At 40.8% G+C, this 57,671-nt stretch carries 53 protein-coding genes, 1 rRNA gene and 1 pseudogene; 33 read left to right on the forward strand and 22 right to left on the reverse strand.

Annotated elements, in window-relative coordinates; all coding sequences use genetic code 11:
- The 3 genes from NQT69_RS16420 to rhlB form a co-directional block, all read right to left on the reverse strand.
- Nucleotides 1-118 (reverse strand): 16S ribosomal RNA (locus NQT69_RS16420); the annotation flags it as partial.
- A gap of 543 nt (nt 119-661) precedes the next feature.
- Nucleotides 662-2,155: a guanosine-5'-triphosphate,3'-diphosphate diphosphatase gene (gene gppA, locus NQT69_RS16425; RefSeq protein WP_256828762.1), complete on the reverse strand. Its 1,494-nt coding sequence runs from the start codon at nt 2,153-2,155 to the stop codon at nt 662-664.
- Nucleotides 2,156-2,202: 47 nt separating this feature from the next.
- Complete coding sequence (rhlB, locus tag NQT69_RS16430) at nt 2,203-3,480, reverse strand: ATP-dependent RNA helicase RhlB (RefSeq protein WP_256828763.1); 1,278 nt, start codon at nt 3,478-3,480, stop codon at nt 2,203-2,205.
- A 90-nt stretch (nt 3,481-3,570) separates the two neighbouring features.
- Between rhlB and trxA the strand changes: the two genes are divergently transcribed.
- Both trxA and rho read left to right on the forward strand, forming a co-directional pair.
- Nucleotides 3,571-3,897, forward strand: coding sequence for a thioredoxin TrxA (trxA, locus tag NQT69_RS16435; protein WP_058561197.1), 327 nt, complete (start codon nt 3,571-3,573; stop codon nt 3,895-3,897).
- Nucleotides 3,898-4,076: 179 nt separating this feature from the next.
- Nucleotides 4,077-5,336: a transcription termination factor Rho gene (gene rho, locus NQT69_RS16440; RefSeq protein ID WP_256828764.1), complete on the forward strand. Its 1,260-nt coding sequence runs from the start codon at nt 4,077-4,079 to the stop codon at nt 5,334-5,336.
- A gap of 13 nt (nt 5,337-5,349) precedes the next feature.
- On the opposite strand, the gene NQT69_RS16445 is transcribed toward rho, so the two are convergent.
- Nucleotides 5,350-8,196, reverse strand: coding sequence for a tetratricopeptide repeat-containing hybrid sensor histidine kinase/response regulator (locus NQT69_RS16445; RefSeq protein ID WP_256828765.1), 2,847 nt, complete (start codon nt 8,194-8,196; stop codon nt 5,350-5,352).
- Nucleotides 8,197-8,324: 128 nt separating this feature from the next.
- Here NQT69_RS16445 and NQT69_RS16450 point away from each other — a divergent pair, with 128 nt between their 5' ends.
- Nucleotides 8,325-8,912, forward strand: coding sequence for a DNA-J related domain-containing protein (locus tag NQT69_RS16450; protein ID WP_256828766.1), 588 nt, complete (start codon nt 8,325-8,327; stop codon nt 8,910-8,912).
- Between the two features lie 11 nt (nt 8,913-8,923).
- Here NQT69_RS16450 and dbpA read toward each other — a convergent pair whose 3' ends face one another.
- Nucleotides 8,924-10,312, reverse strand: coding sequence for an ATP-dependent RNA helicase DbpA (gene dbpA, locus NQT69_RS16455; RefSeq protein WP_256828767.1), 1,389 nt, complete (start codon nt 10,310-10,312; stop codon nt 8,924-8,926).
- A 197-nt stretch (nt 10,313-10,509) separates the two neighbouring features.
- Between dbpA and NQT69_RS16460 the strand changes: the two genes are divergently transcribed.
- From NQT69_RS16460 to NQT69_RS16470, 3 genes are all read left to right on the forward strand, one after another.
- Nucleotides 10,510-12,588, forward strand: a complete 2,079-nt coding sequence (locus tag NQT69_RS16460; RefSeq protein ID WP_256828768.1) for a TonB-dependent siderophore receptor — start codon at nt 10,510-10,512, stop codon at nt 12,586-12,588.
- A 133-nt stretch (nt 12,589-12,721) separates the two neighbouring features.
- Entirely contained in the window at nt 12,722-14,122 is a 1,401-nt protein-coding gene (locus tag NQT69_RS16465; protein ID WP_256828769.1) for a M20/M25/M40 family metallo-hydrolase, read from the forward strand.
- 80 nt (nt 14,123-14,202) lie between these two features.
- Nucleotides 14,203-15,144 carry a tetratricopeptide repeat protein gene (locus tag NQT69_RS16470; RefSeq protein ID WP_256828770.1) on the forward strand — a complete coding sequence of 314 codons (942 nt, stop codon included), beginning with the start codon at nt 14,203-14,205 and terminating at the stop codon, nt 15,142-15,144.
- Nucleotides 15,145-15,177: 33 nt separating this feature from the next.
- Here the strand turns inward: NQT69_RS16470 and NQT69_RS16475 are convergent.
- Nucleotides 15,178-16,099, reverse strand: a pseudogene (locus NQT69_RS16475) (DUF808 domain-containing protein).
- A 118-nt stretch (nt 16,100-16,217) separates the two neighbouring features.
- Between NQT69_RS16475 and NQT69_RS16480 the strand changes: the two are divergent.
- From NQT69_RS16480 to NQT69_RS16510, 7 genes are all read left to right on the forward strand, one after another.
- Nucleotides 16,218-16,502 (forward strand): MliC family protein, encoded by a 285-nt coding sequence (locus tag NQT69_RS16480; protein ID WP_256828771.1) that lies wholly within the window; start codon nt 16,218-16,220, stop codon nt 16,500-16,502.
- A gap of 75 nt (nt 16,503-16,577) precedes the next feature.
- The gene (locus NQT69_RS16485) at nt 16,578-18,599 is read left to right on the forward strand and encodes a methyl-accepting chemotaxis protein (protein WP_256828772.1); all 2,022 of its coding nucleotides are present in this window, start codon (nt 16,578-16,580) and stop codon (nt 18,597-18,599) included.
- Nucleotides 18,600-18,673: 74 nt separating this feature from the next.
- Nucleotides 18,674-20,140 (forward strand): 4-hydroxy-3-polyprenylbenzoate decarboxylase, encoded by a 1,467-nt coding sequence (gene ubiD, locus NQT69_RS16490; RefSeq protein ID WP_256828773.1) that lies wholly within the window; start codon nt 18,674-18,676, stop codon nt 20,138-20,140.
- Between the two features lie 73 nt (nt 20,141-20,213).
- Entirely contained in the window at nt 20,214-20,927 is a 714-nt protein-coding gene (gene fre / locus NQT69_RS16495) for an NAD(P)H-flavin reductase (RefSeq protein ID WP_256828774.1), read from the forward strand.
- Nucleotides 20,928-21,030: 103 nt separating this feature from the next.
- Nucleotides 21,031-21,351 (forward strand): hypothetical protein, encoded by a 321-nt coding sequence (locus tag NQT69_RS16500; protein WP_256828775.1) that lies wholly within the window; start codon nt 21,031-21,033, stop codon nt 21,349-21,351.
- A 26-nt stretch (nt 21,352-21,377) separates the two neighbouring features.
- Complete coding sequence (locus NQT69_RS16505) at nt 21,378-22,115, forward strand: helix-turn-helix transcriptional regulator (RefSeq protein WP_256828776.1); 738 nt, start codon at nt 21,378-21,380, stop codon at nt 22,113-22,115.
- 107 nt (nt 22,116-22,222) lie between these two features.
- Nucleotides 22,223-22,636, forward strand: a complete 414-nt coding sequence (locus NQT69_RS16510) for a CBS domain-containing protein (protein ID WP_256828777.1) — start codon at nt 22,223-22,225, stop codon at nt 22,634-22,636.
- A 32-nt stretch (nt 22,637-22,668) separates the two neighbouring features.
- Here NQT69_RS16510 and add read toward each other — a convergent pair whose 3' ends face one another.
- From add to cyaY, 8 genes are all read right to left on the reverse strand, one after another.
- On the reverse strand, nt 22,669-23,670 hold the full coding sequence (gene add, locus NQT69_RS16515; RefSeq protein ID WP_256828778.1) for an adenosine deaminase: 1,002 nt from the start codon (nt 23,668-23,670) through the stop codon (nt 22,669-22,671).
- Nucleotides 23,671-23,759: 89 nt separating this feature from the next.
- A complete protein-coding gene (locus NQT69_RS16520) occupies nt 23,760-26,453 on the reverse strand; it encodes an ATP-binding protein (RefSeq protein ID WP_256828779.1) in 2,694 nt (897 codons plus the stop codon).
- A gap of 38 nt (nt 26,454-26,491) precedes the next feature.
- Nucleotides 26,492-27,595, reverse strand: coding sequence for a heme biosynthesis HemY N-terminal domain-containing protein (locus NQT69_RS16525; protein WP_256828780.1), 1,104 nt, complete (start codon nt 27,593-27,595; stop codon nt 26,492-26,494).
- The gene (locus tag NQT69_RS16530) at nt 27,592-29,424 is read right to left on the reverse strand and encodes a uroporphyrinogen-III C-methyltransferase (protein ID WP_256828781.1); all 1,833 of its coding nucleotides are present in this window, start codon (nt 29,422-29,424) and stop codon (nt 27,592-27,594) included. The genes NQT69_RS16525 and NQT69_RS16530 overlap by 4 nt, the downstream gene beginning before the upstream one ends.
- Nucleotides 29,425-30,375 (reverse strand): hydroxymethylbilane synthase, encoded by a 951-nt coding sequence (hemC, locus tag NQT69_RS16535; protein WP_256828782.1) that lies wholly within the window; start codon nt 30,373-30,375, stop codon nt 29,425-29,427.
- Between the two features lie 38 nt (nt 30,376-30,413).
- Nucleotides 30,414-31,274, reverse strand: coding sequence for a DUF2914 domain-containing protein (locus NQT69_RS16540; RefSeq protein WP_256828783.1), 861 nt, complete (start codon nt 31,272-31,274; stop codon nt 30,414-30,416).
- Between the two features lie 23 nt (nt 31,275-31,297).
- Nucleotides 31,298-31,954, reverse strand: coding sequence for an alpha/beta hydrolase (locus NQT69_RS16545; protein ID WP_256828784.1), 657 nt, complete (start codon nt 31,952-31,954; stop codon nt 31,298-31,300).
- Nucleotides 31,951-32,274, reverse strand: coding sequence for an iron donor protein CyaY (gene cyaY / locus NQT69_RS16550; protein WP_256828785.1), 324 nt, complete (start codon nt 32,272-32,274; stop codon nt 31,951-31,953). Before cyaY ends, NQT69_RS16545 begins: the two co-directional genes overlap by 4 nt.
- Nucleotides 32,275-32,408: 134 nt before the next feature.
- Between cyaY and lptM the strand changes: the two genes are divergently transcribed.
- The 8 genes from lptM (at nt 32,409) to NQT69_RS16590 (ending at nt 38,563) form a co-directional block, all read left to right on the forward strand.
- Entirely contained in the window at nt 32,409-32,603 is a 195-nt protein-coding gene (gene lptM, locus NQT69_RS16555; RefSeq protein ID WP_256828786.1) for an LPS translocon maturation chaperone LptM, read from the forward strand.
- Nucleotides 32,604-33,857 carry a diaminopimelate decarboxylase gene (gene lysA, locus NQT69_RS16560; RefSeq protein ID WP_256828787.1) on the forward strand — a complete coding sequence of 418 codons (1,254 nt, stop codon included), beginning with the start codon at nt 32,604-32,606 and terminating at the stop codon, nt 33,855-33,857.
- Nucleotides 33,858-33,920: 63 nt separating this feature from the next.
- The gene (gene dapF / locus NQT69_RS16565) at nt 33,921-34,751 is read left to right on the forward strand and encodes a diaminopimelate epimerase (protein WP_087531220.1); all 831 of its coding nucleotides are present in this window, start codon (nt 33,921-33,923) and stop codon (nt 34,749-34,751) included.
- A complete protein-coding gene (locus NQT69_RS16570; RefSeq protein ID WP_256828788.1) occupies nt 34,748-35,371 on the forward strand; it encodes a DUF484 family protein in 624 nt (207 codons plus the stop codon). Before dapF ends, NQT69_RS16570 begins: the two co-directional genes overlap by 4 nt.
- Nucleotides 35,368-36,333 carry a tyrosine recombinase XerC gene (locus NQT69_RS16575; RefSeq protein ID WP_256828789.1) on the forward strand — a complete coding sequence of 322 codons (966 nt, stop codon included), beginning with the start codon at nt 35,368-35,370 and terminating at the stop codon, nt 36,331-36,333. The genes NQT69_RS16570 and NQT69_RS16575 overlap by 4 nt, the downstream gene beginning before the upstream one ends.
- A gap of 10 nt (nt 36,334-36,343) precedes the next feature.
- The gene (locus tag NQT69_RS16580; protein ID WP_256828790.1) at nt 36,344-37,051 is read left to right on the forward strand and encodes an HAD-IA family hydrolase; all 708 of its coding nucleotides are present in this window, start codon (nt 36,344-36,346) and stop codon (nt 37,049-37,051) included.
- Between the two features lie 11 nt (nt 37,052-37,062).
- Nucleotides 37,063-38,187, forward strand: a complete 1,125-nt coding sequence (locus NQT69_RS16585; protein WP_256828791.1) for a retropepsin-like aspartic protease — start codon at nt 37,063-37,065, stop codon at nt 38,185-38,187.
- A gap of 13 nt (nt 38,188-38,200) precedes the next feature.
- Complete coding sequence (locus NQT69_RS16590; protein WP_256828792.1) at nt 38,201-38,563, forward strand: HopJ type III effector protein; 363 nt, start codon at nt 38,201-38,203, stop codon at nt 38,561-38,563.
- Here NQT69_RS16590 and NQT69_RS16595 read toward each other — a convergent pair.
- Together NQT69_RS16595 and NQT69_RS16600 are read right to left on the reverse strand one after the other, a co-directional pair.
- Nucleotides 38,560-38,964, reverse strand: coding sequence for a GNAT family N-acetyltransferase (locus NQT69_RS16595; RefSeq protein ID WP_256828793.1), 405 nt, complete (start codon nt 38,962-38,964; stop codon nt 38,560-38,562). The genes NQT69_RS16590 and NQT69_RS16595 overlap by 4 nt on opposite strands.
- Nucleotides 38,965-38,986: 22 nt before the next feature.
- On the reverse strand, nt 38,987-39,292 hold the full coding sequence (locus tag NQT69_RS16600) for a DUF6482 family protein (protein WP_256828794.1): 306 nt from the start codon (nt 39,290-39,292) through the stop codon (nt 38,987-38,989).
- 83 nt (nt 39,293-39,375) lie between these two features.
- Between NQT69_RS16600 and NQT69_RS16605 the strand changes: the two genes are divergently transcribed.
- The 4 genes from NQT69_RS16605 to NQT69_RS16620 all read left to right on the forward strand — a co-directional run bounded on the left by NQT69_RS16605 (nt 39,376) and on the right by NQT69_RS16620 (nt 42,892).
- Complete coding sequence (locus tag NQT69_RS16605) at nt 39,376-40,068, forward strand: pseudouridine synthase (protein WP_256828920.1); 693 nt, start codon at nt 39,376-39,378, stop codon at nt 40,066-40,068.
- An 83-nt stretch (nt 40,069-40,151) separates the two neighbouring features.
- Nucleotides 40,152-40,526 carry a BlaI/MecI/CopY family transcriptional regulator gene (locus NQT69_RS16610; protein WP_256828795.1) on the forward strand — a complete coding sequence of 125 codons (375 nt, stop codon included), beginning with the start codon at nt 40,152-40,154 and terminating at the stop codon, nt 40,524-40,526.
- Nucleotides 40,527-40,535: 9 nt separating this feature from the next.
- Complete coding sequence (locus tag NQT69_RS16615; RefSeq protein ID WP_256828796.1) at nt 40,536-41,747, forward strand: M56 family metallopeptidase; 1,212 nt, start codon at nt 40,536-40,538, stop codon at nt 41,745-41,747.
- A gap of 263 nt (nt 41,748-42,010) precedes the next feature.
- Complete coding sequence (locus NQT69_RS16620; protein ID WP_256828921.1) at nt 42,011-42,892, forward strand: DMT family transporter; 882 nt, start codon at nt 42,011-42,013, stop codon at nt 42,890-42,892.
- Nucleotides 42,893-42,936: 44 nt separating this feature from the next.
- Here NQT69_RS16620 and NQT69_RS16625 read toward each other — a convergent pair whose 3' ends face one another.
- From NQT69_RS16625 to NQT69_RS16635, 3 genes are all read right to left on the reverse strand, one after another.
- Nucleotides 42,937-43,254, reverse strand: coding sequence for a DMT family transporter (locus NQT69_RS16625; protein WP_256828797.1), 318 nt, complete (start codon nt 43,252-43,254; stop codon nt 42,937-42,939).
- Nucleotides 43,254-44,786 carry a carbon-nitrogen hydrolase family protein gene (locus NQT69_RS16630; protein WP_256828798.1) on the reverse strand — a complete coding sequence of 511 codons (1,533 nt, stop codon included), beginning with the start codon at nt 44,784-44,786 and terminating at the stop codon, nt 43,254-43,256. Before NQT69_RS16630 ends, NQT69_RS16625 begins: the two co-directional genes overlap by 1 nt.
- A gap of 229 nt (nt 44,787-45,015) precedes the next feature.
- Nucleotides 45,016-47,295, reverse strand: a complete 2,280-nt coding sequence (locus NQT69_RS16635; protein ID WP_256828799.1) for a penicillin acylase family protein — start codon at nt 47,293-47,295, stop codon at nt 45,016-45,018.
- A gap of 234 nt (nt 47,296-47,529) precedes the next feature.
- Here NQT69_RS16635 and NQT69_RS16640 point away from each other — a divergent pair, with 234 nt between their 5' ends.
- From NQT69_RS16640 to nadE, 3 genes are read left to right on the forward strand one after another with little or no spacing between them, the layout of a single operon-like run.
- A complete protein-coding gene (locus NQT69_RS16640; RefSeq protein WP_256828800.1) occupies nt 47,530-50,889 on the forward strand; it encodes an ATP-binding protein in 3,360 nt (1,119 codons plus the stop codon).
- A 17-nt stretch (nt 50,890-50,906) separates the two neighbouring features.
- Entirely contained in the window at nt 50,907-51,536 is a 630-nt protein-coding gene (locus NQT69_RS16645; RefSeq protein WP_256828801.1) for a YceH family protein, read from the forward strand.
- A 57-nt stretch (nt 51,537-51,593) separates the two neighbouring features.
- Nucleotides 51,594-52,430, forward strand: coding sequence for an ammonia-dependent NAD(+) synthetase (nadE, locus tag NQT69_RS16650; protein ID WP_256828802.1), 837 nt, complete (start codon nt 51,594-51,596; stop codon nt 52,428-52,430).
- Here the strand turns inward: nadE and NQT69_RS16655 are convergent.
- Nucleotides 52,415-53,320, reverse strand: coding sequence for a sulfite exporter TauE/SafE family protein (locus NQT69_RS16655; protein ID WP_256828803.1), 906 nt, complete (start codon nt 53,318-53,320; stop codon nt 52,415-52,417). The two genes, nadE and NQT69_RS16655, sit on opposite strands and share 16 nt — an antisense overlap.
- A gap of 211 nt (nt 53,321-53,531) precedes the next feature.
- Here NQT69_RS16655 and folM point away from each other — a divergent pair, with 211 nt between their 5' ends.
- Genes folM through folX form a run of 3 tightly spaced genes read left to right on the forward strand, consistent with a single transcriptional unit; the run spans nt 53,532 to nt 55,189 of the window.
- The gene (folM, locus tag NQT69_RS16660; RefSeq protein WP_256828804.1) at nt 53,532-54,251 is read left to right on the forward strand and encodes a dihydromonapterin reductase; all 720 of its coding nucleotides are present in this window, start codon (nt 53,532-53,534) and stop codon (nt 54,249-54,251) included.
- A 23-nt stretch (nt 54,252-54,274) separates the two neighbouring features.
- Nucleotides 54,275-54,829 (forward strand): GTP cyclohydrolase I FolE, encoded by a 555-nt coding sequence (gene folE / locus NQT69_RS16665; protein ID WP_256828805.1) that lies wholly within the window; start codon nt 54,275-54,277, stop codon nt 54,827-54,829.
- 3 nt (nt 54,830-54,832) lie between these two features.
- Entirely contained in the window at nt 54,833-55,189 is a 357-nt protein-coding gene (gene folX / locus NQT69_RS16670; protein WP_256828806.1) for a dihydroneopterin triphosphate 2'-epimerase, read from the forward strand.
- Here the strand turns inward: folX and NQT69_RS16675 are convergent.
- Nucleotides 55,182-55,616: a YqaA family protein gene (locus tag NQT69_RS16675; RefSeq protein ID WP_256828807.1), complete on the reverse strand. Its 435-nt coding sequence runs from the start codon at nt 55,614-55,616 to the stop codon at nt 55,182-55,184. The two genes, folX and NQT69_RS16675, sit on opposite strands and share 8 nt — an antisense overlap.
- Nucleotides 55,617-55,683: 67 nt before the next feature.
- On the reverse strand, nt 55,684-56,055 hold the full coding sequence (locus tag NQT69_RS16680) for a DUF4870 domain-containing protein (protein WP_256828808.1): 372 nt from the start codon (nt 56,053-56,055) through the stop codon (nt 55,684-55,686).
- Nucleotides 56,056-56,246: 191 nt separating this feature from the next.
- Here NQT69_RS16680 and NQT69_RS16685 point away from each other — a divergent pair, with 191 nt between their 5' ends.
- A complete protein-coding gene (locus tag NQT69_RS16685; protein WP_256828809.1) occupies nt 56,247-56,948 on the forward strand; it encodes a spondin domain-containing protein in 702 nt (233 codons plus the stop codon).
- Nucleotides 56,949-56,958: 10 nt separating this feature from the next.
- A complete protein-coding gene (locus NQT69_RS16690; protein ID WP_256828810.1) occupies nt 56,959-57,663 on the forward strand; it encodes a spondin domain-containing protein in 705 nt (234 codons plus the stop codon).
- Nucleotides 57,664-57,671 lie beyond the last annotated feature (8 nt).

The raw sequence follows: 57,671 nt of genomic DNA on the forward strand, positions 1-57,671 counted from the left end.
ACTCACCCGTCCGCCGCTCGTCAGCAAAGTAGCAAGCTACTCTCTGTTACCGCTCGACTTGCATGTGTTAGGCCTGCCGCCAGCGTTCAATCTGAGCCATGATCAAACTCTTCAATTAAAAGTTTTTATGTTCCGAAGAACAGCTCAATGAATTCTGAATTTATTTAATATCTTTCGATATTGAATTGACTGTGCTGAATAATTACTAAAAGTAACTATTCTGTTGGTCACTCAGTTTCAATTGAGACTCTAAATTTTTCTGCCTCGTTACTTGCTCAATAAAGAACGAAGTAGCTTGGCTGTTAGAACTCAATCTGTACGAGTGCCCACACAGATGATTGCTTTATATTGTTAAAGAACGTTGCGACGTTGTCGCTAGGGATGCGTATAATACATCCTTAATTTTTCGAGTCAATACTTAATTTTAAATTTCTTTCGATAGTTTAAAACTGAAGTTTTATTTAACTCTCTGAGTAGCTGATACCTCGCTATGCGTTGCCCGCTGCGCGTTGCGTCTGCCGTCTCAGTGGGGTCGCATTATAGGGAGATCCGAAAACAGATCAACCCTTTTTTTCGATCTTTTTGAAAAAAAGAGCTGTTTGGACACTTTTACAACAAAGTGCTGCGTTTTAACACAAAAAAAGGCTCAAATGAGCCTTTTTTACTTAACTATAAATTTCCAACCAGCTTTAGCTTGCTGTTTAGACTCTAGTTGAAGCTCACTGGCCATTAAAGGGTGTGCATTTAACCAATCACTTTCAAATGATAGTGTTAACGCCTCATTATTAGCAGTTAAGTTCAATTTAGGTAACACATCATCTTGGCGACGCATAGATAAGATCACTGCGATCCTAATTAGCCTTGTTAAATATTGTGTTAGTTGTTGATGGCAGCCTAAGTGTTTAAATCCATCTTTTTGCAGATCAGCGCGGTGGGCATTGGCAATGGCCACAATTATTTTATGTTCTGATTGCGAGAAGCCTGGCATATCTGTGTTTTCTAAAATATACGCAGTGTGATTCTGATACTGCTTATACTCTATTAGTAAACCTATCTCATGCAATTGTGCACTTGCATTTAATAATGCAAAGCCATTTTGCTCTATAACAGACCATTGTTGACTTACTTGCTGTGCTAAATAGTGACTTAGCTCAGCAACACGATTCGCTTGTTTTTTGTCAACATGATAACGACTCATAAATGCATCTATTGTGCGCTTACGAATATCGTGGTTATGAAACTCTGGGATCATACTATATAAAACACCTTCGCGAAGTGCTCCACCAGCTAAACCCATTTTTTCAATTTCAAGTGATTCAAATAACGCAATTAAGATTGCAAGTCCTGAAACAAACACTAAGCGCCTTTCTTCACTCAAGCCTGGTAAATCAAGCTCAGCAATTGAATTAAATGCTGTCGACTGCTTTTGAATTTCAAGCAACTTGTTAAGGCTTAGTGAATCATCTAACGATTGTGCGACCATTATTTCTTGAATAGCTTGCACAGTACCGGACGCCCCAGAGGCAATTTCCCAACCCGCAGTTTTATAGCTTGGTGCTATTTCATCAATAACAGTTCTTGCAGCCTTGATTGCAGCACTAAAGTTAGCGTCGCTTAGCTTACCATCTTTAAAGTAACGCTCAAGATAAGTCACGCAGCCCATATTAAGGCTTTTGTAATGAAGGGCATCAAAGCCTTTACCTATTACGACTTCTGTACTTGCACCACCAATATCTATAACGAGTTGACGCCCACTGCAAGAAGATGTGTGCGCCACACCTTTATAAATAGTCCGTGCTTCTAATTCACCACTAATTACATTAATCTTGTGAGCGAGGATTTGTTCTGCTTTTTGTTTAAATACATCAGCATTCGTAGCCAATCTTAATGTAGCAGTTGCCACTATAGTTATATTAGCTTTTGGAATATCCTGTAAGCGTTCAGCAAAAAGTGCTAAGCACTCCCAACCTCGTTGCATAGCTTCAGAACTTAATACGTTATTCTCGTCAAGCCCTGCTGCTAATCTTACTTTGCGTTTAACGCGGCCTATAGTTTGTAAGCCGCCAGCAATTGATTTGGCTATTAGCATATGAAAGCTATTTGAGCCTAAATCAATTACTGCATAAACATTTTTTTGCGGTTTAAGTTGCCCCACCGTTCAAAAACCTCTAGTTACTACTACGACTATACAGGGATCGCAAATTACGACCGTCCTTTTTGGTAACTATTGTTTGGTCTACGTCCGTTGTTATTACTACGATTACGAGGGCCTGTCGAATAGTTGCGCTTTCTATGAATAGTAGGCTTTGTTACATCATCAAGCAATGCACTTTTATCATAATGCGACAAAGGAATGCTATGTTCGATGTATTCTTCTATTTCATGGAGATTATAAGCGTATTGCTCACATGCAAAACTAATTGCATGACCAGAAGCACCTGCACGGCCAGTACGACCTATACGGTGAACGTAATCTTCGCAGTCATCTGGTAAATCAAAGTTAAACACATGGCTTACTTCTGGAATATGTAAACCTCGAGCAGCTACATCAGTTGCAACTAAGAAGTCTAAATCACCCTTTGTAAATTGCGCTAAGATAGATTGTCGCTTTTTCTGGTTTACATCACCGGTTAGCATACCTACACGATGACCATCTGCTTTTAACCATGCATAAACGGTTTCACAACTGTGTTTTGTATTAGCAAAAACAATCGCTTTATCTGGCCATTCTTCTTCGATCAAGGTAAGTAATAGCTTTATTTTATCGTCTTGTGATGGATGAAATAATTCTTCCTTAATACGTTTACCTGTTTTTACATCAGGCTCTATCTGAACGTGTTCAGGATTTGTCATATGCTCAAATGCTAATTCTTGAACGCGGTATGATAGCGTTGCAGAGAAAAGTAAATTGAGTCGCTCAGAAGTATCTGGCATACGACGGAACATATATCGAATGTCTTTTATGAAACCTAAATCAAACATGCGATCAGCTTCATCAAGCACTACAACTTCAATTTCATTAAGGGTATAACAGCCTTGTTTATACAAATCTATCAAGCGGCCTGTAGTACCAATTAAAATATCTACGCCTTTTTCTAACTGCGCACGTTGTTTTTCGTAATCTTCGCCACCATATACTAAACCTAAGTTAAGATTACAGTGTGGCGCTAAAATTTTTGCATCTTTGTGTATCTGAATCGCAAGCTCCCGTGTAGGGGCCATGATCAGGGCTCTTGGATGTTTACTAGGTGCTTTGCTAGATTGTAATAACCGATGGCATGTGGCGGTTAAAAACGCCAACGTTTTGCCCGTACCTGTTTGTGCTTGACCCGCAATGTCGCGGCCATCACAAATAAAAGGTAGGCATTTAGCTTGAATGGGAGTGCAATATTCAAACCCATTTTCGGTTAAACCGGTAACCACTTCCGGTGCGATAGCAAAGTCTGAAAACTTTTTATCGGTCAAATGTGTCTTAGTCATAGCGTTTAAGCATAACGTTTAAACTTGCAATAAGAAACAAGAGTGTTTAAATACGCATTAAATAATTCGCCTAACTTATCGGAGAGCGCAATGAGCGAGAAAATTATTCAATTAACTGACGATGGCTTTGAAGCTGACGTATTACAATCAGACAAACCTGTATTAGTTGATTTTTGGGCAGAATGGTGCGGACCTTGTAAAATGATCGCCCCTATTTTGAATGAAGTAGCTGACGAGTTTGATGGCCGTGTTGTTATCGGTAAATTAAACATCGACCAAAATGCAGGAACACCTCCTAAGTTTGGTATTCGTGGCATTCCAACACTACTTCTGTTTAAAGATGGCCAAGTAGCAGCAACTAAAGTTGGTGCTCTTTCTAAAACTCAATTAGTTGAATTTTTAGAAAACAATATCTAATACATATAAAAAAAGGGCAATTTGCCCTTTTTTTGCGTTTATTTTGTATAAAGACTGGACGCTGGGCCGGTGACCTGCTAGTTTATAAAGCCAACTAATCCTTAGTTTACCAACAAACCTCTCTCACTAATCAATTTCGATTATATGAGTATGATAACTGTAATAAAGAACCCACCAATATGCATTTACGCGAATTAAAAGACAAGTCTATTAAAGAACTTGTAGCCTTAGCTGAGTCCATGGGGCTCGAAAACGTAGCCCGCTTAAGAAAGCAAGATATCATTTTTGCTATCCTTAAGGCCCACGCCAAAAGTGGTGAGAATATTTTTGGCGGTGGTGTATTAGAAATCTTACAGGATGGTTTTGGTTTCTTAAGATCGTCAGAAGCCTCTTACTTAGCCGGTCCTGATGACATTTATGTATCACCTAGTCAAATTCGTCGTTTTAGCATGCGTACTGGTGACTCAATTATGGGTCTTATTCGTCCGCCGAAAGACGGTGAACGTTACTTCGCGCTACTTAAAGTAAACGAAGTAAACTTTGATAGACCTGAAAACTCTCGCACCAAAATTCTTTTTGAAAACCTTACTCCATTACATGCTAATGAACGCTTACGTATGGAACGTGGTAACGGCAGTACCGAAGACATTACTGCGCGAGTTCTTGATTTAGCATCACCTATTGGCCGTGGCCAACGTGGTTTATTAGTAGCACCGCCAAAAGCGGGTAAAACCATGCTACTGCAAAACATTGCACAATCAATCACTCATAACCATCCAGATGCAACATTAATGGTATTACTTATTGATGAGCGCCCGGAAGAAGTAACTGAGATGCAACGCCTAGTTAAAGGTGAAGTTATTGCGTCAACATTTGATGAACCAGCTAGCCGTCACGTTCAAGTAGCTGAAATGGTCATTGAAAAAGCAAAACGCTTAGTTGAGCACAAGAAAGATGTCATCATCTTACTTGATTCAATCACTCGTTTAGCACGTGCTTATAACACCGTAATCCCTTCATCAGGTAAAGTGCTAACTGGTGGTGTTGATGCTAACGCATTGCACAAGCCAAAGCGTTTTTTCGGTGCTGCACGTAATGTTGAAGAAGGTGGCAGTTTAACGATTATCGCAACGGCACTTATCGATACTGGCTCTAAGATGGATGAAGTTATCTACGAAGAGTTTAAAGGTACAGGTAATATGGAATTACACCTAAACCGTAAGATTGCTGAAAAACGTGTATTCCCTGCCATTGACTTTAACCGCTCAGGTACTCGTCGCGAAGAATTACTTACAAAACCTGTTGAATTACAGAAAATGTGGATTTTACGTAAGATAGTTCATGAAATGTCTGAAATCGATGCAATGGAATTCTTAATTGATAAGCTATCAATGAGTAAAACCAACGATGAATTTTTTGACTCAATGAAACGTCAATAAATTAAAAGTTCGTTTAAAAGCCCGTTTTTACGGGCTTTTTTATTTCATAATTTCGTAATACAGCTATCAGCTCGATGACTAATTTTTCTATCTCTGCAAAAGTAACTTCACTGCTTTTTTGTAGCAACGCTTTATCCAATACTAAAGCCTGTTGCGCGACTTTTTCCACAGCAAACACTTTCGCTGCCCCTAAAATTCGATGACTATCTTGTTGCAACTCTTTAAGGTTTTGCTGTTCTAGATGTGCTGACAACGTTTTCGCCTCTTGCTCAAAGCTGGCAATAAAGCTATTTCGTAAATCAGCCATATCAATATTCTCAGTAGTATCTGTTGAGCTGTTCACTGTGTCTAAGTGCGTAGCAATAGTTTGATAAAAAACTGACTTATCAACCGGTTTAGCGAGGTAACCGGTAAAACCAAGTGCAATATAATTATCAATCTCATGGCTCATAGCATTAGCTGTCAACGCATAGATAGGATTATTAAAACCACATTGCTGTAATAAAGCTAAAGCGCTTAGGCCATCCATAATCGGCATTTGGATGTCCAATAACACAATATCAGGAAATTCGCTCAAACACTTCTCTACGGCTTCTTCACCATTAGGAACGGCAATTACATCCAAACCAAGAGATGTTAAATAGCGTGTGATTAAACGGCGGTTATCAGGATGATCTTCTGCCAGTAGAACTTTCCCTTTAAGCCTTGTAAATTCACTTTTATGTTGTTTATTTAGTTCTATTTCTTCAATTGCGTATTGCTTACAGGGTAAGTTAAAAGTGAACTCACTGCCCTTACCTTGTTCACTTAAAACACTAATATAACCGCCCATCATCATTGCTAGTTGTTGAGAAAGCGAAAGGCCGAGACCTGAGCCACCAAAGCGTCGGCTGATCGTGTTATCACCTTGTTGAAAGCACTCAAAGACCATTTTTAACTGCTCTGCAGTCATGCCAATGCCCGTATCAGTAATAGTAAATTGCACACCCGTATCAGTGTTGATAACGCTAAGTGTCACCCTACCTTGTTGAGTAAACTTTATTGCATTGGTAAGCAGGTTAATCAGTATTTGCTTTACGCGCATTAAGTCTAGTTTTACCCAATAACTATCTTCTAGTTGATTATCAAATACTAAAAATAAACCTTTGTGTGATGCTTGGGCATGGCTCATTGTGTATACATCATTAAGCAGTTGAATCAAATCAAATTTTGTTAAATTTAACTCAAGTCGATTAGCTTCAATTTTACTCAGATCAAGTACATCGTTAATTAAATCTTTTAAATGATCACTGTGCTTTTTGATGACAAATAGTTCGTCTTGTAATTGCTGCGGTTCGTACAAACCGTTAATGAGATCATCAGTTTGCCCCAGAATTGCAGTCAATGGGGTACGTATTTCATGGCTTATATTAGCAAGAAACTGGCTTTTAACTTCGTTAGCAGCTCGTAACTCTTGAGCGACGAGCTGTAGCTCTTGAGTACGTTGTTCAACTTGCTCTGCTAATTGTACTTTTGCTTTTTTTTCTACTGCACGACGATAAATCGCAATACCACAAATTAATATCAGCACAACAACTATTGCGAGCAAAATAGTCAATTGAGAGCGCTTAGCAATTTGTAGTGTTTGCAAATTACGTTCTTGTTTGAGCTTTTGAATCTCTTGATTCAATCTATTTGCTTCGAACTGTGATTGAAATACATTTAATGCTTTTACAACTTCTTCGCTGGTCATGCTACGTTGATGTTCTAGAAACTGCTGATGAAGCGCAACGGCTTTATCATACTCACCAATACTTGCTTGTAAGAGAGCTGCAATACCTAAACCGTCTTTAGTTAATATGCCATTATTATATTTTTTAGCTAACTCAACTGATTCTCCTAAACTTTTACTCGCTTCGTCAATATCACCTTTGACTAACTGTATTTTAGCCAGGACATGTAACGCCGTATTTAAAAGTGATTTATTGTCTGCTTTTATTGCAAACTCCTTGGCAGAGATTGCATGTGTATAAGCGACATCTAGCTTATTTAGTTTTAAATTTAAATTGGCCAGATTTTTATGTCGTGTAGATAATTGGAAGGCGTCATTTATACTTTGATAATAACGTAATGCGAGCTGGTAATAATGAAGCGCTAGTTGGTCACGATCTGATTCAACATAAGCGACGCCCATATTGCCATAAGCTTGCGCAATACCATCTTTGTCATCGAGCTGTTGAAAAACATCCAATACTTGGCGGTAAATCTCAAGGGCAGAATCATAGCGCGACAATTTAATATACACACCCGCTATATTATGCAATATATCGGCTTTGTCTTGTGCGCTACCATCAGTTTCATAAATCGACTTTGCTTTTTGATAATGCTCTAACGCAAGTTCCATATTGTACATATCAAAATAAGCAAGCCCTATATTACTCAATAAGTTGGCCTGCTTTAGGCGGTTTTTAAGTTGGGTTGCTACGTTTAATGCTCGGCTATATTCAACTACAGCTTGCTGTAATAAACCTTGGTAGTAATATACCACCCCCTGCATTTTTATTGCTCTAAAATATTGCTCAGGCTGGCTGGCTAAACTGCAGCTTTGTTCTAAGAGTTTATAAAATGAAATCGCTTCTGAGTAATCATTTTCAGCAAAAGCACGCTCAGCCATCGCGGCATAAATTGAAACTTTCTGCTTTGCTGTTAGGTTTTTTGCATTAAGAAGCTCGGTAGCGAGTGATTGTTTTTTCGACCAATTATCTGCTTGCTCAAATTGCTCTAATAAAGATGTTTGAGATTGCGCAACATTAACCTTAGGAAACATGCTAAGTACAACAATAAAAGCAATAAAAAATAGGCGCTTAAACTGACCTAACATAGCTGTGTCCTTGGTGTTTATTTAACCGTTAAAACAATGAGAGCAGCGCTAGAAAGTCGTAAAACATTCCATTGCTCACCTAAATATAATAATGTATTCAAGATACACTATTAACTGGAGTGCAAACAATGCTAAACCCACTGATAGACGTGATTTTTGAGCTAATTTTAACGAAACGGGTTTGGAAGGTTCATACTTTAGCACTGGAATTGACCAATCGAGGAATAATAACGACCTTAGACGATGATCCTCATCGCGATTTATTTAAACGTAATTTTTTAATTATGAATGCACTTTACCAGTTACAACAACAACTAGCAGCTGATCAACATTTACAAATAGCGAGTTTACATATAGAACTATGTAATGCATCAACGACCAAACAGTTAATTCAGCCAGATCCATTAAGGGATTATTATTTAGCATGGCAAAATTACGATACGTCAAAAGAACAAATTACCGCATTATTAAATGATTTTTGGCACGCTTTCGCGACATCAAAAAACAGCACTATAGTGCTTAATCAACAAGCCCGTAGCAAACTATTAAAACAGTGGCAGTTAACAGAGAATGCAACATTAAAAGCGATACAGAAACGCTGGAGACAATTTGCATTGCAGTATCACCCAGATAAATCAGCTGAGGATGGTGAAGTATTTAACCGTATTCGCCAAGAATATGAGCAGCTTAAAAACAGCTGCTCAGCTATGGAATAAAGACGCCTAATTTAGCGAGTTAATCGGCGCGCGCGGATCTTACGCCCTTTTATATTACCTTCGGTTAATTTTCGTAGGGCTGGTTTTGACGAGTTACGCTCAACCGCAACAAAAGCCACATTATCCAGTACATTGATTTTACCAACCTGACGACCAGCAACCCCTTCTTTACCCGTTAGTGCCCCCAAAATATCACCCGCACGTACCTTTTGTTTTTTACCTGCATCGATCATTAAGGTAACCATTGCGGGCTTATAAGGTGGTTTCTCTAACAAACTAAACGGTGGCAGCGTCTCAGGTAAGAAATCACACTCATAATGATCACCTATTTGCGCCACTTTAAACTGCTCAGCATCGCCATAAATTGAACACGCAATCCCCTTTTTACCAGCACGCCCCGTTCGACCGATACGATGTACATGGGTTTGTGGGTCATGGGCCAGATGATAATTAATTACCATATCCATATCATCAATATCTAGACCACGTGCAGCCACGTCGGTTGCCACTAAAATAGATGCGCTTTTATTAGCAAAATGTATAAGTGTGCGTTCACGTTCACGCTGTTCTAAATCACCATGTAATGCGACGGCACTAAAGCCTTCAGAAGCTAAATCATCACATACTTGCTGGGTTTCTACTTTTGTATTACAAAAAACCACACAACTTTGCGGTTGGAACTTCAATAACAACAGCTTGAGTGTATTAAAGCGCTGCTTGTTGTTTTCCATTTTATAAAAATATTGCTTAATAGTGCTTTTTTCTTGCTCTTCTTCAACTTTGACCATTACTGGGTTGGTTAAAACACGCTTAGCTATCGCTTCAATTGCGCGCGGAAACGTTGCACTAAACAGCAACGTTTGGCGCTGTTGAGGAATACATTCAATAATGGCATCTAGAGTATCTTGAAAACCCATATCAAGCATCTGATCTGCTTCATCGAGCACTAAAGTTTCAACATCATCTAAACGTAAAGTCCCCTTACGGATATGATCATCAACACGACCAGGGGTACCAACAATAATATGTGCGCCATGCTCAAGTGAACCAATTTGTGGGCCAATTGACACGCCCCCACACAAGGTAAGAATTTTAATATTGTGAATACCACGAGCAAGCTTACGCATTTCAACAGCAACTTGCTCTGCAAGCTCTCTGGTTGGGCAAAGCACTAAAGACTGTATACGAAAGCGCTTAACATTAAGCTTCGCAAGTACACCTAAACTAAACGCCGCAGTTTTACCTGAGCCTGTTTTAGCTTGCGCGATAATGTCTTTCCCTTCGAGAACTGGTGGCAGACTTTGTGCTTGAACAGCTGTCATTTGGCTATAGCCTAAAGTAGATAAATTATCGACCAGACCAGAAGGTAAAGCGAGTGAAGAAAATGCAGTTGCAGTCACAATTATTTCCAAACAAAAAAGTTAATGAACAAGGCTAAGACGTTACCTCGTGATTATTGCGATAATAATAGCAGAAATAGCTATTAGCGACCATTAACTACCTTTGTTATAAATTATTCAATAAAGGTATTGTAAATAAAATGTATTTTCATTAAGATCCGTGCCGTTCTTTATTTACTCAGCTGGAAGCACATTTAATGAAATTAAGTCCACTTTATCTTGCCCTAATTACAACTGCAGGCATTGCAAACGCCGCAGAAAATAACGAAAACATAGAAAAAATTGAAGTTAAAGGTACTTACTTTAATGATTACAAAGTAGATAATGCATCAGGTGCAATGCGCACATCGGCATCATTGCTTGAAACTGCACAATCAGTCACAGTTATTACAGATACAATTGTAAACGAACAACTTGCAACCACACTGGGTGAAGTATTAACAAACGACGCCAGTTTAACCGCAGGCTCACAACAACGTAACCGCGAAGTATTTAACCTTCGTGGCTTTGAATTAAGCTCTGGTACGGGCTATTTACGTGACGGTCATCAACACTGGTCGCACTACCAGCAACCAATAGAAATATTACAACAGGTTGAAGTAATTAAAGGCCCTTCAAGCATTCTGTATGGTCAATCAGGCCCAGGTGGCTTGGTGAATATGGTTACTAAAAAACCAACGGCACAAACATTATTTAATGCTAGCGCCGATGTTGACCAACATGGTTCAACACGTTTCATGGTTGATGCTGGCGGCGCCCTCACTGAAGCTGAAGATTTACGTGCTCGCGGTATTTTAGTGAAGCAAGACGTTGAATATTGGCGCGAATACCAAAATGGTGAAAACCGTGAACGCGACCGCTTCTTAGGCGCATTAGTCGTTGATTATGATCTGAGCGACAACGCATTGGTTCGCGTACATTATGACCGTACCGATGACAAAGCGGGCTTAGATACAGGTGCTTGGATTGATGATAACGCCAATGTAATAGGTGATGATAAAACGATTCGCGATATGTCTTGGGCATTTACTGATATCACAGTTGAGAATCTAGGTATCGACTTTAAAGTTTTCCTATCAGATAACTGGCAAGTAAACCTTGGCTACAACGAGCAAACTTTTGAACGTCAACGTTTTGAATCAGCACCACGCATGCCAAGCAACTTTGTAGAAGGTGATAGTTACGAATCACGCCCTTACGATCGTTTTGATGATTGGCAGTTCACCACGGCATTTATTGACTTCATCGGTGAGTTCGAAACAGCGGGTGTACAGCATCAGTTTCTAATTGGTGCAAACTCACTTGATTATTACTATGGTCAGTTGCGCACAGCAAGTGATTACATTTACTACTCTGCTGGCGAGAGTGAACCGGCAAGACCTGATATTAGCTACCATAGTGATACTACAAAAAGCGAAACCGAGTATGATTATTACGGCATTTATGCGCAAGATTTAATAACTTTCTCTCCACAGTGGCAAGTATCTGTTGGTGGACGTTTTGATAAACAAACACGTGAAGGGCAAAATAACGAATCATTTTTACCTAAATTCGGCGTGCTTTATCACCCAAATGTATCGGCTACTATTTATGCCAGTTACACAGAAGGTTTTGAGCCTCAAAATGAAACTATCACTAACGAAGAAGATATCAACTTCGGTATGGAAATTGATGCCGTTACTTCTGAACAAAAAGAAATCGGCATAAAATGGCAACTATTTGATGACCGCCTAATGCTCAGTGGCGCCGTTTTTGATATCAGTAAAAATGGTACGCTTGTTACAGAACAACTTGATACACCTGTTGGTTCATTCACAACTGAAACTAATCAAGTTGGTGAGCAGCGCCACAAAGGCTTTGAAGTAGCAGCACAAGGGGCAGCAACGGACCGCTTATTTGTCATGGCCTCAACCATGTACTTAGATGCAAACTATGAACGTGATACAAACTTAGAAGGTAAACGTCCTACAGACGCACCTAAATGGTCAGCCTCGCTTTGGACTCGTTATGAATTAAACGATGCATTTGCATTTAATGCTGGCGCATTCTATGAAGGTGAGCGTTTTGCTGATAGTGATAACACCATCACTAAAGATGCTTATACTCGTGTTGATGTAGGTGCAACTTATAAGTTTGTTATGAGTAATACAGATATCAACTTACGCCTTAATGTTGAAAACTTGTTTGATACCAACTACCTTGGCGGTGGTGGCACAAACAATGTTACTGTTGGCGAAGGTACTAACTTACGTTTAGCTGCGCAATTTAACTTCTAAGTTTAATATGCGTTAAAAAAGCCCGCACTTTGCATAAAAGTGCGGGCTTTTTACTATTTATCTCATTGTATTTTTGAAACTAGCTATTTAATGATTAAATACCGCTAACGTTTCTAACAAGCCAAGGTCAGCCATGAAAAAAATCATCACCGGGATACTACTTGCCAGTAGCTTTTTAGCTTCTGCCGCAGCACCTGAATTTACCAATAAGCAGTTGCAGCAAGTTACAGAGTTAAGAGAAAAAGCTAGCAACAGCGATTTAAGTTATCAATTATTAGAATCACTTACTACAGAAGTGGGCCCACGTTTACCGGGTACTGAAAACGATAAAAAAGCCGTCGCCTGGGCACAAGCTAAATTTAAGTCTTTAGGCTTTGATAAAGTATGGCTTGAAGAAGCCACATTTCCTGAATGGCGTCGTTTTAGCGAAAGCGGAAAAATTTTAACACCCAGTGAGCAGCCTCTGCACTTAACTGCATTGGGTCACAGTGTTAGCACACCTAAAGAAGGTATTACAGGCGAAGTGGTTTTATTTGAAACCCTTGATGAACTCATTGCAGCACCTAAAAATAGCCTAAAAGGTAAGATTGCCTACATTAACTATCGTATGAATCGCCATATTGATGGTAACGGCTATGGTCCAGCTGTTCGCGCACGCTCTACAGGCTCTGTAGAAGCAGCTAAAAAAGGCGCGATTGGTTATATGATGCGCTCGGTAAGTACGGCTCACCATCGCTTTGCACACACTGGTGGCAGTCATTACAAAGATGGCGTAACTAAAATTCCAAATGTAACAATTGCCAACCCAGATGCAGATCAAATTGCTCGTCTTATTGCACTTGATAAACAGGTTACTGTTAATATTAAGGTACAAACAGAAGATCGCGGTCAAGGCACTGGCTACAATGTAATTGGCCAATTCAATGGCACGCAAAACCCAGAACAATATGTGCTAATTGGTGGCCATTTAGATTCTTGGGATCTAGGTACCGGCGCACTCGATGATGGCGCTGGTGTTGCATTAACGATGGCAGCAGCAAAACACATTAGCGAAATTAAACGCCCGAAACGCAGTATTCGGGTGGTGTTATTTGCCGCCGAAGAGCTTGGCTTATGGGGTGCTAAAGCCTACTTTAAGCAACATGCTAAAGAACTTGATAATATTGTCGCGGCTGCTGAGTCAGACTTTGGTGCAGATGTAGTATACGGGTTTGAGTCAAATGTATCTGCAGAATCACTGCCTGTAGTACGCGCTATTGCAAAAGAACTTTCAGCACTGAATGTTGAATATATTGGTAAAAATGGTGCTCGTGGCGGTCCTGATCTTATTCCGCTTAGAAATACCAAAAGCGCGGCTATTTTTGACCTTCACCAAGATGGCACTGACTACTTTGATTACCATCACACCGCTGATGACACATTAGATAAAGTAGACCCAGAAAAACTCAAGCAAAATACTGCTGCTTATGCTGTATTTGCATTTATGGCCGCCGATGCCAAAACCACAATCAAACCAAAGCCTGCAACAAAGTAATAAACATACTTTCTTACAGTTTTGTACTTTGCATACGCCCTTGTTTGTTTTAATTTAATAAAAAAGCTATGAGGGCGTTTATGCTACTTTTTAATACCTGTGACTCATTATCGTCATTTAGCCAAACTACAACCTGCCCTAACTGTAAAAGCAAAAACTACCAATTAAAAAATCACAGTCGTTTCTTGCGGTTCACAATTATTCCTATCATGCCATTAGCGTGGCAATACCAGTATCAATGCGATAACTGTCAACATACTGAGGCTGTCGCTTTACATAAACTGCCTCTTCTTGAACTACTATCATTGCTAAAATATTTCATTGGATCATTACTTTTTATTTGCATGCTGCTTTATTTTTATCAGCAATATCAAGCAAAAATTCAGTTGCAGCAAAGCATAGTTAGCAACCCTCAAGCCTATGATACCTACTTAGTCAAAGCGGATAAATTTGCCCAAGAACCTTTACGACCAGAAAACCTTAAAGTGGCGCAAGTTTTAGAGTTTGATGATAAGTTTATCACTTTTCAAATTAGTAATTACCGCTACAAACGTGATCGCGCTATCACTATGGCTATGCGAACCAGTTTGTTAGTACAAAGAGATTTCTTTTCAGCTAACACGCTGACGTTACCACGCACTGAAGTACAGCGCATGTATGACGTGGGCACAATTTATGATGTGCTGCGCCCCCATGCTTACAGCTTATACGGTGGCTTCGTCATGTTTCCACCTAGACCTAAACCGCTATATGAAGGTGTTAAACTAAATAAAAATAATCAACAAGGCATCATTTATTACAAAGACAAACTCTACAAAGATGCCTTTGACAGTTTTTTACTTGCCGCAGAAGAAGGTTCGCAATGGGGACAGTTAAACTTAGCGCAGATGTATCAAGATGGGCAAGGAAGCAACAAAGATATGCAGCAAGCGATTTATTGGTACCAAAAAGCAGCAGCTCAGGGCAACCGAAAAGCAAAGGTCGAACTAAAAGATTTATGCAGTAGTTTTGAGTGTGAGTAAAGCTCGCCTCATAAGATAGTTATGCCAGTGACATTATGGCACTGGCTTTTTTGCCATAATAGCTACAACTGCATGATGAATTAATACAACAAGCGCACCAGCTAACACACCGAACACCCCATCAAAGACAAGTGGAGCAATACCCTCCCCAATAGAACCTAGGTTTACCAAGGCAAATTCAGTTACTGCTACTTGCCAATGGTGGAACAAGCTTACACCATGGACAAGAATCCCCCCACCCACTAAAAACATAGCCACAGTGCCTGCGAATGCTAAAAAGGCCATCAACCTTGGAGCTGCAGCCAGTAATCCTCGGCCAATTATCTGTTTAAATTTACTTCCAGAGACTTTTGACTGATTCAATAAATATAAACCCGCATCATCAAGTTTCACTATACCGGCAACCAAACCATAAAACGCCGACAGTCATAATAATCGCTATAACACTTAAAACTAATGCTTGATTAAGTAAAGTAGCACCAGCAACTGTACCTAGAGTAATCACGATGATCTCTGCCGATAAAATAAAATCAGTGCGAATAGCCCCCTTCACTTTTTGCTTTTCATACTCGGCTAAATCAACTGTATTTGCATTTTGCTGCGCGACAGAGTGAGCATTAGGTAGAAATTTCTCCACCAGTTTTTCAGCCCCTTCAAAACATAGAAATAGCCCACCCAGCATCAGTAAAGGGGATATTAACCATGGCAACCAAACACTAATCAATAAAGCCGCGGGCACTAATATCGCTTTATTAACAAAAGAACCTTTAGCAACAGCCCAAACAACTGGTAGCTCACGATCAGCGCTAACACCCGTCACTTGTTGCGCGTTGAGAGCTAAATCATCGCCTAATACACCTGCGGTCTTTTTAGTCGCGACTTTGCTCATGGTCGCAATATCATCCAGCAGTGTCGTTATGTCATCTAATAAAGTGAGGAGATTTGTTCCTGCCATGCTAAACCCAAATGCCAAAAAATAATTAACTTCAACATAGCTTAAATAATTACTTTCACCAACGGTTAATTTTCATTTGCTATGCTGGCATAAAATGAATCCAACCAAGGACTTTTTTATGTATAAAGCAACTTTCTTAGCAATGAGCTTACTAACACTAGCAGCCTGCTCTGAACAAGCGAAAAGTGATGTTTACTCATGTGATAATCAACAAGCAGCCACAATAACCAGTACAACCGATGAAAACGCGGTACTCGATTATAATCAGCAACAATACCAGTTAGTGAAACAACAAAGTGCCTCTGGTGTTAAATACACAAACGATGATGTATTATTTTGGACCAAAGGTAATGAAGCAATGTTGATTGTTGATGGTAACAAGCATCACTGCGAGATACAGTAAGTAGACAAAGCAGAAACTTATATTTTATAGAAACACTGCTACACTGATTACTAAGTCTGTATTAATGAGTTAGTTATGCGAGCTGTGGCAATAAAATATAAAGTAGTTTTTGCATTCTCTGCAATTGGGTTACTGATGTTACTCAGTAGTGGTTTTTTTTATTGGTCATTAGGCAAAATAAGTACCGCTAACTCAGATATAGAAACCCTCGCAGTGCCTGTACAGCAACAAAGTAATGCCCTGCAGTTATCATTATTATCTATCACTAAATTTAACGCAGTGGCATTTAGCCAAAACACACTCGCTAAATTGCAACAAGAGCAACACAAAACGCATGATGAGCAGCAACTATTTGATGCCAAACTCACAACCCTAAACCAAAAATTACATGATCAACCAACAATGCAAGCATTGCTTGCTAACATTGAGAAAAACTTTAATCAGCTATTAGCAACCAGTGACACTATGTTCAGCGCTAAACAAAACGGTTTAGTAGCGACAGCTGCGGTAGCCAAGCTCAGCCAAACTTATACGCAAGATGTAACAACTCTAAGTAATAACTTGCTTGATTTAGAATTACTTGAAGTTTCAAATGAACAGCAACGGCTACTGGAAGCAATCGTAGGCACTGCAACACGAATCGATGACTTACTATTCACCTTGAGTAATAACGTAAATAGTATAAAACATATAACGGCCTTACAAACTCTAGAAGAGCACCAACAAGATACTCGCTTTTTACTTGATAACGCAGATTCCAATTTTACTTATCTAAAACAACAAGCCAGTGAACTTGAAGATGCAGCCAACTTCACTTCCTTAACATCGCAAATGAATGCACTACAGCAAAATTTAGCCGATATTTATCAGCAGCAAATAACCATTTTAACCAGCCGTGACGATACTGAACGCACATTCAATAACTTTCAGCAGCAATTCCAAAACACCGAAGAACTACTTATTGAGCTGAATCAGCTGGCAGACAAACGGTTTGCATCTTTGCAACAGGATGCCCAATCAACGATTACCACTGGGTCGACACTGGCTGTTATCATCAGCGTCGTATTATTGTCTTTCGCTGCACTTATTTCTGTATTAACCACACGTGCCATGCTTAAACCTTTAAACGCAGTGAATAAAGCGCTTTCTCGCATTGCTTCGGGTGATTTATCCAAGCGTACACAGCCACGAAGTGATGATGAGTTTGGCGTATTATTAACAAATATAAATCACTTGATTGATGATTTAAGTAAATTACTAGTCGATATAAGTGATAACGCCCACACCTTAGATCAATCCGCGATTCAAACATCCGCACAAGGGCAACATATGACCGTAGCTGCTGCGCAGCAACTTGAGCGTATTGCTGAGGCGACTTCACTAGCGCAAAATATGCTAAACAATTCGCAAACGGTTTATCAACAAGCAGATAGTACATCAAATGAAATAGCGAATGCCTCGCAGTTTGCCAACGATGTAAATCAAATTGCAGATAGAAACAGCCAACGTATTAAAGCTCTACTAACACGCTTAGAACAAGCTGTACAAAGTACTGAAGAACTAGCGCAACACACTCAGCTCATTGGTGCCATTGTTGATACTATTAGCAGTATTGCAGAGCAAACTAATTTACTGGCACTCAATGCCGCTATTGAAGCTGCAAGAGCGGGTGAAAATGGCAGAGGTTTCGCCGTAGTTGCCGATGAAGTACGCTCGCTGGCGGCACGAACGCAAAGCTCCACCAACGAGATCCATACAATGATCCAAACTCTGCAGCAACAAGCTCAAGCTGCGCAGCAAGAAATTAACGACGGCCAACAACAAGCCGCTGATTGCGTGGCAAATAGCAGTGAGCTAAACCAAGCAGTCGATAAAATAAAAAGCACTTTAGTCACCATAAACCAAATGAGTCAACAAATTGCCGATTCATCACATCATCAGCTTGATAACAGTAATGAAATTAAACAAATAATGGCGACTGTTACCGAACAAGCACACAGTAATGCTGAGCATGCAGGCATGCTTGCTACGCAAAGTGAAGATGTAAATCAACTTGCACACTCACTAACCAGTGCCGTTGAACGCTTTAAATTCTAACTATGTACTTTAGGTGACTTGCTCACTCTGAACTGGGTATAATGAGCTAAATTTAAGCTTTAAAGCGGCCCACTATGAAATACAAAGATCTTCGCGATTTTATTGAATTATTAGAGAAGCAAGGCGAGTTAAAACGCATTCATCAAGAAATTGATCCCTATTTAGAAATGACCGAAATTGCTGATCGCACATTGCGTGCTAAAGGTCCTGCTTTATTGTTTGAAAATCCCAAAGGTTATGATATCCCAGTTTTAGCTAATTTGTTTGGTACGCCTAAACGTGTAGCGATGGGCATGGGGCAAGATGATGTCAGTGAGCTTCGAGAAGTAGGTAAGTTATTAGCCTTTTTAAAAGAGCCTGAGCCACCAAAAGGCATTAAAGAAGCCCTTGGCCAAATTCCAGTATTCAAGCAAGTTCTAAACATGCCTGCTAAAGAAGTAAAAAAAGCGGTTTGCCAGCAAGTAATCATCGAAGGGGATGACGTTGATTTAACTAAATTACCCATTCAACATTGTTGGCCTGGTGATGCTGCTCCGCTTATCACTTGGGGCTTAACCGTCACCAAAGGACCTTATAAAAAACGACAAAATTTAGGTATTTATCGCCAACAATTACTGGGTAAAAACAAGATCATTATGCGTTGGTTATCACACCGCGGTGGCGCACTAGATTTTCAAGAATGGTGTAAAGAAAATCCTGGGCAACCTTACCCTGTGTCAGTGGCATTAGGCGCTGATCCCGCCACGATTTTAGGTGCGGTAACACCGGTACCTGATACCCTAAGCGAGTACGCTTTCGCAGGCTTATTACGGGGTAGTAAAACCGAAGTTGTAAAATCAATTTCTAATGATTTACAAGTACCTGCAAGTGCAGAAATCGTGCTTGAAGGCTATATCATGCCAGACGAAACAGCCCCAGAAGGCCCATACGGAGACCACACGGGTTATTACAACGAAGTAGATGACTTTCCTGTGATGACAGTCACCCATATGACCCACCGCAAAGATCCTATTTATCATAGTACCTTCACAGGTCGCCCACCGGATGAACCGGCGATTTTAGGTGTTGCATTAAACGAAGTATTTGTGCCAATTTTACAAAAGCAATTCCCTGAAATTGTTGACTTTTACTTACCGCCAGAAGGGTGTTCTTATCGTATGGCAGTGGTCACCATGAAAAAGCAATATCCTGGGCATGCTAAACGCGTCATGATGGGAGTTTGGTCATTTTTACGTCAGTTCATGTACACCAAGTTTGTCATTGTTTGTGATGATGATGTCAACGCCCGTGATTGGAATGATGTTATCTGGGCTATCACCACGCGAATGGATCCCGCTCGCGATACTACTTTGATTGAAAACACGCCAATTGACTATCTCGACTTTGCCTCACCTGTCTCTGGTTTAGGCTCAAAAATGGGTATGGATGCGACAAATAAGTGGCCAGGTGAAACCGATCGAGAATGGGGTGAACCAATTGTAATGAATCAAGAAACCAAAGATCGTGTCGATGAACTTTGGGATAGCCTAGATATTCTCTAACTCTGTAAACTCACAGTGCGGATATGCTACTATTGCTCAAATAAACTGCATCTCCGCTAATTTAAGGTAAAACATGCAAACATTACATGCTGAAGTTGTTGCTATCAGCCCATTAACTGAATTTGTTCATAAAGTCGTTTTAAAACCAGTAGAAAGCGTGACCTTTGAAGCAGGTCAGTACCTGCAAGTTGTATTAGGTGAAAAAGATAAACGCGCATTTTCAATTGCTAGCCGCCCATCTCAACGTGATGAACTAGAGCTACACATTGGTGCCTCTGCTGCTGATTCATATGCAATGCAAACATTAGAGCACTTGCGTGCTGCACACCAAGATAATAGCAAAGTAACGATTGAAACAGGCCTAGGTATTTCTCAACTTCGTTTACAGTGTGAGCGACCAATTATTTTGCTAGCCGGTGGTACTGGTTTTTCTTATGTAAAATCAATGGCCGATCATTTAAGTGAAATTGGCTGTGATCGTCCAGTATTATTTTATTGGGGTGTCCGTGACGAATCGGCTTTATATGCCCACCAGGAAATGCAAGCTTGGGCCGACAGCCGTGAAAACTTTAAGTTTATTCCCGTGGTTGAAAACCCAACGGATGGCTGGAGTGGCCACACAGGTTACGTGCACAAAGCGGTAATGAAAGATATTGCCTCGCTTGCGCCATACGATATATATATGGCAGGTCGCTTTGACATGATAGGTATTGTTCGGGATGACTTCCTAGCACAGGGTGCGATCCGCGAAAATATGTATGCCGACGCATTCGCATTTATTAAGTAAGTGACACTCACTGACCAGCTTAATTGTATAATTAAGCTGGTTACTGACACTCCCTGACAATCCAACATGATTTACTAGACTCTCTTAAACAAGGAGAATAGTAATGACCACTAATGTAACCGAAGTTGTAACATTTAAACTTAGCCATAAAGCAGATTTAATGCAATTTCATATTGCTAATAACGCATTTCAAAACTTTATCGATCAACAACCGGGCGTGCTTTATCGCTCACTAGCCAAGCAAGCAGATACTCAGCAATATGTCGATCTAATCTACTTTGCCACGCCAGCGGATGCAAAAAGAGTCAGTGATGTATTTACAGAAAACCTGATATGTCAGCAATTTACTGCACTAATAGAAAAGCAAAGTGTACAGTTAGCTCAATACGAAGTGCTTAGCCAAACGGCATGCCAACAAAGCTAAGAAGCAATCTTAAGGAGTGATAACCAGTGCATAAATCACAGCGACTATTTCAGCTAGTTAATATACTTAAAAGTCGTCGTTTTGCGATAACTGCAGCCGAACTTGCGAGTCGTTTGAATGTATCGCCTCGTACTATTTATCGCGATATCCAACACTTGCAAAGCTCTGGCGTCCCCGTTGAGGGAGAAGCTGGCACTGGTTATCTTATAGCTCATTACGATTTACCACCTATGATGTTCAACCTTGAGGAACTACAGGCCTTATTACTAGGTAGTAAAATGGTCAGCGCTTGGACAGATCCTCAGTTAGCTGCTCACGCTCAATCGGCCATAACAAAGATAAATGCCGTATTACCTGAACATTTAAAGCAACAAGTTGAAGAGCTTCCTTATTTAGTCTCATCTTTTAGCCATGATGAATCCCACCAAGCAACAACCCTACTATTGCGCCAAGCGATTAATTGTAAAAACTGTGTTCGGCTTGATTATCAAGATGCAAAACAACAGGCCAGCCTTCGCGATGTGGAACCATTAGGGTTAGTCTATTGGGGAAGTAAATGGACCCTTATTGCATATTGCCAATTAAGAAATGATTATCGTGAATTTCGTCTTGACCGAATACAAACTGTTGCAAAGTTAAGCGAATTATTTGCCACTACAACACAAAAGAGTTTGAACCATTACATGGAGCTCGTGAAAGCAAAATACTTAGACCTTGCGAACCCAACAAGTACTGATAGTTGCAGTAAAAAAGTAAATAAATAAGAATAACCAATTGGTTTTGCCTATCAATTTAATCAACATAAACAATTTCACAAAAACCTATTCCTTAACCATACTTTGTATAACTAATTAATTGGGAGAGACCCAAAATGTTAAATACAAAAGTAAAAGATTTCATGCAACACAAGTTACCGCACATTACTCCTGCAACTGAAATGACAACAGCTATTGCTGAGCTACAAAAGTTTAAACTACTGGGTGCACCAGTATTTGATGACAACAAACGCTTAGTTGGCTTTATTTCAGAGCAAGAGCTATTAAAGCCATTAATGCAAAATAGTTACTTCTGCGATGGTGTAGTGAAGGTATCTCAATTAATGCAAACTGAGGTAGTAACTGTTAACGGCGACAGCAATATTATTGAGCTGGCTGAGCAAATGAAAACCGGTAAGCCAAAAAACTACCCGGTGGTCGATGGCGCAACTGTCATTGGCATGATTGGCCGCAGTGATATCCTAAAAGCGTTATATGATAATTACATAAGTTGCCAACAAGAGCATTAGGCGCACTTTATTAATGCGCCTGCTCGCCGCTGTTATCGTGCAGCGGCAACGAGTTTCAATTGCTGTTTATCGGCTTCACTGAGATAAGCAATTTCTAACGCGTTGGCTTGCGCTTTTTCCATATCAGCTTGTGTTAACCCCGCAGCAGGTGCAGCTACGTTATATTCATGTTCAATTTCAATGCCTTCAACAGCAGGGTCATCGGTATTAATGCAGGCTAAAATACCATGATCTAAGAAACGTTTTAACGGGTGCACGTTTAAGCTCGCGACAGTGCTGGTTTGAATATTACTGGTTAAACATGATTCAATACCAATACGTTTATCGCGTAAGTAATCCATTAATGCAGCATCTTCAATTGCTTTTACACCGTGACCGATGCGATTAGCGCCTAGGTCATTAATTGCTTGCCAAATACTAGCAGCGCCCAACGCTTCGCCAGCATGAATTGTTGCCGCCAGATACGCATCACCCACTTGCTTAAAGTGATCAACGAACAATTCACCAGGAAAACCAATTTCATCCCCGGCTAAATCAACGGCTACTAAATCATTTTTAAACGCGAGTAAGGCATCAAGCTCTTGCTGACAAATTTTGCTGCCATAAGTACGCGACATAATGCCAATCAGGTTTGCTTTAACAGTGCTGGTTTGAGTGGCACTTTTAATGCCATCTACCACAGCTTCAACCACACCTTGAGGATGTAAGCCTTGGCTTTGAGCCATATAGTATGGACTAAAGCGCAGCTCTACATAATCCAAACCTTGAGCCTGTGCATCTTCAATATTTTCAATGGCTATCCGGCGACATGCATCATAATCACCTAACACAGTCACGCCCCAATCTAGTTTTTGTAAAAATGCCATGAGGTTTGGTTCAGGGTCAATAACCTGAACATGAGGGGTTAGCGCTTCTACGTTATCGGCTGGTAATTCGATATTAAACTGACGCCCTAGTTCTAATATTGTTTGCGCTCGCACATTACCATCAAGGTGACGGTGAATATCTAGCAATGGGAGTTTTTTATTTATCATAGTTAGCACTCAGTCTATTTAATTTGCGCGCATCATACGCACTTAAATCGGTAATACAAGTTTAGTTGATTTTGTTTATCATAGAGAGGTCATTTGTCATGCTCAGCTAAGTGATGCCAGATAGTTTTAAACAGCTTGTCAGCGTCTATCGGTTTAGTTAAATAGCCGTCCATGCCGACATTTAGCGCTTTTTTAATATCATCATCATGGGCATTTGCAGACAATGCAATGATAGGTAACTCACTAATACATAGTTCATTACGAATAACCTTGGTCGCTTGCAGGCCATCCATATTTGGCATTTGTATATCCATTAATACAAGATCATATTGGCCAGCTGAAACTTTTTCAATTGCTTCGAAACCATCATTAGCAATATCTGCGTGGCACTGTTTAGTCTTTAAAATTGCAGAGGCTACATGCTGATTTAGCGGGTTATCTTCTACCAACAAAATTTTAATGTTGGAAAAAGATAACTTACTCACATCAACTTCATCAATGGATGGCGCTAAGTGTTGTGCTTTCGGTAAAGGTGAATGATTAGGTAAGGTAAAGCTAAAAGTGGAGCCTTGACCTTGCGCACTTTGCAAAGAGATGCTCCCCCCCATCAACTCAACCAACTTTTTGCAAATACTCAGACCTAAACCTGTGCCACCAAACTGGCGTGATGTGGAGCTATCGGCCTGTGAAAAAGGCTGAAAAAGTTGCTTTTGAGCACTTGGGCTAATCCCAATTCCGGTATCGGTAACACTAAATATGGTACTGCTATCCTGTTGCCATACTTTTACTGTGATAGAGCCTGATGCAGTAAACTTAATCGCATTATTTAATAAGTTCAACAAAATCTGCTTTAATCGAATTGGATCGGTATTGAGGGTTAAGTCAGCGCTTTTGTCTAACTCTAATTTTAGCTCTAGAGACTTAACCCCAACGTCGAACTGCACTAAGTTTATCAGCTCATCGGTGAGCTGATTAATAGCAACAGGTTCTTGCATCAACTCGAGTTTACCAGCTTCCATTTTGGAGAAATCTAACACATCGTTGAGTACTCTTAGCAAAACACTGAGTGCACCATCAGCTTGCTCAATATAGCGCCTTGCTTGTTGCCAATCTTGCTGCTGCAATGCTAAATAATGTAGCCCTTTTATGCCATTAATGGGGGTACGAACTTCATGACTCATATTAGCCAAAAACTGACTTTTTATTTGGCTTGCTTCATCTGCTTTACGTTTTTCTTCTCGTAAGGTGCGTGTTTGTAGTGCCACCTGCTCCCGCACCTGAATATTTGTTCCTGTCACCGAAATCAAAAAAGTAATCAATAACCAAACAAATAACATACCCACTATTTGCGCTAACCAATACACAAGCCAAGACGTCGGCCCTTTTGGTTCAAGTAACTCAATTTGCCAAATTCGTTTGCCTATTAATAGCTGGTATTCTTCTAGTAACTCAAGACCTTGGCGAGGGGTGATAAAAATTGCCTGCTTATTATTTTCATCCGTTACATCATAAAAGTTAGCACTCACCTCACTATGATGCTCAAACTGCAAGCTAGCAATAAGCCTAGCAACGCTCACAGCCCCCACCACGACCCCTCTAAAATCACCTAAAGTATCTAAGTCACCAAAAACTGGCACAAAAAACAATACAGCTTTTTTATCTGGTACTTTTTGCATCAACTTAATTGGCTCACTTAGAATCAGTTCATTGAGCGCTTTAGACATCATTAACGCCTTACGGCGCTGTTCACTTGAGGCTAAATCAAAACCAATTATGTCCTCATTGCCAGCAAGTGGATTTACATAATGAATAGGAAAATAAACATCACGTTTAGTCACTTTTTGCCAGTACATTTGAGGGGATTTTTCTTTGATAAATTTAGCTGCTGCGTTGTGCTGTCGCATCTTTTGTTGAAATTGATCAACTTCAGCAAAAGACACCATAGGCACCCATTCAAAGGCGATAATTTCACGACTATAATCTAACTGCTGAGAGCTAAAACGCTTAAATTCTTCATAGCTAACATCATCACTGCTCGCAAAAAAGGTTGCTAATAGAGTTAAATGCGCTGAAATTTCATCTATTTTATGATTAATTTCAGATTGAATTTCGGCGACTTTTGCCGCTTGTTTTTGGTTATCTTTTTCTTTTTTTACACTTGCTGCAGCATAAAAACAAATACTTATAACTAAGTAAATTAGCAACGAAGGCACAATAACTTGCAAGCGATGGCGTACCTGAGCGTAATTAAAAGCAGCCAACATCAAAGGCGTAAAAATAAGCACCCCAATACTGTCGCCAATCCACCAAGCAATGAAGTTATTAGCCGCTAATGAGCTTGGTATTACATCGTTAATTACCAGTAACCCAGTACCTATACTTGCCGCAATGATGCAACATACCGGGCCTGCAACAATTAAGCTTTGTACACTATGCTTTAAAGATGATAAATCTAGCGGAGCTTTGATCACACGGGTAATTAACAAACACCCGATCCAAGCCTGAATAGTTGCAGCTAAAGACACACATAACGCTTGTAAAAAGACTTGCCAATGGAGAATGTCAGCAACACGGTCGAGGTGGGTTAAATTAGTTAGTAATGCCCCTAACACCACACCAAATGCAGCACGGTGCCCCGCGAGTAAAAAGCCGGCAAGCGCAATACCCGAAGGCGGCCACGAAGCAACAGCGTAACCGTCTATAGCAAGTAACAGATTACTAAAGTAACCAATACTAAAGTAGGCAAGTGCAAGATTGAAGGTTAGGGTAAAAATATTCTTCAATGTCTTGGCGCTCCTATGCCTAAAGTACAATTAAATTATTATAAATAAAGATCGAGCGCTTTTTGTGGTTGAGCACTTTTACTATAACTTAGCTGCGCTTGTACTAAGTACTCTTTTTGATTACTGGGAGTGAGCGCTTTATCAAACACACGTGCTGCTAACTCGTATTCACCATGGGCGTTTGCTAAGCAAGCAAGTGCTAATAACAAGTCTTGGTTATCAGGCTGTTTTTTCAGAGCATCTTGTAAGTTAGCTTGCAACTTTAACGCATCCCCAGGGGCTGACACTTTAAGTATTTGTGCTAACTGATGTTGATCTTCTGGTTTTTTCAGCATTTTTAACAAGGTCAATTCAATCTCACTCAATCGCCCTGTTTTTGCCATCGCAGCCAAGTAAGCCGTATCTGCTTTGGCTTTCAAGCTTTTAGCTAACGCTTGATATTTATCGGTTAATTCAAGTTGTGCGCTAAAGTAAGTAGTAAATAAAACCTGCCATTGCTTATCTGTCAGTGCCTTTTTACTTAATAAGCGCGGCATAAACTGCTCAAGAGCAGACCACTTCTGTTGCTGTACAAGCACTTCTGCATACAATTTGAGCTCCAGCGCACTGGCTTTTTTCGCTTCGGCTAGCGCCTTCAACTCTCCTGCCACGGTACTGCTATCGCCACTGGCCAGCCACAATTTAGCGGCTTTTAATTGATTCTCAGGGCTGATTTTATCAAGTAGCTCTATCGCTTTGTTCGCGTTATGCGCTTGCAGTGCCGCTTTCGCTAGCATGGCATAGCGTAAATCCTGCCACTGATCCGCAACGCTGTTATTTGTGAGTGCAAGTTCTAGCTGTTCATAATCACTATTAACTAAACTCCAAACACCTTGTTCAATCGCTGCTTGCTTGCGCTCTTCATTGCGGGCAAAAAACCGATGACGCGTATTACTGTATAAAGACCAAATATAACGAATCAATTTATAAGTTAAATACAAGCCCAGTGCGATAACTAAAAACGTCGCACAAAACGCAATTATCGAACCTTCGATTGTTGTTTGATTAAATGAGATTAATACATAGCCAACTTCACCTATTAGCATAGGCGATAGCGCAAGCAATACTGCAATAGCTAAAATAAGCAATATCAAGCGGATCATTGCGCCCACTCCTTGACCTGCTCAGTGCTTTTAAGCTTCACCTCAGGGCTAAAGTGCATTTGTTCTGTACTTAATTCGTGCAGCGCTTTAAGCGTGCTTTTAGTTAGCGGCTCATCGTGCTTAAAATATTCATTAACAAGCTCTTGGGCTTGGCTAACGGCAGTAAAATACACACTCGCCTGTTTGGTTAACAGTGCATCTTGTGCTTGTGCCAAATACAAGCTCAAACGCTGCTGAATTAAATGGCGCTCTTGCTCTGTTAATAAAGGCTCGATTGACATATCTTCGCGCTGGCGAATTTTTATAAAGTTATCAGTAAATTGATGCCACGAATTAAGCAGGTTTTGTTGCCAATCACTGACATCTTCAGTCAACGCATGTTGGTCTTCTGCACTCACTTCTTGCGGTAATGCGACAGCATTAAACTCAAGTTTTTCAATTTGCTCAACAATACCATGCAGTTTTAAGTAAATAGCTTCAACTGGCACACTCTGCACACTACTAAGCGCTTGTAAGTCTTGATGAATTGCTTGGCGAATAGCGCCGGTTCCAGGATGCTCTGCAAGTAAAGCGTCTAAGCGTGACAATACGGCCGCTGCACCTTGATAATCTTTTTCAGCCCACAACTTAAATTCAGCCATGCGTTGTAAACTGGTAACTTCTTGTGGGTTTAAGCTATAGGCTTGTTGTTCAGCGCGTTGCAATGCACTGTCTAATTGCTGCTGTGTTTTTTCACTATTTTCTGCCAGCGCCGCTGCTACTTTTTCCTCACTATTAAATAGTGCTTGTTGTAATGTTTGTTGCGCCGTTTTGACTGCATTTAACTCTTTGTTTAATAGCTGATTATCTGTTTTAAGCTGATTTACTAACTGATTAGTTTGTTGCTCTGAATTAAGCTTTTGATAAAACTGATAGCCAACACCTGAGGCCACAATAAGCGAGATAAGCAAGGCTAAGCTTCCCGTTTTGCTAATGCTTTGTTTATTATTTTGTTGTTGCATAGTAGGTTCTTTTTTTGCGGCTGAGGCAGGTTTTGCCGCTGACTTAGCAGTGGCTGGTTTCACCTCTGAAGAGGTTGCTGGCTTTACATTTTCACTCATAGTATTACCTTGGCTGATGCAGGTATACATAGCGCTATCGCTCGCGCCTGCAGCAATGTGTATAGTTGCCGAGTCTAACTGTTGCTTTAGGTGCTCACTAATACGATCACTCGCAACATAAAACTGGCAGTCTCTTAACCATTGTAGTTGTTTTGGCGAAAGTTGACGAAAAATAGCATCAACAGCCGCATTACTTGTTATGACTATACCTTCAACATCAAGGCTTTGCCAGTGGTCTATCCAGTCTATTGGGTTTCCTTTAACCGGGCCACGCTGATAGACCACCAGACTATTCAAAAATGCCTGACGCTGCTTTAGCTGTTGCGCAATTGTCGGCCGGCCATCTTTGCCTTTAACCAAGACAATATTTTGCCCTTCAACCTGTTGCAGTGACTTTAATGCTAACAAGCCTTCGGAGTCATGTTGCTTTGGCACAGCTGCACGTACACCAAAGGCTTGCCAAACTGCTTCGGCGGTTTGTTCGCCTACAGCATAAAACTGCGCTTTAGTATTTATTTCAGGTTTAAGCGCGAGTAGTGCATTAACGGCATCTTGCGAAATAAAAATAATTTTATCTGCATTTAACAAAGGAGTTAATTGCTCACTGCTTGGCTCTAAATAATTAATCTCAAGAACAGGAAATAAAGTTGCCTGATAACCCAATTGCTCAAGTTGCTGAGCAAGTTCGGCACCTTTTCCTTGTGGACGAGTTATCAGTATGTGCGGCATTTATGCGTCTCTGTATACATCAGCTAAAATTTTATCTGCACCCATACCAAGCAATTGCTCAGCTAATTGGGTACCCAGTTGCTCAGCATCAGCTGCTTTGCCGGTAACCTCTGCACGAAGAATTTCACTGCCATCTACAGCACCAACCAGACCACGTAAGTGAACTTGCTCGCCATCAACGAGTGCATAGGCACCAATTGGCACTTGGCAACCACCTTCTAAACGGCGATTCATCGCACGCTCTGCATTTACTTGAATACGTGTTTCGTTATGCTCTAACGGCGCAAGCAATGCTTTTGTCACTTCATCATCAACACGACATTCAATGCCCACAGCCCCTTGTCCATTAGCCGGAAGCGATACCTCTGGCGCAATAAATGCCTTAATACGATCATGCATTTCCAGACGAATTAAACCCGCAGCAGCAAGAATAATGGCATCGTATTGACCGTCATCTAATTTAGCTAAGCGAGTATTAACATTGCCACGCAAATCACGAATCTCGAGATCCGGACGCAGCGCACGTATCTGGCATTGGCGACGTAAGCTAGAAGTGCCGACAATTGCCCCTTGTGGGAGTTGCTCAATACTTGCATGGTTATTTGATACAAAAGCATCTCTTGGGTCTTCACGCTGACAAATAGTGTGTAGTGCTAAACCTTCAGGAAACTCAACCGGCACATCCTTCATTGAGTGCACGGCAATATCTGCACGACCATCTAACATCGCTTGCTCTAGTTCTTTAACAAACAAGCCTTTGCCGCCAATTTTTGCCAATGGCGTATCTAAAATGATATCACCCTGCGTCGACATAGGAACGAGCTCTACTTTAATATCATTATGAAAATGTTCAAGTTGCGCTTTTACAAACTCAGCTTGCCAAAGTGCCAAAGCACTTTTACGCGTAGCGATACGAACGATATGTGGGTTTTCTGTTGCTTGTGTAGTCATGAAAAAGTCCAATGTTCTTTGCTAATCAAACAAATCGATTAATCAGCTAAAATGCGAAATTCTTTTTGAGCAAGTAGCTGGTCTTGTTCGTCGACCACGTCAACGCGCCAGTGCCCGATTTGCTCAGGTAAAATATGTTTATTTGAGTAGGTACGATAACGCGGCGAGGTAACGTTTAATTCAATACTTGCCATCACTTGGTTTTCAAAGCGCCAAATATGCCTAATGCGCTGACCTTGTAAGTTTTTCAACTCACTAAAAAAAGCCAAACTATCGCTAAAATCAGATAAGCGAATATCCGCTTTAAATACGTTGATGGGCTCACGCTCTACGACGTCTCGAGTAAGTACTGCACGGCTAACTTTATCTGTATCTATTTTAGCACCTAAAGCCACACTCGCAATATGAGCCGATGCAGCAAAGGTTTCTATGCTTGTACCTTGCTTTGCATCATCACGCTTTTGCTCTGCTGAGCTCACCTCTGTAGCTAACACATCTTCTTTTTGTGTTTGTAGCTCTTGCTCGTCAACCTGATCTATTACAAGCTCAGGTGCTGGAATAGCAAGCTCTTCATCCATTGCAGTAATCGGCTCTTTTACTTCATCTAAGGCCGTAACATTTGTAATATCATGCTGTGTGATGATTGCCTCATCAGTAGTCTCAAGCTGGGTATCTGAGCTATCAAATGCTGTGCTTAATTGTGCTTGCTCATCATTTGATGCCTCATTTTGCTCAGCATTAACAGAGCCTAGCAGGCTATATGCAAAAACCATCAACGCTAAACTTACCAATAACGCAACAGTAACAATACGTCGCCAATGCCATTGATAAGTTACCTCTGGCACTGCCGTGCCCGAGTTTCTATTCACATTTGCAGTGATCACGATCTTTTGACTCATAATAGCCTCAATGCTTTCAATAATTAACTTAAGCGAGCAATTAACCATTGGCGAATTGCCATTAGCTCTTCCCCACAGACCTGATGAGCCATAGGGTAATCTTGCCAGCTCACATCCATGTTATGCGCTGATAAAACATCAAACGCACTTCGACCCGCACTATGTGGCACCACATCGTCATGACGACCATGAGCCATAAATACGTTTAAATTAGTTTGCTTTGCTTCTGCTGTAAATTTCTCTGGTACACACATATAAGTAGAGAGCGCCATCACACCAGCTAACTTTTGCGGTAATCGCGGTGCTAAGTGTAGTGAAATTACCCCGCCTTGTGAAAAACCAGCCAAAATAATTTTGTTGGCATTTATGCCATCATTAAGCTCTTGCTCAATAAGTTGCTCTACTTTAGCGGCAGATTCACGCACACCGGCTTCATCGGCACGCTTGTCTAAGTCCATCGATTTAATATCGTACCAAGAGCGCATTGTCATACCGCCATTGATTGTAACAGGCTGCACTGGGGCATGTGGAAAAACAAACTTTACGCCAAGTTCTGCAGGCAATGATAGCTGTGAGGCGACAGGTAGAAATCCATCGCCAGAGTCGCCTAAACCATGTAACCAGATAACCGTCGCTTTGTGCTCACCTGTTGCAGGGTGCTCTACAAACTCTAAACTCATAACTGTGACTGCCACTCAACTGTTTGCCCCGCTTGGCGTGTTGCTGCATCATTCATAAACTGCCAAAATTCTGCACCAGAGCGGTTATCAATCCACTTATCACCTTGTAGTTCAAAGTGATGACCATTAAATTTAGTTGCCACCCAAACTTGATGTAAAGGCGCCTGCTTATTGATTACGATTTTAGAACGATCAGCAAAAATAATTTCTAAGATACCTTCTGCTGATTCGTAGTCGAGATCCGCTTCACAATCATCAACCTGCTCTTCGATTGTGAACATAAGTGCTTCGGCTAATTGGTGATATTCATGGTCTGTCATTGTTATTTCCTTAACGGCATTAGGTACAATTTACATGCAGATAGTGTAACAGGAATAAAATCATCCGCGAATAGCTGCATTTTTTAGATATTCTGTTAATCTGCGATTATAAAGCCAGCAACGCGATTAATCTAATGAAAGAGATGCATCTTAAACAATTAAAACAACTTTCCCCAATTGCTGTACTACTTATCACTCTCGCTGGTTGCGGGCAAAGCGGCCCCTTGTATCTACCTGAAGAAAAAGTAGAACCAAATCAACAACAAAAGCAAGCTTCAACAGAAGCTGGTACTCCGTCATCAACCACTGAATCGAAACAGGACCAATAGATGGACTTTTTTGACTATAAAAATAATCAGCTGCACGCTGAAGACATCGCTGTCAATGAATTAGCAACACAATACGGTACACCTTGTTATGTGTATTCACGTAAAACATTTGAGCGCCATTACCTTGCCTTTGCTGAGGCTGCTAAAAATCATAAAAACTTAGTGTGTTATGCGGTTAAAGCCAACTCTAACATTGCAGTATTAAATGTTTTAGCGCGTTTAGGCTCAGGCTTCGACATTGTCTCTAAAGGTGAACTAGCTCGTGTTATACAAGCTGGCGGCGATGCTAGTAAAGTTGTGTTCTCTGGGGTTGCGAAAACTGCAGATGAAATAGCCTACGCCCTTAAGCTTGGCATAAAATGCTTTAACGTTGAATCTGTATCTGAGCTTGACCGTATTTCACAGGTTGCGACAGAGCTTAACTTGGTCGCCCCGATTTCAATTCGTGTAAATCCAGATATCGACGCCAAAACTCACCCCTATATTTCTACCGGTTTAAAAGAAAATAAATTTGGTATCGATATTCTTACTGCTGTGAGTGTGTATCAATATGCAGCTTCGTTACCTGGCTTAAAAGTTACGGGCGTCGATTGTCATATCGGCTCACAACTTACTGAGATTAAACCATTCTTAGAAGCTTTAAATAAAGTATTAGCACTGATTGATGAGCTAAAAGCAAATGATATTGTACTAAGTCATATTGATATTGGCGGCGGTCTAGGCGTGCCATACAATGGTGAAACCCCACCTCACCCAAGTGAATACGTAGCTCATATCACTGAACGTTTAGCAAACTACCAAGATTTAGAGCTTATTTTTGAACCTGGCCGAGCTATTGCAGCAAACGCAGGTATATTAGTCACTAAAGTTGAGTTTATTAAACAAAACCAAGATAAGTATTTTGCCATTGTGGATGCTGGTATGAACGATATGCTGCGCCCATCACTTTACCAAGCGTGGCAAAATATTGTGCCTGTTAGCCCACACAGCGATGACACACCAACTCACAACTTTGATATTGTGGGTCCAGTTTGTGAAACCGGTGATTTTTTAGGTAAAGACCGCATGCTGGCGTTAAAGCAAGGGGACTTGGTGGCGCAGCTAAGTGCTGGTGCGTATGGTTTTACCATGAGTTCAAACTACAATTCACGTCCACGCGTTGCTGAGATCATGGTAGATGGCGAGCAAAGTCATTTGATCCGTGCTCGTGAAACCATAGAAAGCCTATGGCAAGGCGAGAAAATTTTACCATAAACTTTTTGTAACCCGGCTGCTCTGTGGCATGATTAGCGCAGAGCAAACCCGAATTAGAGCGCTATGTTAGTTAATTTTTCTAAAATGCACGGCCTAGGCAACGATTTTGTTGTAATTGATAACATTACACAAAACGTTTTCTTATCACGAGATCAAATCAAAAAATTGGCAGATCGCCATTTTGGCATTGGTTTTGACCAACTGTTAATGGTCGAAGCGCCCTATTCTCCTGATCTCGATTTTCATTATCGCATTTTTAATGCCGACGGCAACGAAGTAGAACAGTGTGGTAACGGAGCTCGCTGTTTTGCCCGCTTTGTACGCATGAAAGGTTTAACCAATAAACACAAAGTAACGGTCTCAACCAAATCAGGTAACCTTACTCTTTATATCGAAAAAGATGGGCAAGTCACCGTTAATATGGGCCACCCCAATTTTGAGCCGAATAAAATTCCACTCAAAGCCAGTAAGCGAGAGCTAACCTATATTATTCGCGCCGAAGAACATACCGTATTTAGCGGTGCAGTCTCGATGGGTAACCCGCACTGTGTGTTAGAAGTTGATGATATAGAAACCGCGGATGTAAATACGCTAGGCCCTTTACTTGAAAATCATGAACGTTTTCCACAACGGGTAAATGTGGGATTTATGCAGGTGATTTCGCAAGAACATATTAAACTTCGAGTTTGGGAGCGCGGTGTCAGCGAAACCCTCGCCTGTGGTACCGGTGCTTGTGCTGCTATGGTTATCGGCCAAGTACAAAGCAAATTAGCAACTACAGTACAAGTAGATTTACCGGGCGGAAGCTTGCAAGTTCGTTGGCAAGGTGAAGGTCACCCAGTGAGAATGACAGGCCCTGCAGAACACGTATTTGATGGACAAGTTGCCCTATGAGTAAAATAACAGAACAACAAGTTAGTGACTTTTTAACTGAAAATCCTGACTTTTTACTGCAAAACCCAGAACTTTTGGCACAGCTTGAATTACAGCAAAATGCGCAAGGCGCAACGTCTTTAGTGCATATCCAACAACGCCAATTGCGTGAACACAATACCAAACTAAAAGCGCAAATTGAGCAATTAATCGAACAAGCAACCGAAAATGAGTCTATCTACCGCTTATTTAGCCAATGCCACCGTCAGCTTTGGACTAATTACGATTTTAAAACCTTAGCGACTAACTTACGCAATATTATTTGCACCAACCCAGCAATCAGTGAGTGCCACTTAGTGCGCTATGAAGCTAAATATGATGCATTAATCGAGCATCGGCTGAAAGATACTGGCAGTTACCTTGGCCGCGTCAGCCAACAAGAGCGGGAGCTGCTTTTTGCAGAGCAAACCCAATCGACCGCTCTCTATTTAATTGGCAATAACCAACACCCAGTTGCTATTCTTGCTTTTGGTAGCCTTGATGCCAACCATTTTGAGCCCGCTAAAGACAGCTTTTTTGTGCTTGAGTTTGTACGCTCGCTACAACTTAGATTATTGGAATTAAAACTGGAACTAGCATGAGCGAGGAGCAACCTCCCGGTTTAGAGCCATTAACAGCACAACTGAGCGAACAATGGCTTACTCCTATCCAACTGTTTAGTGATTACTTACGGTTTGAAAAGCAATACTCTGCACACACCATTAGCCAATATACCAGCCAGCTACAATTTGCCGCGCATTATTTTAGTAAACTATGTGATAACTGGCAGGACGTAAAAGGTGAGTATATTCGCCGCTACAGCATGGCACTGCGCAGTAAACAACTCAGCGGTAGAACAATTAGCTTAAAGCTCAGCTGTATACGTAGCCTGTATAAATTTCTTAAATCTAAAAATATTACCCAACAAAGTCATTATCACAACCCAGCAGAAGCGATAAAAGGCCCTAAATTCGCAAAACCTTTACCAAAAAATCTCGATGTTGATCAAATGGCACGGCTGCTAGAAATTGATGACGATGACCCCCTCGCCACCCGCGATAAAGCGATGATGGAGTTAATGTATTCATCAGGGTTACGTATTAGTGAATTAGTTGGCGCTAACATGCATGATATTAACCGCAGCGAAGGTGAAATATTAGTGCGAGGTAAAGGCAATAAAGAACGCTTATTACCAGTGGGCGGCAAAGCCCTTGATGCATTATATTGTTGGTTAAAGTTACGACCGCAATTTGCAGGCCCTGATGAGCCAGCCGTGTTCGTCAGCAGTAAAAAATGCCGTATTTCTGTGCGCCAAGTACGATTACGGATGCAACAATGGGGTATTAAACAAGGTATTAGCAGCCAAGTACACCCGCATAAACTGCGTCATTCATTCGCCTCACATATTCTTGAATCATCAGGGGATTTAAGAGCTGTACAAGAGCTGTTAGGACATAGCAGTTTGTCAGCTACGCAAGTATATACCCATTTAGATTTTCAACATTTAGCTAAGGTGTACGATAACACCCACCCCCGCGCTAAAAAACGCCAGAATACCGATTAAAAGGAAATATATGATCCGTTTTAACCGTGCAATATCACCAATAAAAGTACTGAGCTTTGATTTAGACGACACGCTTTATAACAATCACCTTATCATTAAAGCTGCGGTGCAAGCCCAAATTGATTACTTAAACGCGTTACCTGACTGGCAAGCTCAAGGTAAGCAATATTGGCAACAATGTAGAGAGCAAGCTGTACAACAAAATCCAGCGCTAGTTGATAACGTAACCCAATGGCGAAAAGACACCCTACAATTAGGCCTTGCTAAGCTTGGCTATCAAGGCGAGCAACTTAAGCAGCATGCCACCGCTGCATATAAAGCGTTTGCTGATGAGCGCAGCCAAATTAGAGTAAGTGATGATGTTTTAGAACTTCTCTCTGGTCTTAGTGAGCATTATCGTTTAATTGCCATTACCAATGGCAATGTCGAAATCGAGCGCTTTAATCTAAACGGCGTTTTTGAGCTGGTATTACAAGCAGGAATACATGGTAAAGCAAAACCCCACCCAACTATGTTTCAGCAAGCTTGCGAGCAGCTAAATGTAGCACCTGAACACATCCTACATATTGGTGATAGCTTAGATACAGATGTGCACGGCGCCCATAATGCTGGCTGTCAATCATTGTGGCTAAGCAATCAACCTGCACAATATGCGTACCGTGGTTTACCTGATGTAGAAATAACAAACATTCACGCGCTTAAACACTTTTTAAGATAAAGGAGTTATCGATGGGCTGGAGTTTTCACACTAAATTAGTCAGTTTGTTATTATTACTTTCAGTTGCACTCAATGCCTACTTACTCTGGCCTGAGAAAGCTAAAACTGTTGTTGAAACTACGCCTAATACAACAATACCAGCGACAAAAAAGCAAAGTAAAGAACTGACTAACTCACATTACCAACTAGCTATTGAGCAATTCCAAAAGCAGCACTTTACGGCTGCTGTAGCCAGCTATCAACAACTGATTAATTCTCAGCCATTACAAGCCGAGCGGCTTTACTTTAAATGGTTAGATGCACTTGATAGCTGGCTGCTTAACAATGAACTAACAACCACAGAAGCATTTTTGCAAGTATTTTTAAGTAGCTTTCCCTATGATATAAAAATGCTGCAACTAGAGGCTGAGCGCTTAGTGAAAAACCAGCAACCCCATCAAGCTATTGTCGCCTTGTTTACCTTGCAATCAATGGCAAATGAAGCAGAGCAAGCGGCGGTATCAATGCGTTTAACACAGCTTACTCAAGCACAAATAAACGCTTTGAGCGAGCGAGAAGCATGGCAAGACATAGTGAATCAAACGGCCGTATGGCTAGATTACAGCAGTGAAAATCCCTATTACTTAATGGCACAAGCCAATGCTTATTATAAACTCGGTGATTTAGTGAGCGCACAAAGTAGTCTCGACAGGCTAAATGACAATCACCCTTTAAAGTCACAAGCAAATAAACTGCAAAACTTAATTAATAACGCCTATTCAGAGGTTGATTTCATACCATTGACCAAGCTGGGTGCTCATTATTTACTTGATGTAACTATTAACAACACCCTTGGCACTCAACTGATGATTGATACTGGGGCAAGCTTAACAGTGTTATCGCAAACTCTCATTGATTCGCTTTACCCAAGCCCTGAATATTTAGGCACTATGATGGTAAACACAGCCAATGGCAAAACCACTGCGCAACGCTACCGCATTGAATCAATTCAAATAGGTCAGCAAATTATTAGCGATTTTGATGTTTTAGCAATTAGCCAACATTCAGGGCATAGCTTACTGGGCATGAACTTTTTGCAGAGCTTTAAATTTAATATTAATCAGCAAACAAATCAGCTAGAGTTAGACAAACAATAAATTAAGGATAGCTATGAACCTCAACGATTTTCTCACCCGATTAGCCAATGAACCACAAAATATTGCATTTACCGATACCATGACGGTCATTGACAACAACTATACGTTTACGCCATCAGGTTTTAATAATCATGGATTGCTCAGTGGTGCAAACGAAAACAATGGTTCATGTAAAATTTTTGCCTTCGCAAAACTAAATCAGCTAAGTAAGCAAAATACCTTAGATTGCTTTGGCGCTTTTTATCGGGAAGATGTACTTGGTAACCCAAACGGTGAAGATCACATGAACATTCGCACTTTCATGCTCGCGCCAGAAGCCACTCCATTTTTAGGGATCACCTTTGATGAAGGGCAGGTGCTGACGAGCAAAAATTAAAGAGCTTTCTCCATAAAGTAACGAGTACCATCGAGTGGGTAATTATCCATTTGGTATTTAACACAATAGCCGTTTTTTTCGTAAAACGGCTTAGCTTGAAAATCTAGCGTATCAAGCTGCACAAAAATTGCACCGTGCTCTACTGCAGCTAATTCCATTTCATTCAATAGCTGCTTGGCAAAACCACAACCTCTGAATCTCTCATCACACCAGAGCCAACTGATTAATAACCAATTACCAATAACGTGTCCTGAAATCCCTGCCACCAAGTGTGATTCTTCAATTACCTTAAAACCCAGAGGAATACGCTCTGCATTAAAGTGTATGTTGTTGAACGCGACTATTTTTGAGCGTAGCTGAGCACTAAGCTCAAGGGAGTTATCTTTAACTAAGGTAAACATTTAAACCCATAAAATCTTGACCTCAATACAAATGGTTTTTTCCATAAGGAACCTCAAGCATGTTACTTTCGGTTTTTTCAGCTTGACCACACATTTCATCATAGGCACTGGTATGGCGTAACACCATTTTCGCGTAGCTTAAATGCTCTAATCGCTTTTGAATATGTAACGGGCTCAGGCCACGGATAAACTCACCGTGATCATCTGTGACATAATATTCAACATTATTGATCATTACAGAAACCTGATAAAACGCCATTTCAAGAGAGTGTACAATCACTTTCTGAATAGGCTGGTGATTGCTCAGCTCTGATAATTTCATCGCCATAGTCTTACTCTTTTACAAAGTATAGTTAGGCTCAATACGTGGCTTTGTTATACTTTGATCAATTAGAATTTTTAATAAACCCTATGACAAACAAAATCCGCCTTGCCAAATACCTCGCCCACGCGGGCTTATGTTCTCGCAAACAAGCATCGAGACTCATTGATCAAGGCGTAGTCACTGTAAACAATCATGCGGCAAACCATATCGATCATGTGGATGATAATGATGTGATTCTGGTTAATGATTGCCGAGTGCAAGGCAAAGCTAAACTCGTTTATTATGCGTACCATAAGCCGGTTGGTATTGACTGCAAACTCAAGCTAAATGATCCCAGCAGCCTTATTCATCACTTACCAAGTAGCATTCGGGTTTACCCTATTGGCCGATTAGATAAAGACTCAAGAGGCTTACTCATACTAACCAATGACGGTGAGTTTTGTAATTACCTTATTCATCCCGACTTCCACCAGCCCAAACGCTATATTGTTACCGTCGATAAGCCACTGGCTGATGATTTTTGCCATAAAATGGCAAAAGGCGTTCCTGTTGATAATCAAATAACACTCCCATGCGCAGTGGAAAAACTATCAGAACAGCAGTTTAGTATCATTTTAAAACAAGGGCTTAATCGACAAATTCGTAAAATGTCCCATTATTTCGGCTATACAGTGGTTGATTTATACCGTGTACAAATCTGTAAACTAGATCTCTCAAACCTCCCCCTTGCTGAAAACAGCTACCTTGAAGTCAAAAAATCCGACATCATAAAAAATTAACTTATTTTTTATCCAAAACAGTTGCAAATTATGATTACAGGTGTAATCTAAACTTAAAGATTACACTTGTAGGCAATATTATTATGATTGAATTATCAAAAGCTGAGTTTGAAGTGCTTGATGCGCTCTGGCTCAATTATCCCGCTACTGCAAGCCAGATTATCGAACGCTTAAGCGATGAAAAGCAATGGCACGAAAAAACCATTAAAACACTGCTTGGCCGTTTAGTTAAAAAAGGAGCACTGAGCTTTGAAAAAGACGGCCGTCAGTATATTTACACCCCTTGCATGGAACGCGCTGAATACACACTAAAAGAAAGCCAAAACTTCATTGAGCGTTTTTTTAGTGGCCGTATAGCCCCGCTCGTCAGTGGCTTTGCAAAGTCTGAACAACTTTCTCAACAAGATATCAACGAACTTAAAAAAGTGATTGATGACTGGGAAAAACAGCAAAAATAGAGGATAAGCATGCTAGAAAGTACCTTTAACTGGATTATTGAGCAACAGCTATTAGTAACCACTTTGATCCTAGGTTTGCTGATATTAGAACGTTATTCATTGCAATGGCTTAGTGCAAATTTTGTTTATAAATTATGGCTCTTGGTGCCGGTTTCACTGCTACTGGTTAACTTACCAGAACACTATAAACCTATTCAAAATACCACCATAAGCACGATGTTGATTACACCAGATCAACCATTAAACAGCCATTTCAGTGTGAGCTGGGCATTCCTGTATGTCATGGTGTTTAGCGTTTTAGCGACAATCGCCGTTATGGCACACAAGCGATTTATAAACCAACTAAAACTGACCCCTTTGCATAATACGCAATTAGCTGAGCAAACCCCTAATATAGCCCTATTACAAAGTCACTCAGTGAATACACCAATGGTAATAGGCTTGTTGCGCACACAATTAGTGCTGCCAACGGGGTATATACAAAAAACAGACAGCGCATCACTCGCATTGATAATAGAACACGAGAAAGTACACATAAAACGCAGAGACAACTTACTTAACATGCTGTGCTTATTAGTCACCCTAGTATTTTGGTTTAACCCTATTGCGTGGCTAGGTTATATAAGTTTTCGCCGCTTACAAGAGCTCTCATGCGATGAAAAAGTATTAATGAATAAAAACACTCAACAACGGATTTTATACAGCAAGGCCCTTATAAATTGCGCAGCAAATACTCGCGCGGGTTTAATGGCCTACTCACACTATGGAGATAAAAAAACCATGTTACAACGACTCAAGCAAATTAAACACAGCGGTAATAGCTCATTAGTTGCCAAAGGCGCATTACTGATTTTTGCCGCAGGCATGCTCAGCAATTTTGCAACCGCGAAACAGCCAGAAGCGAAAACGGACAAACATGCAATTTCGCCTATTATGCGTATTGAACCTGTTTACCCAATTCAAGCTGCAGAGCAAGGTATTAGTGGCTCCGTGGTGTTGAAATACGACATTAACCAAGCAGGAAACACTGAAAACGTATCCGTTGTTAATGCAAAACCTGCCGGTGTATTTAACCGCGAGGCAAAAAGAGCATTAATGAAATGGCAATATAAACCTTCAAGTTCAGGCTTCAAAGATGTATTAGTACAGCTAGACTTCGCGATAGATAAGCATTACAAATCTGAAGATCTAATTGAAAAAGTGACTGTTGCCGCTAAGTAAGCCGTAATAGAAAACCCTAAAGCAAGCGCCTTATTTAAGCCGCTTGCTTTGGCGTTTTTAACAACAACGCATAAAAAAGCCGGCGTTGCTTATAAAAACAATGCCGGCTAACAATAACATCAACTTCACTATAGCTCAGTCACCGCATTTTGCAGCTGTGACATTTTGTCGCAGTTGAGATATTTTCATTTTTGTGATTCTTCGTTAGCTTTAGCTTTACGCTACTGGTATTTTGGTTTTCTTTTAAATAATCCCCGTTAATGATGATTTGGGTACTTTTTACTTTTTTAGCCGCCTTTATGCAGGCATGGCGTAACGCGCTGCAAAGTAAACTCAGTATTAATATGAGTCTTGCTGGGGTAACGCTTTCACGATTTATTGTTGCCAGTCCAATCGCTGCACTTTACCTTTATTATTTATACCAATATCAGCCAACTGCACTACCTGACTTTAATTCTGCTTTTTGGTTTTTCATTATTGGCGCTAGCCTTATGCAAATTATTGCAACAGGGTTAATGGTAAAACTATTTAAAATGAACAACTATGCAGTGGGTGCTGGTCTTGCGAAAAGTGAAGCTCTGGTTGCGGCAATCTTTGGGGTGTTATTTTTTGGCTCTACGCTAAACCTACTTGGTTGGCTTGGTGTGTTTTTAGGGGCGATAGCGGTACTATTGCTTAGTGGCATTGCCAAGGTTAAACAGTTTAACTTAACAACCGCATTAATTGGTTTAGCGTGCGGCAGTTGCTTTGCTTTGACATCTTTATGGGTGCGTGAAGCCAGCTTAAATTCAGGGTTACTGTTTCCACATTCGCCCGCATGGGTGTTGTTGTTTGTCATTAGTCTGCAAAGCTTGATATTACTCGTTTACCTACTCATTAAAGAACCGCAAACAATTAAACAGATGTGGCATTACAAAAAAATGGTTTTCTTAGTCAGCTTTTTTAGCTGTATTGGTTCAATTGGTTGGTTTAGTGCAATGAGTTTACAACATGTCGCTTATGTTAAAACCTTAGGGCAAGTAGAAGTGTTTTTTACAATGCTGATCTCGGTATTATGGCTCAAGCAACCTTTGAAGCGTCAAGACAGCGCAGGGCTAATATTAATAGCCATTGCCGCAATATTAGTGATGTTACCTTCAATGTAAAAACGACCCTAGGTAGGGTCGTCTGAATAAATAAAACAATCAAATTAATGACTTATTTTTAAAGTGATCACACCGCTGATAATCATCAAAACACCAGCTATACGGCCAAATGTTGCAGCGTCATTATAGAATAAAATACCTACTAGGAATGTACCTGCGGCACCAATTCCTGTCCATACGGCATACGAAGTGCCCATAGATATATCACGCTGAGCGAGCCATAACATAAAACCACTCGCGACCATAAAGGCAACTGCAATACCAATTCCTAACCAACGGTGCTCACCATCTTGTGACATTTTCAAACCCACTGGCCAACCTATTTCCAGCAAACCCGCGATAATCAAATAAATCCACGCCATTAATTGTCTCTCTTTTTCAAAATCACGTCGTATAAGTCTTCACGACGATCTTTTAAGTTACGTACAGTACCTTCACTGTGAAGAATTTTCAGCTTATCCATATCCAAATCACTAAACAATAGCATTTCTGTATTAGGCGTCGCTTCATTCAAAGTGGCATCATGTGGAAATGAGAAATCAGATGGGGTTAAAACAGCTGATTGTGAATATTGCACATCTAAACTTTCTACCTCTGGTAAATTACCCACAGAGCCTGCTATTACCACATAACATTCATTTTCAATCGCCCGCGCTTGGGCGCAATGACGTACTCGCAGGTAGCTATTTTTTGTGTCTGTCCAAAATGGTACAAACAATATATCTAATCCTTGCTTAGCCAAAATTCGTGATAACTCAGGGAACTCAACATCGTAGCAAATTTGAATACCTACTCGGCCCGCATCGGTATCAAACACCGCAATTTTATCACCACCTTGAATAACCCAATCATTTTGCTCATGCGGCGTGATATGAATTTTACGTTGCTCATCAATTTTCCCGCTACGATGACATAAGTAACTGACATTATAAATTTTATCACCCTCGGCTAATGGCATAGAGCCGGTGATGATATTAGCATTATATTCAATTGCCATACGTGACATCGCATCACGGAATGTCTCTGTATATTCGGCTAAGTAGCGAATCGCTTCGGTTTGATTACTTTGTTCTGTCAGCCCCATTAAAGGTGCGTTAAAAAACTCAGGGAACAAAATAAAGTCACTTTTATAATCTGATACCGTATCAACAAAATATTCAACTTGCTTAAGTAGCTCGTCTACTGACTCAACACAGCGCATCTGCCACTGTACCGCCCCTACTCGGACAATCGATTTAGTGGATTCAAGCACCGTATCTGTCGGCTCAAACATAATGTTATTCCACTCAAGTAAAGTAGCATAACCTACAGACTCTTGATCTTCTGGTAGATACTTTTTCAATAAGCGTTTGACCTGAAAATCATTCGATAGTTGAAAACTTAGAATAGGATCATAAAGCTCTTTATGGTCGACTTTTTCGATGTACTGGGTCGGTGTCATCTCATTGCTGTAATTGTAATAACGCGGAATACGTCCCCCCGCTAAAATAGCCCGCAAATTATATTGCCGACATAACTCTTTACGCGCATCGTAAAGCCTACGCCCTAAGCGCATACCACGGTGGGTAGACGAAATAACCACATCTAAGCCATATAGGGCATCCCCTTCGGGATCACTAAACACCCGATCATGGCCATCGACAATATCTTCATAAGTATGGGGGTTTGAAAAACGCCCGTAGTCAACTTGCACACTCAGTGCTATACCGACCAAAACACCATCATCAACCATGCCTAACTGACCTTCAGGGAATTGATCAATTAACCTAAAAATTGTGTGGCTTGGCCACGCGCCACCCAAATCGGGATAGGCTTGATCCATTAAGGTCTTAATTTGTGGGTACTGCTCTTTGGTTAAGTTACAAATTTCTAAATGGGTTTTTTCTGCCGACATACACAACTCCTTGAGGTGCAAGACATAGTTATTTTGCTTACCTGTCATTTAAACAGCTTATACCTACAAGGTATAATTATTTATTTTCTTATTGATAAAATAGTGTAATTGAAAGGTCCTGAATAGCCGCTTATAAAAACACAGCTATTGCCTCCTTATGGAACATAAAGCAATGACCGCCATTTCACGACCACTGCTAATCAGTTTAATAACCAAAGAACTCAAGTATCTAAGGCTGAATAACAATTTGGTGGTTGATAGCTTGTGGTAGCAGTGGCGTTAATTTTGCGTCGACATAATCGCTAAAGCCAGCGCGATAAAACGGCGAAAGTGGATGACCAGACTGGCCACCTGGAATCGCCATGACAGCATTTTCTAAGTAACCGGGCTGTGCGATAAAACGCTGTGACGCACCAAACTTAGGGCCTTGTACCGCGGGCATAAAACTATCACCAAACCCAGGAGCTTTAGGCATATCAAGTAATTTGCTTAGCTGTGGAATTTGCTGTGAAAAAGGATGCTCAATAACTAATTCATTAACCACGCCCCAGCGCCAGTTTTGCACATCACCACCAAATTCAGCAGTTAAATTTGCTACGGTTTTATCAAACGCAGTCAGTAATTGTTGTTGCCAACTACTGTATTTAGGGTTTAACCAACTACTAGGCTGCTGTTCTATTAACTGCCAAATTGCAGGCTCTAAATCTCGCTTAACATATTTGAGTGAGCCACCTTGTTGCTCGAGCTGAGTTTGCAAAGGGCTAAATACGGTATTTATTACTTCATCTCGAAAACGCCTTACCAAAGTATAGCCAATGGAATCTGGGCATGCACATGCTTGCCAATCATTTAACAGTGTAAGGTACTGCTGATTAGTCTCAGGGTGTTGGCTTAACTGCTTCAGGAGTAATTTATGCCAAGGCTTTAAAAAGCGCGCTTCATTGTCATGTTGCAATGTATTAAAGTCTGCCTCATTAAACTGATCTTGCTCAAATAACCTATCTCGTATTTGCGTTGAACGCGCGCCCATCGCATAGCCACCGTTGCCAAATCGTAGGTCATCCTGTGCAGATACAACCCTTGAATTACCGGTCCATAAACGCTCACCTGTGGGGTTTTTACTACTTGGCCTATGCAATTCATTTTGTCGCCAAAGCTCGGAATAATCCGCTTCCGAAATAGCGAGTTCGCTCGGTTTTTTTCGAGCTGGGATCGCCCCCATACTTTTCCACGCCGCATTGCCAAGCTTATCTACAACCATCAAATTTTGCACCGGAATGCCAACTTGACTTGCCAGACCGAGCGCATCGTCGACCGTTTTAGCTTGCTCTAGTTGCAGCAAATTCATGTCTACCGCATAAGGCATATGAGCAACCCAGCTAAGAGCAAACTGCTTACCATTTATGTCTCGCACAGGGCCATATTCACTCATGGTCAGTAAATATGGCTCAAAACGCCCATCAGGTAAGGCTATTTGCTCAGTTACTTGCCACGTTTTACTGTTGCTGGTTAAAGCCACCCAATCAGCGGTATCTAAATAACCATTAGTGAATCCCCAAGCAATATTATTATTAGTCCCAACAACAATAGCTGGCGCGCCAGGAAGAGATACCCCAGTTACCTGATAAGCATGACCGCCATGCTGATAATTAAATTGCGCACGATACCAAATAACGGGAACGCCCATCGACAAGTGCATATCATCAGATAATAAACCGGCACTGTTCGAAGTTAATTTACCCGTTACAGCCCAGTTATTACTTCCTCGCTCTTGGTTGGCTTCAATACGATGATAAGCATAACTATCTTGGGCTGGTAATTCTGGTATACCCTGTTCATATGCTGGTAGTTGACTGCCATCAAGCGGAGCCTGATATGGGCTAGGTTGTGTTAGAAACTTCACCATATCAATACCAAAAATATCGGCAATTTGAATTAGAGCTTGATCTCGCTCAAAAGTGGCTGTTTGTAAGTCCAAGTACATACTGTATATAACCAGTAAGCTGTCTTCGCTACGCCAAGGCTTTTGCTGCGCCCCTGTTAATAAGTATTCAAAGCTTGCAAATCCAACTTGTGCTAGCCCTTCATTTACTCCAGCGGCATAACTTTGCAATAAGGCTTGGTCTTTTAATGGCAACTGCTCAACAATCGACGCACTGCGCTTACGTAGTTGATGAAAACGCATTTTTTTATCAAGCTCTAACGCAGCCGCACCAAATAATTCACTCAGTTCGCCCGCCGCATTACGACGTAATAAGTCCATTTGAAAAAAACGATCTTGACCATGAGCAAAACCTAACCCATAAGCTGCATCGTTACGATTGCTTGCAGTTATAACAGCTTGGCCTAAGCTGTCTCGTCCAAGCTGCACCTCACTGGATATTGCTTGGCTGCGCCCTTTGCCATCAAGAGCAGGTAAGCTTAATGACAATACCCCATAAACAATAGCTGTTGCCGCTAAACCTAAAATGAGTACAATTAAAACCAACCACTTGACGAACTTGAGCATAACTAAATTCCTTGCCTATTGAGTTTCTCCATAATACTCACAGATTTATGAAAAATTAATGTTATTTTCAGTGAATCTTTTCATTTAAGCACAAATGTTTATTCGTGTTTTCAATATTATTGAAAATGCTAATAAAGTTCGATGAAAATAGCCCTGTTATTTCGAGTAGGAATTTTTATTTCCGCTAATAATTAGCTATAGTTGAAGTGCCTTGTTTCAAAAGTAAACGCAAAAATGCCATTGTCACCAACAAAAGATCACACTCAAGTTTCAAAATTTAAGCTGACATTTTGGCTATCACTTTCCTTTATATTGATAACTAGCGTGGTACTTGATCGCATTAATTATAATCGTGCTAAAGAATCTCATCGATTACTTATTTTATCTGAAGTCAGTACTTATCGAACTCAATTAGAATCCATACTAGTATCGAATATTCAACTTGTCCGAGGCCTTGCCGTTGCAGTAGCAGCAGAACCAAATTTAGATCAGGAGCGCTTTTCACAAATTGCAGCCCCTTTATTTGCTACCTCTTCAGAGCTGCGTAACATCGGCGGTGCTCCTGATATGGTTATTCGTATGGTGTATCCATTAGCTGGTAACGAAAAAGCCATCGGACTTAATTTTTTAAAAAATAAAGTGCAACGTGCCGATGCAATAAGAGCCCGCGATAACAATGAAATAGTAATGGCCGGGCCACTCACTTTAGTTCAAGGTGGTGAAGCCCTGATAGCCAGAGTCCCTGTGTATTTACCACCAAATAACGAATTTTGGGGCTTGTTATCTGTGGTATTAAATCTTGAGAATATTTATAAAAATTCAGGTATTCACCAATTAGAAGAAAATTTTGATGTCGCTATACAAGGACAAAACGGACTAGGTATTAACGGCGACTTCTTCTTTGGTAATGCAGATATCCTCACCCGTAATCCACTACAATTTAATTTAACTTTTCAAGGTGGCGAATGGGAAATTTACGTTGCCCCTAAATCTGCTTGGGCACCACCAGCTTCTACTATTTGGCCGCTACGCTTAGCCATTATAACAATCATCGCTTTGCTGGTATGGGCATTTTTATTCTTCTTAAAAATGCTTGGACGACAACAACAAAGCGAAAAAATGCTGACTACAATGAGCAGCTTAGCTAAGATTGGCGCATGGTCTTTTCGCCTTGATACGCAAGAAGTTTATTGGTCAGACATGACTAAGAAGATATTTAAATATGATCTAGATAAACAACCAGATTGGCCCACTAATTTGAATTACTTCAAAGCAGGGGAAAGTCGTGACACGATTAAAGGACTGATTGAACGAGCGATAAAATTTGGTGAAAGTTACGAAGCTGAAATTGAAGTTGTAGACTCGCTGGGTAAATCAATATGGGTACTGGTTCATGGTGAAGCCGAAATGCGTAATGGCCGCTGCGTAAGAATATTTGGTTCATTACAGAATATTAATACACGTAAACTCATTGAAATAGAAAACAATAAAATAGCTCTTCACAATGAAGTATTAGCTTCTTTAACCACAAATAAAGCAATCTTAACCGGGTACCTAAAACAGTCAAAAGACGTTATCACGCACGCAATTTGCCAAGCGCTAAATGTGAATCGTGCAAGTATTTGGCTGTTTAATGAGGATAAAACACAGCTGCAAAGTTACGCTTACCATGGTAAAAATGTTGCCGATAGTGCCATTACTGCCTCATGGCAACAAAATAAACTTGATGACTTTTTTGCCTCCATTGATAATCAAGCGGTAATAAACGCACCAACCGCGCAAAGCAATCCATTAACAAAACCCTTAGCCGAATTTTATTTATCTCCGTTAGCCATAGAGTCTATGCTTATTGTGACTATCGTAGGCGGCAGTAGCACTATCGGTGTAGTATGCGCTGAGCAGTGTAATGACGCTCGGGCATGGTCACGCAACGAAGAAAGCTTTTTAATCGCAGTTGCAGCACTGATTGGTAGTTTGCACTCAAGTGAACAGCGCATTGAAACTGAGCAACAACTTGTCACAGCCAAAGAGTCTGCTGAGCAAGCGGTCGCCGCGAAAAGTGAATTTTTGGCGAGTATGAGCCACGAAATCCGTACGCCGATGAACGGCGTACTCGGTATGCTAAATATCGTGCAACAAACACAACTCGATCCACAACAACTACACCATATTCAACTAGCGCAATCCTCTGGACACTCATTACTAAATATCATTAACGATATTTTAGACTTCTCAAAAATTGAAGCCGGAAAACTCGATATTGAAAATATCGCTTTCAATCTCCCTAAATTACTGGGTGAAGTGGTTGAGTCATTCGCCTTAAAAGTTGAACAAAATCATACCAAACTGATTTTAGATGCAACTAGAATCAACGTAAATGAGATAGTAAGCGATCCCAATAGAATAAGGCAAATCATCAATAACTTATTGGGAAATGCCGTCAAATTCACTAAAGATGGTGAAATTATCGTTATCGCGGATTTAACTGACTCCACCGAAGGGACCTTTTTAAACTGCTCAATTGTTGATACTGGGATCGGCATAAGTGCTGATAAACAAGCCGCTTTATTTGACTCGTTTACGCAAGCAGATACATCCACTACTCGACAATACGGTGGCACAGGACTTGGCTTAGCAATCGTGAAACAGTTATGCCACTTAATGGACGGAGAGATAAACGTTACCAGCGTACTTGGTCAAGGTAGTACCTTTACTTTCTCTGTCAAAGTTAAGCCATTATTGAGTAAAGCCAATGACTTACCTAGCCATTTAATTAAAGATAAAAATATTTTAATTATCGATAACTGCCCATTAAATAGTTCGATTGCTGATAAGCAACTTAGCGTATGGGGAGCTAATTCTAATACGCTGAGTGACTACACTTCACTTAACGGCTACCTTCAAGAAAGTTCAACAGTCATCGATGCTATTTTAATTGATTATGGCTATTTTTTGACTGCAGATATGGATGCTATAAACCAATTCAAAGCATATATAAGCAAGCATCAAGTTAAAATAATCCTGATGGCCCCAATGAGTTTCTCACAAGAAAATGCCAAGCTCCCAATAGCTGTTGATTGCATCATTTTCAAACCATTGACTCCCTCAGATCTATTTGATTCGCTCGCTAATGAAAAATTTATTGAGCAACAGCAAAATAATGCTCACCCGCAAGCGAATATAGCGTTACCGAGCCACAACGTATTAAACACCACAAAAATTTTATTAGTTGAAGATAATAAAGTGAATCAGGTCGTCGCATCAGCCCTATTAAAACAAGCAGGTGTTAACTTTGACATCGCTGAAAATGGACTAGAAGCCATTGATAAGTTAAAAACTAATACTACATCACCTTATAAACTGGTATTAATGGACTGCCAAATGCCAGAAATGGATGGCTACCAAGCAACGCAAGCAATTCGCCGAGGAGAAGCGGGCGAAGGTTACCGAAACATCACCATTATAGCGTTAACAGCCAACGCAATGCAGGGTGATAGAGACAAATGCTTAGCAGCTGGTATGAGTGATTACTTGACCAAACCATTGGATTTTGATGCGTTAAATCCTAAATTAGAACACTGGCTCAACCAATAAAAAGAATAAGGAATGCAATGCAATTAACCGCACACCAGCAGCGTGTCATCGGCTGCTTATTAGAAAAGCAAAGCACAACACCTGAGCATTACCCGCTATCATTAAATAGCCTCACCAATGCATGTAATCAGAAATCAAATAGAGATCCTGTGCTCTCGCTAACTGAAGCACAAGTTCAAGATACGCTCGATGAATTAATTGCTCAGCGTTTAGTAACCATAGACGAAGGTCTATCGGGGCGCGTGAGTAAATACGCACATAGGTTTTGTAACACCGAATTTGGCAACTTAAAACTAACTGAGCAGCAACGTGCAATTATTTGTTTAATGCTGTTACGTGGTGCGCAAACGCCTGGCGAGCTAAGAACAAGAAGCAACCGCTTAGCAGAGTTTAGTAATGTGAGCGAGGTAGAAACAGCACTCAATGAACTTATTTCGCAACAATATGTTATTAAGCACCCTCGTGAGGCAGGAAAAAGAGAGAGTCGTTATAGTCATTTATTCTCTGATTTAGCCAGTGAAATAACCACTGAACAAAGTGAAACAGAACAACCACAGCTTAAAAACCAAGAGATGGAGGAGTTACTCGCCGAAATAGACGAGTTAAAAGCCGAATTACAAAAAATTAAGCAACATTTAGGGCTTTAAATTAAGCGCTACGAATAACATAATATACCCACACCAGTAAATAATCAGGAGCTCTAAATGCGTGCCGACATCGTAGCGGAAATGAAAGTCCAGCCAAACATAGATATCAACAATGAAATTAACCGCCGTGTTAGCTTTATCAAAAACCGTCTTGTTGCAGCACATTCGCGCTCACTGGTATTAGGTATTAGTGGCGGTGTTGATTCATCCACCTGCGGCCGGTTATGCCAATTAGCAGTTAATCAGTTAAATGAAGAACAAAACACTGAGAAATACCAATTTATAGCTGTTCGCCTACCTTATGGCGTGCAAGCTGATGAAGATGAAGCGCAACTTGCCGTTAACTTTATCCAGCCGAGCAAACGCTTAACTGTCAATATAAAACCCGCGGCTGATGGCATGCATGAACAAGCACTTGCGGCCATTGTTGGTTGTGGCGAAACCTTGCCAGAGCAAGCTCAAATTGATTTTATTAAAGGCAATGTTAAAGCTCGTCAGCGTATGGTTGCCCAATACGAAATCGCAGGCTTCACCCAAGGTTTAGTTGTCGGCACTGATCATAGTGCAGAAAACATTACTGGCTTTTACACCAAGTTTGGTGATGGCGCTTGTGATTTAGCCCCTTTATTTGGTTTGTCAAAACGCCAAGTACGAGCGCTTGCTCAGGAGCTAGGTGCCCCTGACATATTGGTGAACAAGGCACCAACCGCTGATTTGGAATGTGACCGCCCAGGCTTAACCGACGAAGAAGCGCTAGGCCTAAGCTATGAGCAAATCGATGACTTTTTAGAAGGCAAACCTGTCACTGATGAAGTGAGCGAAAAGCTTATCGCCATATACCAACGTACTCAACATAAGCGCCAAGCAATCCCAACTATCTATGACGAACTGTAATAGTGTGTTAATTCGTAAAGAGTAAATACCGCCTCAATAGCAATTAATAGCAATAAAAAAGCTATTAATTGCCCACTTTTCATTTTTGCACACAAATACGCGCCAAGCGGCGCTCCCACAACGACAACAGGTATTGCGGCAAATAAGTAAGCTTCAACTTGTTGACTAACCCCATCTAAAAAGTAGTAATTAGTCACACTTGAGGCCACCGAAGTCAGCGCCATTATTAACACTGATGTTGCCGTCGCCTTTTGAATATTAGCGTTGCAGGCAATAATTAATAAGGCAAAAACTGCGATATCAGCACCAGAACCAACGAGCCCAGACGCTAAACCACCGATAAAGGCAACAACTACAAGCCTGCTATAATTAACGCAGATAGTAGCCTCGCTACATAGATGCTGACTCCTATGATATAAACGCCACAGCAAGGTTAATGCAAAACACAATAACAAACAGCTAAACACCCCTTTAACTGCTAGCCTTGGCAAATACTCAGCGATAAACAGCAAGCTCATACTTGAGCCAGCTATAGCAATAGGTGTAGCTACTAACACCACATTACGGTAAAACTTAATTCCAGTAAAAATGATAGTTAACGCAGCAGCACTCATGCCAAAACTTTGAATAGCTAAAGAAAAGATTTTAGCCGTTACAGGATCAATCGCGAGTAACTTGGTCATGACGGGAAAAGCAACCGCGCCTCCGCCTAAAGCCGTTCCACCTGCAACAAACGAGCCTGCGGCCATAGTCACAGCGATACTGATTTGTGTAATGAAATTACTTAATAGCTGAGTAATACCTTGATTGATCAACAATCCACTGTAAACCATTACAATAAACGTTGCGGGGAATAACCACGGCTTGATTTTTAAAATTCTTGTAAACAAAGAAATGGGCCAACGCGTTATAAACTACACACCTATTATGCTGATAAAAAAATAATCAGCAAAGTGATAATATTTAATACACTGATCGAATAAACCGATTAAGCCGTAAGACACACAATAACCCTACAACACTGAGGGTGAAATAATACTGTAATTTGGTTTATAGTAGACAGTATTAAGGCAACGCGTTTAGCAGAGAATAACTATATTTATGACATCACCCATTTTAATTACTGGAGCTGGCCAACGAATTGGGCTAGCACTAGCACAGCACTTACTGCAGACGGGTCAACAACTCATTATCACCTATCGCACTCGTCACAAAGTGATTGATGAATTAGCCGCTCAAGGCGTAACCTGCATAGCTGCAGATTTTAACAGTACACAAGCAATTAATAAGTTTATTGCAACGCTAAAAAACCATACACAGTCACTAAAAGCCATTATCCATAACGCATCTAGCTGGGATTGTGAGGCTAACAACCCTGACTATGCAGACTTGTTCGATAACATGCTACGCATTCATGCCAAAACACCTTATTTAATAAACCTGCAATGTGCTGAGCTATTATTAGCACACCAAAGAAGCACACTTAGCCCAGCTGATATTATTCATTTAACTGATTACGTCGTAGAAACAGGAAGCCCGAAACACTTAGCTTATGCCGCAAGTAAAGCTGCACTTGAAAACCTCACTAAATCATTCTCAGCTAAATTTGCACCGCACATTAAAGTGAACTCGATCGCACCATCGTTAATTATTTTTAATCAACATGATGATGCTGCTTACCGTGAAAAAACGCTGAAAAAATCTCTTATGGGGATTGAGCCTGGTTGCCAAGAAATAATTAACAGCGTCGAACTATTACTGAATAGCCATTACATCACTGGGCGTTCGATCCCCGTTGATGGTGGCAGACATTTAAAATAACGTATTTATAAATTGAGAACTCTATGCACAATGAACTAAAGAATAGCTACCAAGAAATTATCAGTGCTGTTGGTGAAGACCCACAACGCGAAGGCTTACTTGATACCCCAAAACGCGCAGCAAAAGCGATGGAGTATTTAACCAAAGGCTACCGTGAAACCCTAGGTGAAATCACTAATAACGCAGTATTTACGTCGGATGCAGACGATATGGTGTTGATTCAAGATATTGAGCTTTATTCAATGTGTGAGCACCACCTGCTGCCGTTTGTTGGCCGTTGCCACATTGCCTATATCCCAAATGGTAAAGTATTAGGTTTATCTAAATTTGCGCGTATTGTTGATATGTATGCACGACGCTTTCAAATTCAAGAACAATTAACACATCAAATAGCTAAAGCTGTTGAGGAAGTTACAGGGGCTAAAGGTGTGGGTGTTATAGTTGAAGCCAAGCACATGTGCATGATGATGCGCGGTGTCGAAAAGCAAAACTCAAGCATGCGTACTTCAGTGATGCTAGGTAACTTTAGAGCTGATCCAAAAACTCGTAATGAGTTTTTACAATTGATAAAAGGTTAATCTATGGCCAATGCGATTATTAATGTCACCAACTTACGGCTGCGAACTTTTATCGGTTTTAACCCCGAAGAACGAGAAAAAAAGCAAGATGTAGTGATTAATTTAGAGATCCACTATCCTGCAGAGCAAGCCTGTGAAACCGATGAAGTTGACCAGGCTTTAAACTACAAAGTGATCACCAAAGAAGTGATAAATATAGTAGAAAACGGGCATTTTTTGCTTTTAGAAAAGCTCGTTGCAGAGATTTTAGCTGCTTGCCATAGCCACAGCAGTGTACATTATGCAAAAGCACGTGTTGATAAACCCCACGCTTTACGCTTTGCTGACTCTGTATCGCTTACTCTCGACTGGGCTAAATAACCTTATCGATCCCTATGGCAAAGGCCAGCACCACTAAATAGCGAGCGCCTTTGCCAAGCGCAACTAACCATATGAATGTCCACCAGCGCACCTTAAAAATCCCGCCAACGACAGTGAGCGGGTCCCCTATAATAGGCAGCCACGCAAACAATAAACTATACACACCATATTTTTTAAAATGCAGTTGGGCTTTATCAATACTTGCTTGTGAGACAGGAAACCACTTTCGGTCTTTAAAGCGTATTACTTGCGTACCTAGCCAGTAATTGACACAACTCCCTAACACATTCCCCACGGTGGCAGTTAACCACAGCAACCAAAGTAGATAGTCTCCCTGCGTAACCATCGCAGTTAGCACCAGCTCGGAGGAGCTAGGTAATAAGGTCGCTGAAATGAACGCGGTAAAAAATAAGCTTAAATACGCCATGTTTGCCTATCAGTAGAGCAAAGAAAAACCCAGCAATTTGCTGGGTTTTTAGTGAAAATTGAACGTGTTATTTTATCAAATTTAAACTGATTGGGTAGTTAAACTCTTTGCCGTCATTCGCTTTTATAGCTCCAACCACGACCATAATGAATGAGAATACCGCAACTATAGGTAGTAAAATAACGCCAATCGCTACAAACATTAAAATAAAACACACAATATAAGCAATCAGCATGGTTATTTGAAAGTTCAGCGACTTTTTACCATGCTCATTCACAATCGGCATTTCATCTTTTTTGATTAACCAAACAATCAATGGGCCAATAATACTGCCCATTGGCACGATAAACCCTGCAAGCGCGCTTAAATGACATAACATTGCCCACGTGCGCTGTTCTTTATCTACCACAACTGGTTCAACCTGTTGATTTTCTTCCATTATCATCTCCTTTTTTATCTATATTGACGGTTTTAAGGTATAATGTCTATAAAACATCCAACTATAAAGTAGTAAAGTACACTACAGAAAGTGGGCTGGTAAAACTGTGATAAAAAAGTGATAAGTTTGTGAGGCTTTCATGATGTTGCTATTTGATACTGAAGTTGAATCATCAATTACAGGAACAAATTATGAAAGCTTCAACATTTACTCTTGCAGTAGTAGCTGCACTTGCTAGCCAATCTTTATCGGCTGCAGAATTAGAAATAAAACTAACCAACCTTACCCAAGGCTTACATTTCACACCTATTTTAATAGCCGCCCACAATAGTGATGAGGCGTTTTTTACAGTCGCCATGCCCGCATCAACCGCATTACAAACCATGGCTGAAGGGGGTAACCTAGAACCACTCATTGCCCAAGCAAATGCCTCAGGCAGTGATATCGTAGCAAATCCAGCAGAGGGATTATTAGCGCCAAGTACATCAACAATGACGACATTAATGACCAGTGATAGCAATGAATACCTATCTGTGACGGCGATGCTGTTACCTACTAATGATGGTTTTGTTGGCTTAGATAGCTGGAAAATCCCAACTGAGGTAGGCATTTATTCTGTGTATTTAAACGCTTATGATGCGGGTACTGAAGCAAATAATGAACTTGTAGTAGAAGGCTCAGGTGCGCCGGGTACACCAGGCATTCCAGCAGCGCCTGGTGGTAACGCCGGTACTGGTGGTAGTGGTTTATCAAGTACAGATAACAATACCATGGTACATATTCACCCAGGAAACCTTGGCGATGACGATTTAACTGCTGGGACGAGTGACTTAAATAACACAGTACATAGATGGTTAAACCCAGTTGCAAAACTAACCATTACCGTTAAATAGGAGCCTTGCTATGTTAGCCTTTAATCGACGTTTAATGATTATTGCTCTTGCTGGTACCTTAGCAGCTTGTAGTGATTCAAATGATAGTGATGATCAAGTCACTCCAACACCAGAGCCCATCAGCTATACCTTTACGGTACAGGTAAGTAATTTAACCGCTGGGCAACCATTTTCACCTATTGCTCTAATCGCACATAATGAGGGAGCACTGTGGCAAATAGGTGAACCTGCCTCAACCGCTTTAGAGCTCATGGCTGAAGGCGGCGACAATAGCGTACTGTTACAATTTGCTGATGCTATTGCAAGCGTATCAGGCGATGCTCCAGTCGCACCTGGGGCGCAAACAACACTCACAATCACCACTGACAGTATTGAACAATTAAAATTATCACTGAGTACCATGATGGTGAATACAAATGATGGTTTTACCGGTCTTAATGCTATGGATGTGTCTTCGTTAGCTGTTGATCAAACATTAACGCACTTCACACTCGCTTATGATGCAGGTACCGAGAGTAACTCTGAAGCCTCAGGAACTATTCCAGGCCCAGCAGATAGCGCAGAAGGGTTTAATGAAGCCAGAGATGATGTAAACGTTATTGCAATGCACCCGGGGGTTGTTAGTCAGTACGACGGACTGGCAGCTTCAATATTAAGCAGTGAACATAAGTTTGATAACCCATTAGCAAAAATCGTCATTACGCGGACACAGTAACTTATTTC

It is taken from the genome of Pseudoalteromonas shioyasakiensis (genome assembly GCF_024518675.1).
Lineage (GTDB): Bacteria > Pseudomonadota > Gammaproteobacteria > Enterobacterales > Alteromonadaceae > Pseudoalteromonas > Pseudoalteromonas shioyasakiensis_B.

Bases quoted from the DNA above. Each gene is read 5' to 3' on its own strand.
- dapF (WP_087531220.1), top strand. From the start codon at position 33,921: ATGTTAGTTAATTTTTCTAAAATGCACGGCCTAGGCAACGATTTTGTT.
- rho (WP_256828764.1), top strand. From the start codon at position 4,077: ATGCATTTACGCGAATTAAAAGACAAGTCTATTAAAGAACTTGTAGCC.
- NQT69_RS16530 (WP_256828781.1), bottom strand. From the start codon at position 29,424: ATGCCGCACATACTGATAACTCGTCCACAAGGAAAAGGTGCCGAACTT.
- NQT69_RS16445 (WP_256828765.1), bottom strand. From the start codon at position 8,196: ATGTTAGGTCAGTTTAAGCGCCTATTTTTTATTGCTTTTATTGTTGTA.
- NQT69_RS16615 (WP_256828796.1), top strand. From the start codon at position 40,536: ATGCTAGAAAGTACCTTTAACTGGATTATTGAGCAACAGCTATTAGTA.
- NQT69_RS16540 (WP_256828783.1), bottom strand. From the start codon at position 31,274: ATGAGTCAAAAGATCGTGATCACTGCAAATGTGAATAGAAACTCGGGC.
- fre (WP_256828774.1), top strand. From the start codon at position 20,214: ATGCAAACATTACATGCTGAAGTTGTTGCTATCAGCCCATTAACTGAA.
- nadE (WP_256828802.1), top strand. From the start codon at position 51,594: ATGCGTGCCGACATCGTAGCGGAAATGAAAGTCCAGCCAAACATAGAT.
- NQT69_RS16470 (WP_256828770.1), top strand. From the start codon at position 14,203: ATGCTACTTTTTAATACCTGTGACTCATTATCGTCATTTAGCCAAACT.
- NQT69_RS16485 (WP_256828772.1), top strand. From the start codon at position 16,578: ATGCGAGCTGTGGCAATAAAATATAAAGTAGTTTTTGCATTCTCTGCA.
- NQT69_RS16585 (WP_256828791.1), top strand. From the start codon at position 37,063: ATGGGCTGGAGTTTTCACACTAAATTAGTCAGTTTGTTATTATTACTT.
- NQT69_RS16580 (WP_256828790.1), top strand. From the start codon at position 36,344: ATGATCCGTTTTAACCGTGCAATATCACCAATAAAAGTACTGAGCTTT.
- NQT69_RS16635 (WP_256828799.1), bottom strand. From the start codon at position 47,295: ATGCTCAAGTTCGTCAAGTGGTTGGTTTTAATTGTACTCATTTTAGGT.
- add (WP_256828778.1), bottom strand. From the start codon at position 23,670: ATGATAAATAAAAAACTCCCATTGCTAGATATTCACCGTCACCTTGAT.
- NQT69_RS16480 (WP_256828771.1), top strand. From the start codon at position 16,218: ATGTATAAAGCAACTTTCTTAGCAATGAGCTTACTAACACTAGCAGCC.
- NQT69_RS16510 (WP_256828777.1), top strand. From the start codon at position 22,223: ATGTTAAATACAAAAGTAAAAGATTTCATGCAACACAAGTTACCGCAC.
- NQT69_RS16685 (WP_256828809.1), top strand. From the start codon at position 56,247: ATGAAAGCTTCAACATTTACTCTTGCAGTAGTAGCTGCACTTGCTAGC.
- cyaY (WP_256828785.1), bottom strand. From the start codon at position 32,274: ATGACAGACCATGAATATCACCAATTAGCCGAAGCACTTATGTTCACA.
- NQT69_RS16595 (WP_256828793.1), bottom strand. From the start codon at position 38,964: ATGTTTACCTTAGTTAAAGATAACTCCCTTGAGCTTAGTGCTCAGCTA.
- lptM (WP_256828786.1), top strand. From the start codon at position 32,409: ATGAAAGAGATGCATCTTAAACAATTAAAACAACTTTCCCCAATTGCT.
- NQT69_RS16600 (WP_256828794.1), bottom strand. From the start codon at position 39,292: ATGGCGATGAAATTATCAGAGCTGAGCAATCACCAGCCTATTCAGAAA.
- folM (WP_256828804.1), top strand. From the start codon at position 53,532: ATGACATCACCCATTTTAATTACTGGAGCTGGCCAACGAATTGGGCTA.
- rhlB (WP_256828763.1), bottom strand. From the start codon at position 3,480: ATGACTAAGACACATTTGACCGATAAAAAGTTTTCAGACTTTGCTATC.
- trxA (WP_058561197.1), top strand. From the start codon at position 3,571: ATGAGCGAGAAAATTATTCAATTAACTGACGATGGCTTTGAAGCTGAC.
- lysA (WP_256828787.1), top strand. From the start codon at position 32,604: ATGGACTTTTTTGACTATAAAAATAATCAGCTGCACGCTGAAGACATC.
- NQT69_RS16675 (WP_256828807.1), bottom strand. From the start codon at position 55,616: ATGGCGTATTTAAGCTTATTTTTTACCGCGTTCATTTCAGCGACCTTA.
- NQT69_RS16525 (WP_256828780.1), bottom strand. From the start codon at position 27,595: ATGATCCGCTTGATATTGCTTATTTTAGCTATTGCAGTATTGCTTGCG.
- NQT69_RS16500 (WP_256828775.1), top strand. From the start codon at position 21,031: ATGACCACTAATGTAACCGAAGTTGTAACATTTAAACTTAGCCATAAA.
- NQT69_RS16625 (WP_256828797.1), bottom strand. From the start codon at position 43,254: ATGGCGTGGATTTATTTGATTATCGCGGGTTTGCTGGAAATAGGTTGG.
- NQT69_RS16645 (WP_256828801.1), top strand. From the start codon at position 50,907: ATGCAATTAACCGCACACCAGCAGCGTGTCATCGGCTGCTTATTAGAA.
- NQT69_RS16570 (WP_256828788.1), top strand. From the start codon at position 34,748: ATGAGTAAAATAACAGAACAACAAGTTAGTGACTTTTTAACTGAAAAT.
- NQT69_RS16450 (WP_256828766.1), top strand. From the start codon at position 8,325: ATGCTAAACCCACTGATAGACGTGATTTTTGAGCTAATTTTAACGAAA.
- hemC (WP_256828782.1), bottom strand. From the start codon at position 30,375: ATGACTACACAAGCAACAGAAAACCCACATATCGTTCGTATCGCTACG.
- NQT69_RS16545 (WP_256828784.1), bottom strand. From the start codon at position 31,954: ATGAGTTTAGAGTTTGTAGAGCACCCTGCAACAGGTGAGCACAAAGCG.
- NQT69_RS16590 (WP_256828792.1), top strand. From the start codon at position 38,201: ATGAACCTCAACGATTTTCTCACCCGATTAGCCAATGAACCACAAAAT.
- NQT69_RS16460 (WP_256828768.1), top strand. From the start codon at position 10,510: ATGAAATTAAGTCCACTTTATCTTGCCCTAATTACAACTGCAGGCATT.
- NQT69_RS16610 (WP_256828795.1), top strand. From the start codon at position 40,152: ATGATTGAATTATCAAAAGCTGAGTTTGAAGTGCTTGATGCGCTCTGG.
- NQT69_RS16630 (WP_256828798.1), bottom strand. From the start codon at position 44,786: ATGTCGGCAGAAAAAACCCATTTAGAAATTTGTAACTTAACCAAAGAG.
- folE (WP_256828805.1), top strand. From the start codon at position 54,275: ATGCACAATGAACTAAAGAATAGCTACCAAGAAATTATCAGTGCTGTT.
- NQT69_RS16690 (WP_256828810.1), top strand. From the start codon at position 56,959: ATGTTAGCCTTTAATCGACGTTTAATGATTATTGCTCTTGCTGGTACC.
- folX (WP_256828806.1), top strand. From the start codon at position 54,833: ATGGCCAATGCGATTATTAATGTCACCAACTTACGGCTGCGAACTTTT.
- NQT69_RS16605 (WP_256828920.1), top strand. From the start codon at position 39,376: ATGACAAACAAAATCCGCCTTGCCAAATACCTCGCCCACGCGGGCTTA.
- NQT69_RS16680 (WP_256828808.1), bottom strand. From the start codon at position 56,055: ATGGAAGAAAATCAACAGGTTGAACCAGTTGTGGTAGATAAAGAACAG.
- ubiD (WP_256828773.1), top strand. From the start codon at position 18,674: ATGAAATACAAAGATCTTCGCGATTTTATTGAATTATTAGAGAAGCAA.
- NQT69_RS16640 (WP_256828800.1), top strand. From the start codon at position 47,530: ATGCCATTGTCACCAACAAAAGATCACACTCAAGTTTCAAAATTTAAG.
- NQT69_RS16575 (WP_256828789.1), top strand. From the start codon at position 35,368: ATGAGCGAGGAGCAACCTCCCGGTTTAGAGCCATTAACAGCACAACTG.
- NQT69_RS16620 (WP_256828921.1), top strand. From the start codon at position 42,011: ATGATTTGGGTACTTTTTACTTTTTTAGCCGCCTTTATGCAGGCATGG.
- NQT69_RS16465 (WP_256828769.1), top strand. From the start codon at position 12,722: ATGAAAAAAATCATCACCGGGATACTACTTGCCAGTAGCTTTTTAGCT.